At 71.5% G+C, this 56,497-nt stretch carries 55 protein-coding genes, 2 tRNA genes and 1 pseudogene (2 of these 58 only partly in view); 35 read left to right on the plus strand and 23 right to left on the minus strand.

The window, feature by feature from the left end; genetic code table 11:
• From ABZ809_RS10425 to ABZ809_RS10435, 3 genes are all read left to right on the plus strand, one after another.
• Positions 1–890 carry the 3' portion of an AAA family ATPase gene (locus tag ABZ809_RS10425; protein ID WP_357562184.1) on the plus strand. Its footprint begins 2,056 nt before the window's first position, so only the last 890 of its 2,946 coding nucleotides appear in the window; its start codon lies beyond the left edge, outside the window; its stop codon occupies positions 888–890.
• Between the two features lie 196 nt (positions 891–1,086).
• The gene (locus tag ABZ809_RS10430) at positions 1,087–2,586 is read left to right on the plus strand and encodes a ricin-type beta-trefoil lectin domain protein (RefSeq protein ID WP_357562361.1); all 1,500 of its coding nucleotides are present in this window, start codon (positions 1,087–1,089) and stop codon (positions 2,584–2,586) included.
• Positions 2,587–2,672: 86 nt separating this feature from the next.
• Entirely contained in the window at positions 2,673–3,935 is a 1,263-nt protein-coding gene (locus ABZ809_RS10435) for a family 16 glycosylhydrolase (protein ID WP_357562185.1), read from the plus strand.
• 110 nt (positions 3,936–4,045) lie between these two features.
• Here ABZ809_RS10435 and ABZ809_RS10440 read toward each other — a convergent pair whose 3' ends face one another.
• Positions 4,046–4,909, minus strand: coding sequence for an aldo/keto reductase (locus tag ABZ809_RS10440; protein WP_357562186.1), 864 nt, complete (start codon positions 4,907–4,909; stop codon positions 4,046–4,048).
• A 56-nt stretch (positions 4,910–4,965) separates the two neighbouring features.
• Positions 4,966–5,985, minus strand: coding sequence for a hypothetical protein (locus ABZ809_RS10445; protein WP_357562187.1), 1,020 nt, complete (start codon positions 5,983–5,985; stop codon positions 4,966–4,968).
• 124 nt (positions 5,986–6,109) lie between these two features.
• Here ABZ809_RS10445 and ABZ809_RS10450 point away from each other — a divergent pair, with 124 nt between their 5' ends.
• Positions 6,110–6,736 (plus strand): TetR/AcrR family transcriptional regulator, encoded by a 627-nt coding sequence (locus ABZ809_RS10450; RefSeq protein WP_357562188.1) that lies wholly within the window; start codon positions 6,110–6,112, stop codon positions 6,734–6,736.
• Positions 6,737–6,865: 129 nt separating this feature from the next.
• Here the strand turns inward: ABZ809_RS10450 and ABZ809_RS10455 are convergent, their stop codons facing one another.
• Positions 6,866–7,807, minus strand: coding sequence for a phosphotransferase (locus ABZ809_RS10455; RefSeq protein ID WP_357562189.1), 942 nt, complete (start codon positions 7,805–7,807; stop codon positions 6,866–6,868).
• A gap of 172 nt (positions 7,808–7,979) precedes the next feature.
• On the opposite strand from ABZ809_RS10455, the gene ABZ809_RS10460 reads away from it, so the two are divergent.
• From ABZ809_RS10460 to ABZ809_RS10475, 4 genes are all read left to right on the plus strand, one after another.
• Positions 7,980–8,516: a hypothetical protein gene (locus ABZ809_RS10460; protein WP_357562190.1), complete on the plus strand. Its 537-nt coding sequence runs from the start codon at positions 7,980–7,982 to the stop codon at positions 8,514–8,516.
• 214 nt (positions 8,517–8,730) lie between these two features.
• Positions 8,731–9,630 (plus strand): bile acid:sodium symporter family protein, encoded by a 900-nt coding sequence (locus ABZ809_RS10465; RefSeq protein WP_357562191.1) that lies wholly within the window; start codon positions 8,731–8,733, stop codon positions 9,628–9,630.
• 82 nt (positions 9,631–9,712) lie between these two features.
• Positions 9,713–10,195, plus strand: a complete 483-nt coding sequence (locus ABZ809_RS10470; protein ID WP_357562192.1) for an NUDIX hydrolase — start codon at positions 9,713–9,715, stop codon at positions 10,193–10,195.
• Between the two features lie 241 nt (positions 10,196–10,436).
• Positions 10,437–12,329, plus strand: a complete 1,893-nt coding sequence (locus ABZ809_RS10475) for an ATP-binding cassette domain-containing protein (RefSeq protein WP_357562362.1) — start codon at positions 10,437–10,439, stop codon at positions 12,327–12,329.
• Here the strand turns inward: ABZ809_RS10475 and ABZ809_RS10480 are convergent.
• A complete protein-coding gene (locus ABZ809_RS10480) occupies positions 12,284–12,886 on the minus strand; it encodes a GNAT family protein (RefSeq protein ID WP_357562193.1) in 603 nt (200 codons plus the stop codon). The genes ABZ809_RS10475 and ABZ809_RS10480 overlap by 46 nt on opposite strands.
• A gap of 145 nt (positions 12,887–13,031) precedes the next feature.
• Between ABZ809_RS10480 and ABZ809_RS10485 the strand changes: the two genes are divergently transcribed.
• Positions 13,032–13,655 (plus strand): LysE family translocator, encoded by a 624-nt coding sequence (locus ABZ809_RS10485; RefSeq protein WP_357562194.1) that lies wholly within the window; start codon positions 13,032–13,034, stop codon positions 13,653–13,655.
• A gap of 104 nt (positions 13,656–13,759) precedes the next feature.
• Here the strand turns inward: ABZ809_RS10485 and ABZ809_RS10490 are convergent, their stop codons facing one another.
• From ABZ809_RS10490 to ABZ809_RS10500, 3 genes are all read right to left on the minus strand, one after another.
• Positions 13,760–15,343 (minus strand): DHA2 family efflux MFS transporter permease subunit, encoded by a 1,584-nt coding sequence (locus ABZ809_RS10490; protein ID WP_357562195.1) that lies wholly within the window; start codon positions 15,341–15,343, stop codon positions 13,760–13,762.
• Positions 15,344–15,547: 204 nt separating this feature from the next.
• Positions 15,548–18,382: a BTAD domain-containing putative transcriptional regulator gene (locus ABZ809_RS10495; RefSeq protein ID WP_357562197.1), complete on the minus strand. Its 2,835-nt coding sequence runs from the start codon at positions 18,380–18,382 to the stop codon at positions 15,548–15,550.
• Positions 18,383–18,644: 262 nt separating this feature from the next.
• Entirely contained in the window at positions 18,645–21,656 is a 3,012-nt protein-coding gene (locus ABZ809_RS10500) for a glycosyl hydrolase family 28-related protein (RefSeq protein ID WP_357562198.1), read from the minus strand.
• A 267-nt stretch (positions 21,657–21,923) separates the two neighbouring features.
• On the opposite strand from ABZ809_RS10500, the gene ABZ809_RS10505 reads away from it, so the two are divergent.
• Positions 21,924–22,994, plus strand: a complete 1,071-nt coding sequence (locus tag ABZ809_RS10505) for a LacI family DNA-binding transcriptional regulator (protein ID WP_357562199.1) — start codon at positions 21,924–21,926, stop codon at positions 22,992–22,994.
• 72 nt (positions 22,995–23,066) lie between these two features.
• Positions 23,067–25,388 carry a helix-turn-helix domain-containing protein gene (locus ABZ809_RS10510; RefSeq protein ID WP_357562200.1) on the plus strand — a complete coding sequence of 774 codons (2,322 nt, stop codon included), beginning with the start codon at positions 23,067–23,069 and terminating at the stop codon, positions 25,386–25,388.
• A 112-nt stretch (positions 25,389–25,500) separates the two neighbouring features.
• Here the strand turns inward: ABZ809_RS10510 and ABZ809_RS10515 are convergent, their stop codons facing one another.
• From ABZ809_RS10515 to ABZ809_RS10525, 3 genes are all read right to left on the minus strand, one after another.
• Complete coding sequence (locus tag ABZ809_RS10515) at positions 25,501–28,746, minus strand: S8 family serine peptidase (RefSeq protein ID WP_357562201.1); 3,246 nt, start codon at positions 28,744–28,746, stop codon at positions 25,501–25,503.
• Between the two features lie 379 nt (positions 28,747–29,125).
• Positions 29,126–30,493 (minus strand): FAD-dependent oxidoreductase, encoded by a 1,368-nt coding sequence (locus ABZ809_RS10520; protein ID WP_357562202.1) that lies wholly within the window; start codon positions 30,491–30,493, stop codon positions 29,126–29,128.
• 88 nt (positions 30,494–30,581) lie between these two features.
• The gene (locus ABZ809_RS10525; protein WP_357562203.1) at positions 30,582–30,728 is read right to left on the minus strand and encodes a hypothetical protein; all 147 of its coding nucleotides are present in this window, start codon (positions 30,726–30,728) and stop codon (positions 30,582–30,584) included.
• A gap of 98 nt (positions 30,729–30,826) precedes the next feature.
• Between ABZ809_RS10525 and aroA the strand changes: the two genes are divergently transcribed.
• Positions 30,827–32,122, plus strand: coding sequence for a 3-phosphoshikimate 1-carboxyvinyltransferase (gene aroA, locus ABZ809_RS10530; RefSeq protein WP_357562204.1), 1,296 nt, complete (start codon positions 30,827–30,829; stop codon positions 32,120–32,122).
• A 4-nt stretch (positions 32,123–32,126) separates the two neighbouring features.
• Here aroA and ABZ809_RS10535 read toward each other — a convergent pair whose 3' ends face one another.
• Positions 32,127–33,533 carry a PLP-dependent aminotransferase family protein gene (locus ABZ809_RS10535; protein WP_357562205.1) on the minus strand — a complete coding sequence of 469 codons (1,407 nt, stop codon included), beginning with the start codon at positions 33,531–33,533 and terminating at the stop codon, positions 32,127–32,129.
• Here ABZ809_RS10535 and ABZ809_RS10540 point away from each other — a divergent pair.
• The 7 genes from ABZ809_RS10540 (at position 33,532) to ABZ809_RS10570 (ending at position 39,402) form a co-directional block, all read left to right on the plus strand.
• On the plus strand, positions 33,532–34,503 hold the full coding sequence (locus tag ABZ809_RS10540) for a DMT family transporter (protein ID WP_357562206.1): 972 nt from the start codon (positions 33,532–33,534) through the stop codon (positions 34,501–34,503). The two genes, ABZ809_RS10535 and ABZ809_RS10540, sit on opposite strands and share 2 nt — an antisense overlap.
• A gap of 37 nt (positions 34,504–34,540) precedes the next feature.
• Complete coding sequence (locus tag ABZ809_RS10545; RefSeq protein ID WP_357562208.1) at positions 34,541–35,071, plus strand: SRPBCC family protein; 531 nt, start codon at positions 34,541–34,543, stop codon at positions 35,069–35,071.
• Between the two features lie 328 nt (positions 35,072–35,399).
• Complete coding sequence (locus ABZ809_RS10550; protein ID WP_357562363.1) at positions 35,400–37,481, plus strand: cellulase family glycosylhydrolase; 2,082 nt, start codon at positions 35,400–35,402, stop codon at positions 37,479–37,481.
• A 300-nt stretch (positions 37,482–37,781) separates the two neighbouring features.
• Complete coding sequence (locus ABZ809_RS10555; RefSeq protein WP_357562210.1) at positions 37,782–38,240, plus strand: DUF2975 domain-containing protein; 459 nt, start codon at positions 37,782–37,784, stop codon at positions 38,238–38,240.
• Positions 38,240–38,446 carry a helix-turn-helix transcriptional regulator gene (locus ABZ809_RS10560; RefSeq protein WP_026874506.1) on the plus strand — a complete coding sequence of 69 codons (207 nt, stop codon included), beginning with the start codon at positions 38,240–38,242 and terminating at the stop codon, positions 38,444–38,446. The genes ABZ809_RS10555 and ABZ809_RS10560 overlap by 1 nt, the downstream gene beginning before the upstream one ends.
• Positions 38,447–38,496: 50 nt before the next feature.
• Positions 38,497–38,652, plus strand: coding sequence for a hypothetical protein (locus ABZ809_RS10565; protein WP_357562211.1), 156 nt, complete (start codon positions 38,497–38,499; stop codon positions 38,650–38,652).
• 54 nt (positions 38,653–38,706) lie between these two features.
• A complete protein-coding gene (locus ABZ809_RS10570) occupies positions 38,707–39,402 on the plus strand; it encodes an ElyC/SanA/YdcF family protein (protein WP_357562212.1) in 696 nt (231 codons plus the stop codon).
• 5 nt (positions 39,403–39,407) lie between these two features.
• Here the strand turns inward: ABZ809_RS10570 and ABZ809_RS10575 are convergent, their stop codons facing one another.
• Positions 39,408–40,142, minus strand: coding sequence for a carbon-nitrogen hydrolase family protein (locus tag ABZ809_RS10575; RefSeq protein WP_357562213.1), 735 nt, complete (start codon positions 40,140–40,142; stop codon positions 39,408–39,410).
• A gap of 112 nt (positions 40,143–40,254) precedes the next feature.
• Positions 40,255–40,776: a hypothetical protein gene (locus ABZ809_RS10580; RefSeq protein WP_357562214.1), complete on the minus strand. Its 522-nt coding sequence runs from the start codon at positions 40,774–40,776 to the stop codon at positions 40,255–40,257.
• Positions 40,777–40,936: 160 nt separating this feature from the next.
• Here ABZ809_RS10580 and ABZ809_RS10585 point away from each other — a divergent pair, with 160 nt between their 5' ends.
• Positions 40,937–41,323, plus strand: a complete 387-nt coding sequence (locus tag ABZ809_RS10585) for a hypothetical protein (RefSeq protein WP_357562215.1) — start codon at positions 40,937–40,939, stop codon at positions 41,321–41,323.
• 30 nt (positions 41,324–41,353) lie between these two features.
• On the opposite strand, the gene ABZ809_RS10590 is transcribed toward ABZ809_RS10585, so the two are convergent.
• Complete coding sequence (locus ABZ809_RS10590; protein ID WP_357562216.1) at positions 41,354–42,142, minus strand: NAD-dependent deacylase; 789 nt, start codon at positions 42,140–42,142, stop codon at positions 41,354–41,356.
• Positions 42,143–42,303: 161 nt separating this feature from the next.
• Complete coding sequence (locus ABZ809_RS10595; protein WP_357562217.1) at positions 42,304–42,816, minus strand: hypothetical protein; 513 nt, start codon at positions 42,814–42,816, stop codon at positions 42,304–42,306.
• 224 nt (positions 42,817–43,040) lie between these two features.
• Here ABZ809_RS10595 and ABZ809_RS10600 point away from each other — a divergent pair, with 224 nt between their 5' ends.
• The 9 genes from ABZ809_RS10600 (at position 43,041) to ABZ809_RS10640 (ending at position 47,897) form a co-directional block, all read left to right on the plus strand.
• On the plus strand, positions 43,041–43,379 hold the full coding sequence (locus tag ABZ809_RS10600) for a hypothetical protein (RefSeq protein ID WP_357562218.1): 339 nt from the start codon (positions 43,041–43,043) through the stop codon (positions 43,377–43,379).
• Positions 43,380–43,512: 133 nt separating this feature from the next.
• On the plus strand, positions 43,513–43,878 hold the full coding sequence (locus ABZ809_RS10605) for a hypothetical protein (RefSeq protein ID WP_357562219.1): 366 nt from the start codon (positions 43,513–43,515) through the stop codon (positions 43,876–43,878).
• Complete coding sequence (locus tag ABZ809_RS10610) at positions 43,875–44,237, plus strand: hypothetical protein (protein ID WP_357562220.1); 363 nt, start codon at positions 43,875–43,877, stop codon at positions 44,235–44,237. The genes ABZ809_RS10605 and ABZ809_RS10610 overlap by 4 nt, the downstream gene beginning before the upstream one ends.
• Entirely contained in the window at positions 44,234–44,956 is a 723-nt protein-coding gene (locus tag ABZ809_RS10615) for a hypothetical protein (RefSeq protein WP_357562221.1), read from the plus strand. Before ABZ809_RS10610 ends, ABZ809_RS10615 begins: the two co-directional genes overlap by 4 nt.
• Positions 44,953–45,273, plus strand: a complete 321-nt coding sequence (locus ABZ809_RS10620) for a hypothetical protein (protein ID WP_357562222.1) — start codon at positions 44,953–44,955, stop codon at positions 45,271–45,273. The genes ABZ809_RS10615 and ABZ809_RS10620 overlap by 4 nt, the downstream gene beginning before the upstream one ends.
• A gap of 32 nt (positions 45,274–45,305) precedes the next feature.
• Positions 45,306–45,497: a hypothetical protein gene (locus ABZ809_RS10625; protein ID WP_357562223.1), complete on the plus strand. Its 192-nt coding sequence runs from the start codon at positions 45,306–45,308 to the stop codon at positions 45,495–45,497.
• A gap of 258 nt (positions 45,498–45,755) precedes the next feature.
• Positions 45,756–46,064: an NIPSNAP family protein gene (locus ABZ809_RS10630; protein ID WP_357562224.1), complete on the plus strand. Its 309-nt coding sequence runs from the start codon at positions 45,756–45,758 to the stop codon at positions 46,062–46,064.
• Between the two features lie 469 nt (positions 46,065–46,533).
• Positions 46,534–47,121 (plus strand): PadR family transcriptional regulator, encoded by a 588-nt coding sequence (locus tag ABZ809_RS10635; protein WP_357562225.1) that lies wholly within the window; start codon positions 46,534–46,536, stop codon positions 47,119–47,121.
• A gap of 47 nt (positions 47,122–47,168) precedes the next feature.
• Positions 47,169–47,897 (plus strand): VOC family protein, encoded by a 729-nt coding sequence (locus ABZ809_RS10640; RefSeq protein ID WP_357562226.1) that lies wholly within the window; start codon positions 47,169–47,171, stop codon positions 47,895–47,897.
• Positions 47,898–47,972: 75 nt separating this feature from the next.
• On the opposite strand, the gene ABZ809_RS10645 is transcribed toward ABZ809_RS10640, so the two are convergent.
• Complete coding sequence (locus tag ABZ809_RS10645) at positions 47,973–48,611, minus strand: hypothetical protein (RefSeq protein ID WP_357562227.1); 639 nt, start codon at positions 48,609–48,611, stop codon at positions 47,973–47,975.
• Positions 48,612–48,881: 270 nt separating this feature from the next.
• On the opposite strand from ABZ809_RS10645, the gene ABZ809_RS10650 reads away from it, so the two are divergent.
• From ABZ809_RS10650 to ABZ809_RS10665, 4 genes and pseudogenes are all read left to right on the plus strand, one after another.
• Positions 48,882–49,115: a hypothetical protein gene (locus ABZ809_RS10650; protein ID WP_357562228.1), complete on the plus strand. Its 234-nt coding sequence runs from the start codon at positions 48,882–48,884 to the stop codon at positions 49,113–49,115.
• A gap of 159 nt (positions 49,116–49,274) precedes the next feature.
• Positions 49,275–49,462: pseudogene (locus ABZ809_RS10655) on the plus strand (transcriptional regulator); the annotation flags it as partial.
• 237 nt (positions 49,463–49,699) lie between these two features.
• Entirely contained in the window at positions 49,700–50,434 is a 735-nt protein-coding gene (locus ABZ809_RS10660) for an alpha/beta fold hydrolase (protein WP_357562229.1), read from the plus strand.
• A 5-nt stretch (positions 50,435–50,439) separates the two neighbouring features.
• Positions 50,440–51,213: a MerR family transcriptional regulator gene (locus ABZ809_RS10665; protein ID WP_357562230.1), complete on the plus strand. Its 774-nt coding sequence runs from the start codon at positions 50,440–50,442 to the stop codon at positions 51,211–51,213.
• Between the two features lie 328 nt (positions 51,214–51,541).
• Here ABZ809_RS10665 and ABZ809_RS10670 read toward each other — a convergent pair whose 3' ends face one another.
• From ABZ809_RS10670 to ABZ809_RS10685, 4 genes are all read right to left on the minus strand, one after another.
• Positions 51,542–52,006 carry an SMI1/KNR4 family protein gene (locus tag ABZ809_RS10670; RefSeq protein ID WP_357562231.1) on the minus strand — a complete coding sequence of 155 codons (465 nt, stop codon included), beginning with the start codon at positions 52,004–52,006 and terminating at the stop codon, positions 51,542–51,544.
• Positions 51,996–52,445: a hypothetical protein gene (locus tag ABZ809_RS10675; protein WP_357562232.1), complete on the minus strand. Its 450-nt coding sequence runs from the start codon at positions 52,443–52,445 to the stop codon at positions 51,996–51,998. The genes ABZ809_RS10670 and ABZ809_RS10675 overlap by 11 nt, the downstream gene beginning before the upstream one ends.
• A 194-nt stretch (positions 52,446–52,639) precedes the next feature.
• Positions 52,640–52,813, minus strand: a complete 174-nt coding sequence (locus ABZ809_RS10680; RefSeq protein WP_357562233.1) for a hypothetical protein — start codon at positions 52,811–52,813, stop codon at positions 52,640–52,642.
• Positions 52,810–53,028 carry a flavin reductase gene (locus ABZ809_RS10685; protein WP_357562234.1) on the minus strand — a complete coding sequence of 73 codons (219 nt, stop codon included), beginning with the start codon at positions 53,026–53,028 and terminating at the stop codon, positions 52,810–52,812. The genes ABZ809_RS10680 and ABZ809_RS10685 overlap by 4 nt, the downstream gene beginning before the upstream one ends.
• Positions 53,029–53,446: 418 nt before the next feature.
• Here ABZ809_RS10685 and ABZ809_RS10690 point away from each other — a divergent pair, with 418 nt between their 5' ends.
• Entirely contained in the window at positions 53,447–53,686 is a 240-nt protein-coding gene (locus ABZ809_RS10690; protein WP_067313483.1) for a GntR family transcriptional regulator, read from the plus strand.
• 182 nt (positions 53,687–53,868) lie between these two features.
• Here the strand turns inward: ABZ809_RS10690 and ABZ809_RS10695 are convergent, their stop codons facing one another.
• The gene (locus ABZ809_RS10695) at positions 53,869–54,093 is read right to left on the minus strand and encodes a hypothetical protein (RefSeq protein ID WP_357562235.1); all 225 of its coding nucleotides are present in this window, start codon (positions 54,091–54,093) and stop codon (positions 53,869–53,871) included.
• Between the two features lie 120 nt (positions 54,094–54,213).
• On the opposite strand from ABZ809_RS10695, the gene ABZ809_RS10700 reads away from it, so the two are divergent.
• Positions 54,214–54,762 carry a hypothetical protein gene (locus ABZ809_RS10700; protein ID WP_357562236.1) on the plus strand — a complete coding sequence of 183 codons (549 nt, stop codon included), beginning with the start codon at positions 54,214–54,216 and terminating at the stop codon, positions 54,760–54,762.
• 542 nt (positions 54,763–55,304) lie between these two features.
• Here ABZ809_RS10700 and ABZ809_RS10705 read toward each other — a convergent pair.
• Both ABZ809_RS10705 and ABZ809_RS10710 read right to left on the minus strand, forming a co-directional pair.
• A tRNA-OTHER gene (locus tag ABZ809_RS10705) sits at positions 55,305–55,432 on the minus strand.
• Positions 55,433–56,430: 998 nt separating this feature from the next.
• Positions 56,431–56,497 (minus strand) — tRNA-Val (locus tag ABZ809_RS10710); it runs 5 nt beyond the window's last position.

The following is a 56,497-nucleotide window of genomic DNA, read 5'->3' on the forward strand; positions in this document are numbered from 1 at the left end:
AACTGCTGCGGGGCACGGTGCTCGCGGCCACGGGTCCCGCCAGGGAGGCCACGGCGAGCCTGGAGGACGTGATCGCGCTCGCCGGGCGGGCCGGCGCCGTGTGGCCGCTCATCTCCGCCCGGGCGACGCTGTCCCGGCTGTTGCTGACGTCGGGCGACGCCGGGGGCGCGGCCTCGACCGCCACCGCCGCGCTCGTCGACGTACGGGCCAAGGGCAACTGGGTGTGGGGTGCCGAGTCGGTGCTGTGCCTGGTGGACGCCCTCGACGCCACCGGACGGGCCGACGAGGCCAGTTCGCTCGTGGACGAGCTGGCCGGGCGGTTGGCCGACGCCGACGCGCCGATCGCCCGGGCCGCCCTGCTCAGCGCCCGGGCCGTCCTGCTGCGCGCCCAGGGTAGCCAGCGGCAGGCCGAGCGGGTGTTGGAGGCGGCGCGTGACCGGCTGGCCGAGGCCGGGCTGCGCTACCAGGAGGCCACGGTCGTCGAGCGCCTGGGGCGTTGGCGGTGCGAGCGGGGAGCCGCCGACGGCGGGCGCATGCTCCAGGACGCGCTGCGCGCGTACGGGGGATTCGGCGCCGACCACGATGTCGCGAGGATCTGCCGGGTCATGCGGAACAACGGGGTGCCCATCCCGTATCCGTGGCGCGGTGGACGCCCGTCGCACGGCCAGGTGCTGTCGTCGCGGGAGCACGAGGTGGCGCTGCTGGCGGCGGACGGGAGAACGAACCAGGAGATCGCCGGGGATCTGTTCCTCTCCCGGCGTACGGTCGAGAGCCACGTCGCCAGCGTGCTGCGCAAGCTCGGCTGTCGATCGCGCAAGGAACTCCAGGCGATGATGCGCCGGCTGCCCGCTGACCTCGGTCAGGACGTCGTGCGGCTGGGGCGGGGCTAGCCGGCGGCGGCTTCGGAGAGTCGCCTCCAGTTCACTGGAAACCTTCTTGACAAATGAGTCAGAATATCGACAGACTTCGTCGTGAGAGCGCTCTCCCACCCCCGCGTCACCCACCACCGCCGTACTGGAAAGGACGCCTGTGTCCCCAAGACTGCGCGTGCTCGGCCCCGTCGCCGCCGCCCTCCTCCTCGTCGGACTGTCGCCGACGGCCGGCCACGCGGGCGAGGCCCGCCCCGCCGCCGCACCGGCCCACGACACGGCCGTCGCGGCCGACCCCACCCCCGCCATGGTGGAGGCGATGCGCCGCGACCTCGGGCTCACCGCCGCGCAGGTCGGCGAGCGCCTGCGTACCGAAGCGGCGGCGCCGGTCGTCGAGCGGCGCCTGCGCGCGACGCTCGGCGCCGCGTTCGCCGGCGCGTGGATCCCGCCCGGCGGGCACCGGCTCACCGTCGCCGTCACGGACCGCGCGCTCGCCCCGGCCGTCCGCGCCGAGGGCGCCGACGTCGCGGTGGTCGCCCGCGACGAGCGCACCCTCGACTCGGTCAAGCGGGCCCTCGACCGGCGCGCCGCCGACGCCGACCCCCGCGACGTCCACGGCTGGCGCGTCGACGTCGCCCGCAACAGCGTGGTCGTCACGGCCCGCCCGGGCGCCACCGCCAAGGCGATCGCGTACGCGCGGGCCGCCGGCGTGCCCACGGGCGCGATCCAGGTGGTCACCTCCGCCGACGCGCCCCGCCCGCTCTACGACATCCGGGGCGGCGACCAGTACGTCATCAACGGCAACACCCTCTGCTCGGTCGGCTTCGCGGTCGTCGGCGGCTTCGTGACCGCGGGCCACTGCGGCGGCGTCGGCAGCCCCACCCTCGGCTACAACAACGTCTCCCAGGGCACGTTCGCGGGATCGTCGTTTCCCGGCAACGACTACGGGTGGGTGCGCACCAACGGCTCCTGGACCCCGCAGCCCTGGGTGAACAACTACTCGGGCGGCAACGTGACGGTGGCCGGCTCGCAGGACGCGGCGATCGGCAGCTCGGTCTGCCGCTCCGGGCGGACCACCGGCTGGCGCTGCGGAACCATCCTGGGCCGCAACGAGACGGTCAACTACCCGCAGGGCGCGGTGTCGGGCCTCACCCGCAGCAACGCCTGCGCCGAGGGCGGCGACTCCGGCGGGGCCTGGGTCTCCGGCAACCAGGCCCAGGGCGTCACCTCCGGCGGCTCCGGCAACTGCTCCACCGGCGGCACGACGTTCTTCCAGCCGGTCAACGAGATCCTCGGCGTCTACGGCCTGACCCTGGTGACCACCGGCGGCGGTGGCGGGAGCCGGCTGATCAGCAACTGGAACAACCGGTGCATCGACGTGCCGAACTCGAACTTCTCCGACGGCGTGCCGTTGCAGACCTGGACCTGCAACGGCACCGGCGCGCAGTCGTGGACCTTCACCGGCGGCACCCTGCGTACGCAGAACAACAAGTGCATGGACGTCGCGTGGGGGTCCACCGCCAACGGCGCGGTCATCCAGATCGCCAACTGCAGCGGCAACCCGGCCCAGCAGTTCGTCCTCTCGGCGGCCGGCGACCTGGTCAACCCGCAGGCGAACAAGTGCGTCGACATCAAGGAGTGGAACAACTCCGACGGCGCCCGCCTGCACCTGTGGGACTGCAACGGCGGCGCCAACCAGAAGTGGCGGCGCGGCTGAGCGGCACCCGTCCGCCAGCACGCCCGCACCGACCGGCCGATCGTCCGCGCGAGACATCGCGCCGGCATCGTCGAAGGAGGTCCTACATGTTCGGAGTCCGTACCCGTCGACGGCCGTGGGCGCTCGCCCTCGCCGCGACCGCGATCATCGGTGCCACGGCGGCTCTCGCCGTGCCGGTCCATCCCGAGCCGGCGCAGGCCGCCATCGGGGGAATCACCTGGCAGGACGAGTTCAACGCGGCGGCCGGCACGCCCGTCAACCAGAGCAAGTGGCGCTTCGACATCGGTGGCGGCGGCTGGGGCAACAACGAGCGGCAGTACTACACCAACAGCACGAGCAACGCCGTGCACGACGGCCAGGGCAACCTGGTCATCACCGCCCGCCGGGAGAACCCGGCCAACTACCAGTGCCACTACGGCCGGTGCGAGTACACCTCGGCCCGGCTGCTCACGGCGGCGACGTTCACCCAGGCGTACGGCCGCTTCGAGGCCCGCATCAAGATCCCGCGCGGGCAGGGCATCTGGCCGGCGTTCTGGATGCTCGGCAACGACATGGGCAGCGTGGGCTGGCCGAACGCGGGCGAGATCGACATCATGGAGAACATCGGCCGGGAGCCGAACACCGTCTACGGCACGATCCACGGCCCGGGCTACTCGGGCGGCGGCGGCATCACCGGCAGCCGCACCATCGGCCAGCCGCTCGCCGACGCCTTCCACACCTACCGGGTGGACTGGGAGCCGAACTCCATCATCTGGTACCTCGACGGTGTCGAGTTCCACCGGGTCGACCCGGGTCGGCTCGGCGGCAACCGCTGGGTGTTCGACCACCCCTTCTTCATGATCCTCAACGTGGCCGTGGGCGGTAACTGGCCGGGCTACCCCGACGCCTCCACGCAGTTCCCGCAGCAGATGCTCGTGGACTACGTCCGCGTCTCGGGCTACACCTCGGGCGGCAACCCGCCGACGGGCACGAACGCGATCCGGGGCGCGCTCAGCGGACGCTGCATCGACATCCCGAGCGCCAACCCGGTCGACGGGGCCAAGCTCCAGATCTGGGACTGCAACGGCACCGCCGCGCAGGCCTGGACGTTCGCGTCCGACGGCACGATCCGGGCGATGGGCAAGTGCATGGACCCGGCCTGGGCCGGCACGGCGAACGGCACCGAGGTCAACCTCGTCACCTGCAACGGCAACCCGGCACAACGGTTCACCCTCAACGCCGCCGGTGACCTGGTCAACCTCAGCGCCAACCGGTGCGTCGACGTGCGGGACCGCAACCCCAACAACGGGGGCAAGCTCCAGTTGTGGGACTGCACGGGCGACGCCAACCAGAAGTGGTCCCGCGTCTGACCCCTCGGGCAGCACGCGGGCGCCGGCAGGGTCGGCCGAGGGCAACACAGCCTCGACCGGCCCTGCCGGCTCGCGCCGACACTTCCGGTGCCACCGGAAGCGTCCCCCCGTCAGGCCAGCTCGGCCAGGTCCTCGGCGGTGAGGCGGAGGCCGGCCGCCGCGACGTTCTCGGCCAGGTGGTCGGGTGAGCTGGTGCCGGGGATCGCGACGGTGACCGGCGACACGGCGAGCAGCCAGGCCAGGGCGACCTGGGCGGTGGTGGCCCCGTGGCGGGCGCCGACGTTCGCGAGGGGAGCCTGGTCGAGCGGGTCCCTGCCACCACCGAGCGGGAAGAACGGCACGTACGCGATGCCGTCCCGCTCGCACCGCGCGAGCACCTCGGCGTCGCCCCGGTGGTGCACGTGGAAGTGGTTCTGCACCGCGGCGACCGGGGCGATGGACCGCGCCTCGGCGAGCTGGGCCGCGTCGACGTGGCTGACGCCGAGATGCCGGATCAGCCCCTCGTCACGCAGCTGGGCGAGGGCGGCGAACCGGTCGCCGATCGACTCGCCGCCCGGCTGGCCCATGCCACCCACCCGCAGGTAGACCAGGTCGAGGCGGTCCCGGCCGAGGCGGCGCAGGTCCTCCTCGACGAGGCCGCGCAACTGCGCGGCGGTGGCCTGCCCGGTGGGCACGACGCCGCCCTCCAGCAGCGGGCCGACCTTGGTGGCGATCACCAGGTCAGCGGGGTACGGGGCCAGCGCCTGCCGGATCATCTCGTGCGCCTGGAGGTCGCCGAACCCGTAGAAGCCGGCGGTGTCGAGGTGGTTCACCCCGAGGTCCACGGCGCGGCGCAGCAGGGCGACACCCTCCTCGGGCTGCCGGATCCGGCCGCCGAGGGCCAGCCGCATCGCGCCGAAACCGAGCCGGTCGACCGGCAGGTCGCCACCCAGCTGGAAATCGGGGGCCACGGTCGGATTCTCGTTGATCGTCACTACGACACGTCCTTCTCGGGGAACGCACGGCCACGTCGTGGCGTGCGGGTGGGATTTCAGCGGCGGTAGCAGTCGGCGAGCGCGGCGAAGGCGGCCTTGGGCTCCCACCGCAGGCCGGGATACGTCTCGCCCGTACGGTCCTCGAAGACCTTGACCACGCCGTAGCTGGCCATGTCGAAGTCGCTCCGGGGATCGTCGTGGTGCGGCAGGTCGTAGCGCGCGAAGGTGTTCGCGAACGCGCTGTCCACGCCCTCGGTGGTGAAGACGTCCAGCAGTTCACGCAGGTAGGTGGCCTGTTCCTGTTCGTCGCGGGTGTGCTCGCCGACGAGCCGGAGCGCCCTGCCGTCCGCCCGCCACTCGACGATCGCGTCGCCACGGCCGCCCTTGGCCGCGGCGCCGCGGTGGGTGGTGCAGCCGAACTCGGTGATCGCGAGCGGCTTGCCCTGCCCGACCGCCGCCCGGATGCTCTCGCGGAACCCGGCGGCGATCTCCGCGTTCCGGTAGCCGGCGTCGGAGGAGACGATGTCGAAGGGTGCCCAGTCGACGCCGTCGAGCGGCAGGGACGCGTAGCTGACCCGGCCGCCGAACCGGCCCCGGACCACCTCGACGGCCCTGCCGAGGAAGTCGTTGACCCGCGCGGGCACCTCGGCCAGCACCTCGCGGAGGCGGTGCGGCTCGGCCAGCAGCGCGAGCCGCTCGTCGAACACGTCGCCGGGCAGGAACCCGACGGTGAACAGGCTCAGCTCGGAACCGGTGAGGAGGACGACCTCGGCACCGTCGCGGCGCAGCCGCTCGGCACGATCCGCGCTGTCGGCGAGGAAGTCGAGCAGCTCGCCGGTGGTCAGGTCGCAGGTGAACGGCGAGTACCAGATCTCCAGCCCGGCCTCGGCGGCATCCCGGGCGGCGATCTCCAGCCGGTCCTGGCAGCCACCGGTGACCCGTACCGCGGTGCAGTGCAGGTCGGTGCGGATGACCTGCATCTCGCGCCGGACGACGTCGAGGTCGAACGACCTGCGGGTGCTGTGGCCCGGCCGGGCGACGAAACCGGTGTCGTAGGTGATCCCTCTGCCGCGCATCATTCCCCTTCCACCGGGCCGCGCCCGACCGCTCACGAGTACGGTACGTACCGTACCCTAAGACGCGTCAGTTTCCCATCCCCACACCCGCCGTCAGGTACGCTCCGTACCCGAAAGGAACGGGATGGCCGACCAAGCGACACCCGGCTCGACACCACAGCCGCAGCGGGCGCCGGGCAGACGGCGCGGGGCCGCGCTGGAGCAGGCGATCCTGCGCGCGGCCATGGAGGAACTCACCGAGAGCGGCTACGCCGGAATGACCATGGAACGGGTCGCCCACCGCGCCGGCACCAACAAGAACGCCATCTACCGCCGCTGGCCCACCCGGGCCGCGCTGGGCATCGCCGCCTACCGGCAGTTCGTCGTCACCAACACGCAGATCCCGGACACCGGCAGCCTGCGCGGCGACGCGCTGGACCTGCTGCGTCGGGCCAACAGCACCTTCTCGTCGCGCATCGGCGGCATCCTGCGCGCCCTGCTGGCCGGCGCCCGCGACGACCCGCAACTGCTGGCGCAGCTCCAGGAACGCACGGCCGACGCGGGAAGCGCCGTCTGGCTGACCGTCCTGGCCCGTGCCGTGTCGCGCGGCGAGGTACGACCCGAGGTCCTCAATCCACGCGTCGCCACCGTCGCCGTCGTGCTGCTGCGCGACGAGTTCATCACCCGCGGGCACCCCGCCGTGCCCGACAACGTCCTCACCGAGATCATCGACGAGGTCTACCTGCCGCTGCTCCGCGGCGTGGGTGCGTGACCTCCCGCGAATCCGGGTCGGTCGGCGGTCGGGCAGCCCCTCAGCGGCCGTACCGCGCCGCTGCCCCCGTTCGACCGTCTGGTGTACGACCAGGCCCGGCTCGCGGACCTGGTCGACTTCGACTACCTGTCACACCCTGTCCGGCACGCCACCCCCAACCCAACGCCGGACCTGCTCGGCCGCCTGGTCGGCAACGGCATGCCCCACGGGTCGGGTCACGAGGTCACTCAACGCGAACATGTCCAGGACCCGCCCCACATAAGCCCAGTTCTCGACCAGGGCCAGGTCCGCAGGCTGCTGCTCAGCGAAGCCCGCGCGGAAGCCGTCCAGGAATCCGGCGGGATAGTCGGCTCCGAACCGGGCCATGTTCGCGACGTCGCCATACGGACAACCGGAATAGCTGAACTCCCAGTCGAGCAGCGCATCCACCCGCCAGCCGCCGCCCGCGCGAGAGACCAGGATGTTCTTCGGGTTGATGTCGGCATGCACCAGCCGGGTGTGACCGTCGACGCCTTCCAGCGCCGACGAGTGAGCCGCGCACAACTCCACCCAGGCGCGACGCGTCTCGCCGTCGAGCCGGCCCTCGGGAACCGCGGCCATACAAGCCTCGGCGACCTCAACCAGTTGCTGCGACCACGGGTTCTCCTCCTTGACAGTGAGGTCCCCGTCAACAAAGAAGCCTCGTCGGTCGAACGCCACCACAGCGACCCGCGCGACGACCCGTCCGACCTCAGCCCCCAGCTCACCCGCTTCCACCTGACCAAGATCGCCCTTGGCGAGCACTCCGCTCAGAGCATCGCCGTCCACATACTCGATGACCATCGCCGGCCGCACGCTCTCGTCTTCACCGGGCATGACCAACAGGACGTCCGGAACTGGCACCTGCCGACGGGCGGCGGCCATGACCCCGGCCTCAATCGCCGGGTCCGTTCCTCCGAACCGGGCAACGACCTGGCCGTCAGCAAGCGTGAGCAGGCACGTCTCGTGGGAGAAGCCGCCCGCCAACACGGATGTCGTCACCACCTTGCTACCCAGTGCCGCCGCGATGCCCTCGAGTTCTTCGATCCGCATCCGCCCAGCCAATCAGGACGGTAAGACATCCAACCGACCGAAGTTACGTGCCGACGTACCCAGCGACCGCTGCTCCGCGGCGTGGCGGCACCCGCGCCGCCCGCAGGATGGGCCCCGCCCGGTCGCGGCCTTGCACTGTTTGTCACCCCGTCGGGTTGGGCAAGGGACCACCGTGACCCGCCCCGATGAACCCCGCACCGTCGAGTTCAGACGGTCGGCCCGCCGGCTGGTCCTGCGGATGACCCTGGGGCTGCTCGCCGCCGCAACGATCGGGATCGTCGTCAGCCTGGCGCGGGGCCGGCCGTGGTGGGACTTGCTGTGGGCGCTGCTGCCGTACCTCGCGGTCTTCCACATCTCGCCGCTACCGACCCCGCCGGGAGGCAGCCAGCGGACACGGCTGCCGGTGCGGCTCGACGACCAGCGGCTGGAGGTGTCGGGCCCCGACGACACGACCCTGGCGATCGACTGGTCGAACGTCGAGCGCGCCGAGATCCGCGGGCGGCTGACGCCGTCGCTGCACGTCGAGCCGGTCGACCCGGAGCTGACCCGACCACCGATGAGGCGATGGCAGTGGGCCGGGTACGGGCAGAGCCACCCGTACGAGATCGTGGTGCCGCTCACCGACGTGACGCCAGGCCCGGGTGTGCTACGCCGCGAGTTGGCCCGGCGACTGCCGGGGGCCACCCCGGAGGACGCGGTGGGGGCGTGACAGACCCTCGCTCGCGATGATTCCGTTCGTCCAGCTCAGGCTGCGGCCAGTGGCCCTTCTGACAGGCGTCGCGGCTTCCGCCCCACCGTCCGGGCCGACCGCCTCGGCACGGGCCCATTGACGACGATCTGCGCACGATGCAAGATGCGGGCACACCGTCGTGGTGTGAGGATCCGGTGATCCCTGGCGTACCGCCATCAGGAGGCCCAGCACCGTGAACACTGGTCTTTCGCTCGTGCTCTTCCCCATCGCGCTGGGCATCGTCATGCTCGGGCTCGGCCTCACCCTGACCATTGCCGACTTCCGTCGCGTCGTAGCCTATCCCCGCGCCGTGATCATCTCCCTGGTCTGCCAGATGGTGGTCCTGCCGGCCGTCTGTCTGGGCCTGGTGCTCGCCGCCGACCTGCGCCCGGAACTGGCCGTCGGAATGATGTTGCTCGCCGCCTCCCCCGGCGGCAGCACCGCCAGCCTCTTCAGCCACCTGTTCCAGGGCAACGTCGCGCTCAACGTCACCCTGACCGCCATCAACTCGGTGCTCGCCCTGTTCACGCTGCCGGTGATCGTCAACCTCTCCGTCGCCGCGTTCATGGGCTCGGACAGCTCGCTCGGCCTCCAGTTCGACAAGGTGCTCCAGGTGTTCGCCCTGGTGCTCATCCCGATCGTGATCGGCATGGTCATCCGGCAGCGGCGTCCCGCCTTCGCCGCGCGCATGCAACGACCGGTGAAGATCCTCTCCATCGTGGTCCTCGTCGTCGTGATCATCGGCGCGGTGCTCGGCGTCAAGGACGAACTCGCCGCCACCATCGGCGCGGTCGGCCTCATCGCCCTGCTGTTCAACCTGCTCAGCCTGGCCATCGGGTACGCGGCGCCGCGCCTGCTGCGGGTCGGGCACCGGGATTCCGTCGCGTCGTCGTTCGAGATCGGCGTCCACAACGCCACCCTGGCCATCACGATCGCGCTCAGCCCGGCCCTGTTGAACAACACCGACATCGGTATGCCGCCGGCGATCTACGGCATCCTGATGTTCTTCACCGCCACCGCCTTCGGCCTGGTCGCCGCCCGCCGCTCCCGGGCCGCGGACGATCCGACCCCCCAGCCCGCCCCGGCGGCGTGAGCGAGCACTGAGACACACCGTGCGAGCGGCGGCGTCGCACCGCCGCTCGCGCGGGTCACCGGGTTTCCCCTAGTGTCCGGTCATGACGCCTGAAGGCCCCGACTTCACGGCCGGACTGCCCCGCAAACGGATGGGCGCCGGCCTGCTCGTGACCGACTCCGCCGGCCGGGTCCTCCTCGTCGAGCCGGCCTACAAGACGACGTGGGAGATTCCCGGCGGGTGCGTCGAGGCGGACGAGTCTCCACACCGGACGGCGGCCCGCGAGTGCCGCGAGGAACTCGGGCTCACCATCGAGCCTGGGCGGCTGCTCGTCGTGGACTGGGTCTCCCCGCAGCACGGCCGGACCGAGGGCGTCATGTTCGTCTACGACGGGGGCCGGCTGACCCCGTCGCAGACCGACGGGATCGTGTTGCCGCCCGCGGAACTGCGGAGTTGGTCGTGGTGCGACCGGCGGGAGGCCGACGGGCGCCTGGTTCCGGTGCTGGCCCGGCGGGTCGCGGAGGCTCTCGCCGCGCGCGACGAGAGCGGCACCCGCTACCTGGAGGACGGCTTCCGGGTGAGCTGACCCGTCCGGGATCCGCCTCTCTTCCCTGCCACGAGGGCTGGACCAGCGCGTCGTCGACAGTGACCATTGGTAGCTGTTCGAATACCTTGGGTTGGATGCTCCACTCCCCACCGCCGCCCGACCCGCTACCGCCGCTCACGTCACCCCGCAGCGAGGAGGCACACCCGTGACCGGAACCGCCACCCGGACCGAACGGCAGAGCACGTCGGAGCAGCCAGACCCGGCACGGGCGGAATCGGTCCTGCCGGAGCTGCGGACGATGTGGTGGGAGACCGGCCTGCGGGCGCGGGCGGAGGCGGGCCTGTTCGCCGTGGTCGCCGAGCTGCCCCGGCTGGTCTGGGCGGCGCTGCGGATCAGTTGGCGGGCCGACCGGATCCGCACGTCGGTCGTGGCCGCGACCACGCTCGGAGCCGGGGTGATGGTCGCCTTCGGGCTGCTCGCGACCCAACGGGTGCTGGTGGAGCTGTTCGCCGGCGGCCCGACCGCCGGCAAGGTGGTCGCCGCGCTGCCCGCGCTCGCCGTGCTGGCGGGGGCGACCGCGCTGCGCGCCGGCATGGCCACCGCCATGGGGTACGCGCAGAACGGCCTGACCCCGAAGGTCGACCAGGAGGTGGAGCGGGGCCTGTTCGAGGTGACCACCGCGGTGCGGCTGGAGGCGTTCGACGCCGACGCGTTCGCCGACGACATGGAACGGGCCTCCCGGGGCGCGGATTCCACGACCGGGCTGGTGCAGGCGTCGATGAACCTGATGGCCGGCCTGGCCGGGGTCCTGGCGGTGGCGGTCGCCGTCGTGGTGATCCACCCGTTGCTGCTGCTGGCGTTGCTGGTCGCGACGGTGCCCAACGCGTGGGCGTCGCTGCGGGCCGGGCACCTGCGGTACCGGACATACATCGCCGGCTCGGTGCGCCGACGGCGGCTCTGGCTGCTGCACCAGCTGATGGCCGAGCGGGACTCCGCGCCGGAGCTGCGCTCGTACACGCTGCGCCGGTTCCTGCTCGACCAGTACGACCGGGTGATGGGGGTGGAGACCGCCATCCAGCTCACCCTCGCCCGCCGGGTCACCACGACCACCACCGTCGGGGCGATGATCGGCGGGCTTGCCACCGGCGTGGTCTACGTCCTGCTCGGGCTGCTGCTCGTCGACGGCCAGATCCCGCTCGCGGCGGCGGCCACCTGCGTGATCGCGGTGCAGTCGGCGCAGCGCTCGCTGTCGGTCGTCACGTTCCAGATCGACCGCGTCTACACCGAGGGTCAGCACTTCGGCGACTACACCGGGTTCATGAGCCGCGCCACCGCCTACCTGCCCGATCCGGCCACGGCCGGCACGGGCGTCGCACCCGACCCGTTGCGCGAGCTGGCCGTGCGCGACGTCAGCCTGCGTTACCCCGACCGGGACAATCCCGCCGTCGACGGGGTCACGCTGACCATCACGGCGGGGCAGACGGTGGCCTTCGTCGGCGAGAACGGCTCGGGCAAGACCACCCTCGCCGCGATGATCGCCACCCTGCGCGCCCCCGGCGAGGGGGTCATCTGCTGGAACGGGCGGCCCCTGGCCGAATTGGACCCCGACGGGCTGCGGGCCCGCATCGCCGTGGTCACGCAGGAGTACCACAAGTGGCCGTTCACCGCCGCGACGAACATCGCCATCGGCGACATCGACGGCGAGGCCCGGCAGGACCGGATCGAGGCCGCCGCCGCCCGCGCCGTCGCGCACGACATGATCCGGGAGCTGCCCCACGGGTACGAGACGCTGCTCGACCGGACCTTCGCCAACGGCCAGGACCTCTCCGGCGGCCAGTGGCAGCGCATCACGGCGGCCCGGGGCTTCCTCCGGGACGCCGAGCTGCTGATCATGGACGAGCCGTCCTCCGCGCTCGACCCGCGCGCCGAGGACGCCCTGTTCCAGGCCATCCGCGACCGGCAAAGCCGGGCCACCACCATCCTCATCACGCACCGGCTGGCCAACGTCCGGCACGCCGACCGGATCTTCGTGCTGCACCACGGCGCACTGGTCGAGGCCGGCAGCCACGACGAACTCGTCGCCGCCGGCGGCCGGTACGCCGAACTGTTCGCCCTCCAGGCCGCCGGCTACGACGCCCGGCCGACCGCCCCGGAGGCTTCCCCCGCCGCCTGATCGACGACCGCCCGGCACCTCGGGTCGATCTCTTCCGGCAGCAGCGAGCCGACCCAGGCGTCGACCCACGTCCCACGGTGCCGCAACCGTTGCCGCAACGTCGCCTCCACGACGAACCCGGCCCGCTCCGCCACCCCGCGCGACGCCACGTTTCCCACCTCGGCCCGCCACTCGATGAGCCGCAGGCCGAGCCGGTCGAATCCCCACCGGCACACCGCACGCACCGCCTGCGTGGCCACGCCGCGCCCGCGAGCCCTGGGGTCCACCCAGTAGCCCACCTCGGCGAGACCGGCCCCCGGCAGCCCCAGGCCGACCCGGCCCAGCCGGGCACCGGTCGCCGCCTCCTCGGCGAGGAACTCCGCCCGCCGCCCGGCCCGCCAGCCGGCGACGGCCACCTCGCGGACGAAGAACTCGGCGTCCTCGAAGCGGTACGGCGAAGGAAGCTCCACGAACTGCCTCATCGCCGGATCCAGCGACACCTCGTGGACCCACGGGGCGTCGGTCAGCGCGAACGGTCGCAGGACCAACCATCCGGCGGAGATCGTCGGCGGTTCCATCCGGACAGTCTGGACCATCACCGCCGCCAGGAGGGCGCGAGCCGTGCCGCCGCGGTGGGCGACGAACCGCTACTTCTCTTCGACCGGGCCACGCGGGAGGGTATTGCTGTCACCACTTCCTGCCGCCGGTGCGAGGAACGTCGCCATGCCCACCCGCCTGCCCGTGTTCATCGCCACCACCTGGCTGCTGGCCATGCTGCCCGGCGCCGGGCAGGCGCTCGTGCTGCGGCAGATCCTCGACGGCGGCCGGCACCGGGCCTGGGCCAGCATCGCCGGCACCTGCACGGGCCTGTTGATCTGGACCACGGCCGCCGCGGCCGGGCTCTCCGCGATCCTGCTCGCCAATCCGCACGCCTACGCCACCGTCCGCGTCGTCGGCGGCGTCCTGTTGGCCGCACTCGGGGTGGGCACGCTACTGGCCCTGCGCCGGCAGGACACGGCGACAGCCCACGTGGAGAACGCCACCCGGAGGGGGTACCGGCGGGCGTTTCTCGCGGGCCTGGCGACCAACCTCGGCAACCCCAAGGCGGGGGTCTTCGCCATCTCCCTGCTGCCGCAGTTTCTCACCGCCGACGGCCCGGTGTTCGCCTCCAGCATCGCCCTCGGCGGCCTCTGGGCCCTCGTCACCGGATGCTGGTACCTGCTGTTCACCTGGGCTGTCGACCATGGCCGCGCCCTGGTGACCCGGCCCGCGGTTCTCCGGCGCCTCCAGGTGCTGACCGGATGCACGCTCGTCTGCCTCGGGGCGGCGGTGGCCGTCGGCGCGTGACCCGTGGGGTGGCCACCGGGAGGGACCGTACCCGCAGGCACCGCCCGCCCCGGACGCTCGACGGCCGGGCCGCCGGAAGTGCTCCGGCGGCCCGACCCCGGGCGTCAGTGGATGACGACGGGAACCTTCGGCTCGCCACCCTGCTGGTCGTCGAGCAGGTGCGACGGCTCGCGCCGACGGGGCAGGAACGCGACCGGAATGAACGTGCACAGCACCAGCACGAAACCCACCCAGAACGTGGTGGCGAACGAGCTGGCGGCGAAGTCGAGGCCGCGCTGGAGCAGCGACGGGTCGACCGGGAACTGCTGGGCCAGCTCCGGCTGCTGCTGGACGGCGATGGCGAGGCCGGCCTCGGTCACCGGCTCGCCGTTCGGGTCGGTGACCCCGGGGATCTGGCGGGAGCCGTTCAGCTCGTTGGTGAGGATCACCGACATCAGGGCGGCGCCGACGGAACCGCCGATCTGTTGCAGGATGTTGACCAGGGTGGAGCCGCGGGCCACCTCGTGGGCGGTCAGGGTCTTCAGCGCCGAGGTCATGATCGGCATCATGGTGCCGCCCATGCCCAGGCCCATGACGAACAGCGAGCCGCAGAGCAGCAGGTAGGACGTCTCCGGGTCGATCTGGGTGAAGGTGAAGAACCCGAGGGCGATGAGCGCCAACGCGAAGGGCACGGTGCGCCCGACGGGCATCCGGTCGGCCAGCATCCCGGCCACCGGCATGGTCACCATCGCGCCGATGCCCTGCGGCGCCATCAGCAGGCCGGCGGTCAGCGTCGACTCCCCACGGATCTGCAGGAAGTAGCTCGGGAAGAGCAGGCCGGCGCCCATGAACGCGATGATGAACACGAACAGGCTCACGGACGCGATGGTCAGGTTGCGATTGGCGAACAGCCGCAGGTCGAGCAGCGGGTGCCGGGGCCGGAAGGAGTAGATGACGAAGGCGACGAGGAGCACGCCGCCGACCAGCATGGGCGCCCACACCCTGGTGTCGGCGAACGTGCCGGTCTCGGGCAGCGAGGAGACGCCGTAGAGGAAGAGGGCGAGCCCCGGCGAGAGCATCAGCATGCCGAGGAAGTCGAACGACTCGGACGGCTCGGGGCTGTCCTTCGGCAGGGCCAGGGCGGCGTAGCCGAGCGCTGCGACGCCGATCGGCAGGTTGATCAGGAAGATCCAGTGCCAGCTCGCGATGTCGATCAACCAGCCGCCGAGGATCGGGCCTCCGATGGGCCCGAGCAGCATCGGGATGCCGAGGACGGCCATCAGCCGGCCGATCCGGTGCGGGCCGGCCGCCCGGGTCATGATCGTCATGCCCAGCGGCATGAGCATGCCGCCGCCAAGGCCCTGGAGCACGCGGTAGCCGATCAACTGGTTGAGCGTGTCGGCGGTGGCACACAGCCCCGACCCGATCGTGAAGAGGGCCAACGCGATCATGTAGAGGCGCTTGGTGCCGAACCGGTCGGCGGCCCAGCCGCTGAGCGGGATCACCGTGGCCAGCGCCAGCGTGTAGGCGGTCATCGTCCAGGCGACCTCGGCGTAGGTCGCGTCGAACTCGCGCTGGAAGGTCGGCAGGGCGACGCCGACGACCGTCACGTCGAGGATCGACATGATCGCGCCGATGACGACGACCCCGGCCACCTTGAGCACCGAGGCGTCGAGCTTGTCCGAGGTCGCGATGGATTGCTGTGTCACGAAGTCTCCTGAAATCCCCGTTGTGGCCGGCGCCCGGACGGGCTGGCGGCCGGGTGAGCCGGTGACCGGTGGGGCCGGTGACCGCGCATCGACCTGTCAGGTACGAGCTGTGTCCGCAGGCAGATTAACGACCGACACCGACGATCGGCGTCCACATTTACGACCGGCGGAATGTGGGGACCACCACTTTCGTGGCCCCGCAGCTCAACCTGCAGTGGAATGCCCGGATTTCCCCAGCAGCACGCGGATCTCGTCGGCCTCGGGGTCGCCGAGGTCGTCGAAGACCGTCAGCGCCTCCCGCCAGCAGGACCGGGCGCCGTCGGTGTCGCCCCGCTCGCCCAGCGACCGCCCCAACGCCAGCAGGGTCCTCGCCCTGCCGTGCTCGTTGCCGGTGGACAGGTGCAGCCGCACCGCCTCCCGGAAGCGCCGGATCGCCCGGTCGTGATCGCCCAACTCGGCGTGGGCCTCGCCGAGGTTGGCGATGCAGATGGCCTCGGCGTACCGGTCGCCCGCGTCGCGCATCGCGGTCAGGGCCTCCTCGTGGCGGGCGACCGCCTCGGCCGGCTGGCCCAGCAGGACGTGGCACTGCGCCATGTTCTGCAGGGCCACGCCCTCACCCCGCAGGTTGCCCCGTAGCCGGTGTTCCCGCCGGGCCAGGGCGAACGTCGCCAGCGCCTCGTCGGGGCGGCCCGCCTCGGCGTGGGCGACGGCCAGGCTGTTCAGGGTGGTGGGCCGCCAGTCACCGGCGCCGCTGGCCTCGTGCAGCCGCAACGACTCCTGGTAGAGCTCGATCGCCTCGGGATAGCGCCGGCTCTCGCACAGCGCGGTCGCCAGGCTGGCCAGCAGCGCCCCCTCGGCCCGCCGGTCGGCCAGGGCGCGGGTGGCGGCCACCCCGACGTCGGTCGCCGCCCGCCAGTCCTCGCGGCGCTTGGCGATGTACCAGTACGCGGACGCGGCCAGCGCGATCTGCCACGCGTGCCCGGGCGCCCCGCCCGCCGCCGCGGCGCCGACCACCGGGACCAGGTTCGTCCGCTCGTCCTCGCACCAGCTCAGCGCGGCCTGGTAGTCGTCGAGGCGGATCGGCTCGACCGGGGCGGGCGGGTCGGGCTCGAAGTGGGGCCGGTGCGGCTGGAGCACCCGGGCCGCGGCGCCGGTCGTGTGCAGGTACCAGTCGAGGAGCCGGCCCCACGCGAGCCGCCGTTCGGCCGCGTGCTCCGGTGCCTCGGCCAACTCCCTGGCGTACGCCCCGACCAGGTCGTGGAACCGGTAGCGGTCCGGCGCCGGCCGGAGCAGGAGGCTGGCCCGGTGCAGCTCGGCGGCCAGTTCCCTGGCCCGCGGCACGTCGACGCCCGCGAGCGCCGCCGCCGCGTGGACGCCGATGCTCTCCCCCGGGTGCAGCGCCAACCGCCAGAACAGCCCGGCGGCCGGTGGCGACAGCCTCCGGTGGGACCAGGAGAAGACGGTACGGAGATCGACGTCGGGGCCGTCGGGCCCCTCGAAGGCGTCCAGCCGGCGCCCCTGACGCAGCTCGTCGAGCAGCTCGCCGAGGGGCCGGTCCGGCAGGTCCATGGCGCGGGCGACGACGATGCGGATCGCCAACGGCACGTGGCCGCAGTATTCCGCGAGCGCCTCCCGCTCGTCGGGTCGGGACCCGCGCAGGCAGCCGGCTACCAGGGCCGTCGACTCGGCCGGGCGCAGCGGCGCGAGCCGCAGCGGGACCGCCTGTTCCCGGACGAGCAGCCCGGCGAGCCGACGACGGCTCGTCACCACGACCAGGCCGGCCACGTTCCCCGGCAGCAGGGGCCGTACCTGCGCGGCGTCGTGGGCATTGTCCAGCACGACCAGCAGCCGGCGGCCGTCGGTCAGGCTGCGCATCCGCCCGCACTGGGAGTCGAGCGTGGGTGGCACGTCCGACGGCGGTACGCCCAGCGACAGCAGTAACCGGGGCAGCGCCTCCGCCGGGGTCATCGGGGTGTCGCCGGGGCTGAACCCCCGCAGGTCGAGGTAGACCTGGCCGTCCGGAAAGGCGTCCCGCCGCAGATGGCCCCAGTGCAGGGCGAGGGCGGTCTTGCCGATCCCACCCATTCCGTCGATCGCGACGATGCCGGGGCGCCCGGCCCGGCGGGCGGCGTCGAGCTGGGCGTCGAGCACGGCCAGCTCGGCCTGCCGGCCGACGAATCCGCCGGGTGCGTGGGGCAGTTCCGCGGGGCGGACGACCGGGTTGCCGCGGGCGCGTGCCGGGGACGTCACCTGGCGCGGGGTTCCGACGCGCGGGGCGTCCAACGTGGGCTCGCCACGCAGGATGGCGGCCTCCAGCCGCCGCAGTTCCGGGGTGGGGTCGAGGCCGAACTCGGTGACCAGCCGGTCCCGCAGGTCGCGATAGGCGCTCAGGGCCTCGTCGGTGCGACCCTCGCGGTGCAGCGCCAGCATGAGCTGGCCGACCAGCCGTTGCCGGACAGGATGTTCGGCCACCAGCCTGGTCAGCTCGTCCAGCGCCGCGCGGGAGCGGCCCAGCCGGACCAGTGTCTCCAGGCGGTCCTCGACGGCCGTCCACCTGAGCTCCCGCAGGCCGGCGCCCAGCCGGTCGCGCACACCGGCCGGGGCGACGTCGGCCAGCGGGTCGCCGCGCCACAACGCGAGCGCCCGGTCGAACAGCTCGACGCGGCGTTCGTCGTCGGCCTTGCGCGCCTGGTCGACCAGGTCGGTGAAGCGGTGCACGTCGACCGAGCGCGGATCCACCCGCAGCAGGTAGCCCGCTCCCGTGTGCAGGATCTCGGGGCCGTCGGGGCCCGGCGGTGCGGGGTCGTCGGGGTGGCGCAGGCAGGCCCGCAGTCGGGAGACGAGCGCCTGGAGGGTGCCCCGGGCGGAGGCCGGCGGGGCGTGCTCCCAGACGAGTTCGGTGAGCCGGTCCACCGGCACCGTGCGGCCGGCCTCCAGCAGGAGCAGCCCGAGCAGGAGGCGCTGTTGCCGGCGGAACCCGAGGTCGACCGGCGTGCCGGCCGAGGTTGCCTCGACCGAGCCGAGGACCCGGAACTCCACGTGCCCACCTCCCCCGGCCAACCATTATGGCCCCGGCAAGCGGCCCGCAGGCGTCCTGCAAGCGGTGACGGTGATCATTTGGCGGGCACGACGTGTCGGCGCGTGGGGTCTTCCGGCGCCGGCACGCATCCGCGCCGGACGCAGAGGGAATGGGGGGCTGACGTCCGGACGGGTCGGCGGCCACCGCGTGGTCGGCCCGACCGCCGCACGGCGGTCGGTGGATCACGCGGTGGCCGCCGGCGTACCCGGCGCCGCCCGGCCGTCAGCCCTGACGGATGCCGTGGATCTCCACCTCGAAGACCCGGGCCGTCGCGTCGGTCGGGCTGGGCTCGGTGAACACGAGGCGGACCTGCCGGATCCCGGCCGGCGCTCCCGCGAGGTCGACCCCGACCGGGCTGGCGGTGTTCGCCGCGACCGATCCGATCGACGTCCACGCCCCGTCGACCAGTGCCTCCACCCGGAACGCCCGCACCCGCAGGGCCGTCGAGCCGGCGACGCCGCTGTAGAGGTCGAGTCGCGCGAGTTGCGCCGGCTGGCCGAGGTCCACGGTGAGCGTGGGTGCCGGGTCGCCGGCCCCGGAGATCCAGCGGGTGCCCGTCCGGTCACCGTCCACCGCGTTGCTGGCGACGTTTGTGGACAGCACCGAGGTGGCCTGCACGGCGGCGCCCCGGGCGAGGTTCTCGCCGGCCACCCGGATCCGGAGGGTCTGCGGGATCTCCTGCCGCCGGCCCGCGCGGGTGTACGCCACAGCCAGCCCGACCGTGCCGTCGGCCACCGTGTCGGCGGGAACCTGCACGTCGACCGCGATCGAGGCGGTGCCACCCGCCCGCAGCGTCCCGGCGTCCGGCCGCGCCCGCACCTGCCAGCCGTCCGGCGCCCGGACGTCGAGCGCCAGGCCGGTCAGGGTGCCGGGGCCGTCGTTGCGTACCCGCAGCACCGTGCTGCCGGCGCGACCGGGCAGGACCTGGATCTCCGGGGCGTCCAGTGCGACGTGGACGCCGGCCGGGGTGGGTGCCGGGCCGGGCACGCCGACCCCCAGGTACGCCACCTCGATCTCGGGTACGGTCCGGCCGGTCGACACGTCGGCGATGGTGGCGCCCCACCGGGTGTTCGCCACGTTGTCGGGGCGGTAGCCCCGGGTGCCCCGGATCACGATTCCGCTGCTGTCGCGCAGCCCCACCGCGTACGGGTAGGGGCCCTGCACCGTGGCCACCCGGAAGAAGACCGTGTTGCCGAACAGGACGTCGTGCACGTCGTCGAGTTCGACGGCCTGCGAGCGCCAGCCGTAGATGTGGTCCTCGGTCTGCAGGGCGTGCAGTTCCCAGTTGCGGACCCGCCGCAGCACGACCTCGCGGTGCTCGTGGTGCTCGACGGAGACCTCGTACATCCGGCCGCGCACCGAGGTGTCCTCGATCAGGAAACCGTTGTCGGCCCAGCCGGCGACGCTCCAGATGTTGGCGAACGTGCCGCCGCCGCCCTGCACCCAGAAGCTGTACTTGTGCCGGCCCCGGTACTGGTACCCGGGGTCGCCCGCGCCGGGGTCGCCGGGCGTGGTCTGCTCCGGATGCCACTTCACGAACTGGGTGGCGATGTCGGCGAGGTAGCTCCGCTCGCCGGAGCGCCAGTGCACCTGCACCGATCCCGCCGTCTGCTGCGCGGAGTCCAGGCCGAGGCCGGTCACCTGGTTCCGCCCGCCGAGCGGGGTCTGCACCATCGCCTTCGGTTGCTCCGGGTCGGTGAATCCGGGTGCCCGGTCCGGCAGCTTCAGCCAGGTCTGCCGGGGGTGCAGGCCGATCAGGTTGCTCTGCGGCCGCAGCCGCAGGGTGTCCCCGATGAGGTACCGGCCCATCGGGACGTAGACGGTGTCGTGTTCGTCGATGGCCCGCTGGAAGATGGCGTGGTCGTCGCTGGTGCCGGTGCCGACCGTGACGCCCCTGGCGGCGGCGTACTCGACCACGTTGACCCAGTCGCCGGTGTCGGGCGGGAGGGGGGCGTCGGGGGTCAGCAGCCGGGTGAAGCTCGCCGGCGCGGCGGGCGTCGCGGCGACCAGGACGCCGTCGGCGCGGCGCTCGTCGGCGCCGAGCGCGTCGTGCACGCGGAGCCCGAGCGTGGCGTCGCGCACGAGGTACGACGGGCCGGGGCCGGCCCAGGTGTGCCCGCTGGGCACGGTGGTCAGCAGCGCGCCGGTCCCGCTGACCCCGGTGTCGACCACGTTGAGCTGGTTCTGGGCCCGGATGAGTTCCGGCTCGCTGCCGCCCGCGACGGACGCGCTGTCGTTGAGCGTGATCGCCGATCCACTGATGTTCTCGAAGACCGAGTCCTGCACGTAGAGGCGCTGGGTCTGGCCGGGGGTGGCCACGATGCCGGCGGGCGAGTCGAGGAAGCGGTTGCGGATCAGGCTCAGCTTGCTGTCCGTGTGCAGTTTGACGGCCGCCTCCCGCTGGCCGCTGAAGGTGGTGTCGAGCAGGGTGGTCTGCCAGCCGGGCGAGGCGGCGAAGGCCAGCATGCCGACCGTGCCGCCGTACACGTTGACCCGCTGGATCAGGTTGGCGTTGTGGTCGATCCCCGCGTATCCGTCGCCGACGTGGATGTCGAGATCCTGGAGGACGAACATCTGCGCGCCGCTGAACCGTACGGCCACGGCCGCCGGGTTGCCGGAGCCGATCCGGATGTCCAGGTTGACCAGACCCGTACCGAAGGTGTCGTTGTTGCCGAAGCTGCGGGCGGCGCCCGGTTCGTGGGGCCGGCGCAGCGCGGCGAACAGGAAGGACTGGTTGCCCTGCTGGAAGCCGGGCGTGGCGTCGCCGAGGACGAACTCGGGCCGGGTGGCGCCGAAGCCGATGAGGCGCACCGAGGCGTGCAGGTCCACCTGCCGGGAGAGGCGGTAACGCCCCTGCGGCACGAAGACCACCCCGCCGCCGTCGCCGACGGTGACGTTGCGCGCCCCGCCGACGATGTTGCCCAGCCAGTTCTCACCGCCCCGGCGGGAGGCCTCGTCGATGGCGGCCTGCACGGAGGCCGTGTCGTCGCCGACGCCGTCGCCGTGCACCGGGAACCGCTCGCTGCCGAGGACGACCGCGGTCGGGTCGGTCGGCATGTTCCGGTAGACCGAGGCCGAGGGGGTGGGCCCGGCAACGGCCGCCGCCGGGTCGGGGTTGACCGCCGGCACCACCGCCGCGCCGGCCAGGAGAAGGACACCGACGAGCAGGCCGACCCGTGCCCGACCCGGCGCGGGTCGGCGGCCGGCTGCCCGCCGGAATGGAAGGTGGATCATCGGTACGCCTTTCCTGCCCCTGCCGGGACCGGGTCGGCGACCATGTGGTCATGCGCATAACCAGAATGTTGTCGCAGGCCCGGGGTGTCAAGAGGCCGGCCAGACAGAACCCGAAACCGCCCCGCAACATTGACATGCTGCGCTCATCGGCTGATCATGTGCGGCGACCCGCTCCCGCGACGTCGCCGTGTGCGATCGTGTGGTCATGCGCATGACCAGCCGGGGCGACGGACGGGAGCGGGTCGCCGGCCACGGAGGGGATCAGCGATGCCAGGCGTCAACGGACGTGCCACCCAGGCCGATGTCGCCCGGCTCGCCGGGGTCAGCCAGGCGACCGTCTCACTGATTCTCAACGGCGGCGACACGGGCCGGCGACGGGTCGGCGAGCAGACCCGCCAGCGCGTGCTCGACGCCATGCGGATGACCGGGTACGTCGCGAACCCGGCCGCCCAGCGACTGGCCGGTGGGCGGACCCGGATCATCGGGGTGTTCACCTACGAGCCCGTCTTCCCGCGCGACAGCCGGGACTTCTACCACCCGTTCCTCATCGGAGTCGAAGCTCAGGCCGAGGAGCTGGGCTGCGACCTGCTCTTCTTCACCAGCACCCCGTCCTCGTCGGGGCGGCGGCTGCTGGTCGACGGCTCCCGCCGGCTCGGCGTCGCCGACGGCTGTGTCCTGCTCGGCCGGCACGACGACAAACGCGACCTGGCCGACCTGCTCGGCCGCGACTATCCCTTCGCCTTCATCGGTCGCCGGGAGTCCGACGCCGGCACCGTGCCGTACGTCGCGGCCGACTACGCCACCGCCACCCGGGAGGTGGTCGAGCGGCTGTTCGCCCTCGGTCACGAACGGGTCGGCTTCCTCGGCGACCTCCGTCAGGACGAGCCGTCGGCCGACCGCGCGTCGGGCTACCACCAGGCGGTACGCGCCGCCCGGCGGCGCCCGGTCGTGCTGGACGGGACCGGGCTCTCCGGCGGCGAGGCGCTCGACCTGCTCGGCGACAACGGGCTCACCGCGGCGGTGGTCTGGCCGTCCGGGCTCGCCCCGGAGATCCGGTCGGCGGCGCTGGCCCGGGGAATGTCCGTCCCCGGCGACCTGTCGTTGGCCCAACTCGGCGACGCCGAGGACGGCCTCCCCGACGCCGTCGACTGGACCGGTTTCCGGATCCCCCGGGAGCGGATGGGCGCCGGTGCGGTGCAACTCCTCGTCGCGCAACTGGACAGCCCCACCGCACTGGGCGCCGACGCGCTCCGGCGCAGCCTGCCCTGCACGGTCGTGCCCGGGCGCACGGCCGGCGCACCGGAGCACGGCCGGGCCGGCGCCGCCCGCCCCGGCTGAGGCCACCATGCCGGTAAGTGCCTGCTCATCGGGGGTGCCGACCGGCGCGGGCGGCATGGCATGATCGGGCGCATGCCGCAGGTGACCGACTCGGCCCCGGCGGACCGACCCGACCCCGCGACCACCGAGCCGAACCGTTTCGGTCTGCTGCTGCGCCGGCATCGCGGCGACGCCGGCCTGACGATCGAAGAACTGGCCGCGGCGTCGCGGGTCAGCGTCCGGGCGATCAGTGACATGGAACGTGGGCGGAGCCGGGTGCCGCAGCGGCGTACCGTCGAGGCGCTCGTCCGGGCGCTGGGCCTGCCGGCCAGCGCCGCCACCGCGCTTCGGGAGAGCGCCCGCGAGGGCCGCCGCGTCGCGCGGTCCACGCCGGCGCTGGCGCCGCCGCGGACCGTCGCCGACTTCACCGGCCGGCACGGCGAACTGAGCTGGTTGGGTGACCTCGTCGCGCGCAGCGCCGAGCCACCCGATTGGCAGGCCGCCCCCGTGGTCGCGGTCGTGTCCGGGCCTCCCGGCCTGGGCAAGACGGCGCTCATGTTGCAGGCCGCGGCCCGCTACGCCGAGTCGTTTCCGGACGGTGTGCTCTTCGTCGACCTGCGCGGCCTGGACGCCGATCCGCCCCGCCCGGAGGATCTGCTGCTCCGGCTGCTGACCGCGTTGGGTGTCGAGGAGTCCCGGGTGCCGGGCGACGAGCACGCCCGCAGCGCCCAGTACCGGGCCCTGCTGCGCGAGCGGCGCAGCCTGCTGCTGCTCGACAACGCCGTCGACGAGGCGCAGGTACGCCCGCTGCTGCCGGGTGCCGGGAGCACGATGACGGTCATCACCAGCAGGCGCGGGCTGGTCGGCCTGGAGGCCGTCGACCGGCTCACCCTGCCGGCGCTGGCCAGGGGCGAGGCGGTCGCGCTGCTGCAACAGATCATCGGGCCGGGACGCGCCGCCGCCGAGCCGGAAGCCATGCTGCTCGGCCTCGCGCAGGCGTGCGGCGACCTGCCGCTGGCGCTGCGGATCGCCGGCAACCGCCTGCTCAGCCGTCCGGACTGGAGCATCGAGTACCTGTTGCGCCGGTTGGCCGACCAGGACGACCGGCTCGACCTGCTGGTCGCCGGGGACCTCCAGATCGCCGCGCCGTTCATGCTCTCCTACCGGCAACTCTCCGCCGCCGCGGCCCGCACGTTCCGGCGGCTGGCCCTGATCCCCGGGCCGGACTTCGGCCTGGAGTTGGCCGCCCAGGCCGCCGGCCTGGGCGTCCGGGAGGCCGAGGCGGCCCTGGAGGAGTTGGCCGAGTTGGGGCTGCTCCAGCCGGCCAGCGACGGCCGCTACCGGTTCCACGACCTGATGCGGTTGTTCGCCCGGGCCCGGCTGGCCGCCGAGGAGACCACCGACGCGCGGCGGCACGCCGAGGCCCGGATGGTGACCTGGCTGCTCGACACCGCTGTCGCCGCCGGGCGCTGGTTCGAGCCGGAGTACGCGGGCGGGGGCGGCGGCGGACCGGCCTCGGCGGAAGAGGCCAGCCGCTGGATCGAGCGGGAGAGCCTCAACTGGTTCGGCGCGCTGCGGGCGGCCTCCGCCACGGGCCGGCACGCCGAGGTGACGGCCGTCGCCGACGCCATGCACTGGTTCTCCGACCGGTGGACGCACTGGGAGCACTGGCTGGAGGTGTACCGGCTGTCGGCGGCCTCCGCCAAGGCGCTCGGCGACCCGCGCGGCCAGGCCGTCCACCTGAACTACGTCTCGTGGGCGTACACGGCGTGTGCGATGCGGCCCGACCTGGCGGAGGTGCCGGCCCGGGAGGCGTTGCGGCTCGCCACCGCCGCCGGCGATCCCCGCCAGCAGGCGTGGGCGTGGACCTATCTCGGGTCCGCGGCGCGGCGTCGGGGCGAAGCCAGCCAGGCGCAGGCGGCGGCCGGCCGGGCGCTGCCGCTGTTCGAGGCCGCCGGAGACTGGGACGGGTACGCGCAGGGGCTGTCCCTGCTGGCCGGCAGCCTCGCCCAGGGCGGCCGGCACCGCGAGGCGATCGAGCAGTACCAGCGGCTGGAGACCCTGCTGGCCGATCCGGGGCGGGCACCGTCCCCGGTGGTCGGTGACCTGACCGCCGGTCACCTGCACCTGAACGTCGGCCTGAGCCTGCTGACGTTGCGCCGGTGGGCGGCCGCCGCGTCCAGCTTCCGGGTGGCGTTGCCCCCGCTGCAACGGTCCGGGGTACGGCAGAGCGAGGCACGCTGCCGGTACGGGCTGGGTAGCACGCTCGCCCGGCTGGGCCGGGTGGACGAGGCGCGCGCCGAGCTACGACGGGCGGTCCGCATCGCCCGGCAGGTCGGCCCGGCGGACCTGGTGGACCAGGCCCTCGGCCGGCTCGCCGAGCTCGGGCCGCCCGCCGGCCGCCGGGTCTCCTGAGCCGCCGGGTCACCTGAGGCGGCGAGGCCGGGCTTCCTGAGCCGGCGGGGCCGGGCTTCCTGAGGCGGCGGGGCCGGGCAGGTCGTGCCCGGCCCCGCGCGTCCCACACCGGCTACTTGACCTGGTAGGCCCGGTAGACGGTGGTGGTGACCGTGTTCCCGTCGCTGTCGGCGGCGGTGGCGCGCAGCGACACGAAGCCCGAGCTGTTCCTCGGGTGCGACACGGTGGCGGTGTACGCGCCGCGCTTCTCGGCCGTCCGCGCGTCCGTCCAGGTCCGGCCGTCGTCGAACGACACCGAGACCTTCGCCGACGTCACCCGGCCGGCGGTCGCCTGCTGGGCGAACGTCAGCGGGATGGCCAGCGTGCTGCCCGCCCGGACGCTGTTGTCCAGCGCCAGCGCGGGCTGGAACCCGATCGAGGTGAGCGGCAGTGCCCCGGCCTTGTCCGCGGAGGTGGTGAAGGTCCACTCCGTCTCCAGGCGCCGCGACAGCCGGTACGGCTCGGGCAGGTCGAACGCGTACCGCATCCGGTAGGTGGTCGGTTCGGCAGCCACCTCCCACGTGCCGTACAGGTAGTCGTACCCGCCGACCAGCGTGTCGCCCTGGTGCAGGGTGAACTCGTGGTTCGTCATCGAGTACGGCAGACCCACGTGGCCGGCGCCGTCGGTGTAGGTGGTGAGGGCGGCCCGCACCGTGTTGCCATCCCGCGTGACGGCCGGCATGTCGGGGTGCTGCGGGATCACTGTGGTGTTGAGCGCCGTGCCGTTCCAGCGTTCGACGTGCTGCCGGCCGGCCCGGTAGGTGACCGGCGCCAGCTGCGCCAGGTTGAGGATCAGCAGGTCGCCCTCGACGGTCCTCTCGTCGACGACGGCCTGCCACGGCAGGTTGCCGCTGTAGTACTCGGTGCGGCGTCCCGGCGTCGCCACCACCGGCAGCTGGCTGGTCAGCACGACCCCGCCGCCGTTGAGCTGCGGGTCGGGGCTGCCGTTGCTGCGGTGCGCCGCCACGCCGGCCGCGTTCTGCGCGTACTGGGCGTCGACGGTGGCCAGGTCACGCCGGGAGACGTGCTTGACCAGGCCGTTGATGAAGGAGCCCCGGACCCGCCAGCCGAGCTGGTAGACGTCCGGCGCCTGGTCCCGGCGGGCCGGCCCCTCGAAGACCGCGTGCACGTCGGTGGCCACGCCGGGCAGGCCGGTCGGGCCGACGTCGGCGGTACGGATCTTGTCCAGCTCACCGGTGACCCCGGCGTACGTCATGATCGGGTCGCCGCTGCGCAGCACCATGACCGAGCCGTGCTGCGCCTTCGCCCGGCGGTCCGGGACGGTGATGTCGAGCGGTCGGGCCTTGCGCGCGTCGAGCACCAGTTCCTGGTCGGTGTCGGCGACGACCCGGTTGTTGGTCAGCACGGAGACCGTGCCGTCGTCCTCCTCGATGTACGCGGACAGCCGCCAGGAGCTGTTCAGCGGCACCCGCAGCGACGCGCTCGACGCGTAGAACGTGTGGCTGGCGTAGTTCTGCGGGTCGGGGTTGACCAGCTCGACCAGCACCGTGTCGGCGGCGGCACCGTCCCGGCCGATGGCGTTGATCTTCAGGCCGGCCGCCGGCTCCTCGTGGTAGACGCTGAACGGCGTCTGGAGCTTGACGTCACCGGCGGTGGCCACCAGGCGCCCCTGGTACAGGCCGTACGAGGTGCTCGCCCGCTCGTCCACGGTGACCTGCACGGTCGCGGCACCGCCGGCCGGCACGGTCAGGGTGCTGGCGCTCAGGGCCAGCAGGCCCGCCGGAGCGTTGCCGTCCAGCGCCAGGTCGAGCGTCACCGGCTGCTCGCCACGGTTGTGGTAGGTCATGGTCCGCGCCGTGGGCGCCTCGGTGTGCGGCCATTCGAGGACGCCGAGGCTGAGCGACGGCGGGCTGACGGTGACCTGCTGGGTCAGCGCCTTGCCCACGTTGACGAGACCGGTGCCCTGGGCGAAGACGTCGTACGTCGGGTTCGGCACCGCCGAGGCCATCAGGGCCTCCTTGAGCTGCGTCGCCTTCCAGGCCGGGTTGGCCTGGGTCAGCAGCGCGGCGGCGCCGGCCACGTGCGGGGCGGCCATCGAGGTGCCGCTGGCGGCGAAGTACGAGCCGGCCGGCAGGTGGGCGAGCGCGCTCGGCGAGCGGGCGGCGACGATGTCGGTGCCGGGGCCGCCGATGTCCGGCTTGATGCCGTAGTCACCGATCCGGGGTCCACGCAGCGACGACCAGTTCAGCTCGCCGGCCCGGTCGACGTTCGCCACCGACAGCGCCGCGTCGGCGGTCGACGGCGAGCCGACCCGGAACTGCCAGCCGTTGTAGTTGCCGGCGGCGATGACGAAGAGGGTGCCGTGCTCGGCGCTCAGGTCGTTGACGGCCTGCTCCAGCGGGTCGACGCCGATGGCGTCCTGGCCGCCCAGGCTCATGTTGACGATTGTCGCGCCGGACTCGACGGCCCACTGCATGGCGGCGAGGATCGCCGAGTCGGAGCAGTTGCCCCGGCCCTGGTCGTTCCAGCACACCTTGCCGTCGAGCAGGGTGGCACCGGGAGCCACGCCCTTGTTCCTGCCGCCCGACGCGGCGCCGCTGCCCGCGATCGTCGAGGACACGTGGGTGCCGTGCCCGTTGAGGTCGACGCCGGTCTCCCGCTCGGGGACGAAGTTGCGCCGCGCCACCACCTTGCCGGCGAGGTCGGGGTGGCTGTCGTCGATGCCGCTGTCGAGCACCGCGACCTTCACGCCGGTGCCGTCGAATCCGGCCCCCCAGGCGGCCGGGGTGCCGATCATCGGCACGCTGGTCTCCAGCTTGGACTCCCGGACCCCGTCGGCCCAGATCTTGCCGCTGGTGAGCGACGTGCGGGTGGTCTGCCAGGTCTTCGCCAGGTCGGCGCGGGAGACCTTGGTGGCGAAGCCGTCGACCGCCTCCAGCTTCCGGCCCGCGGCCAGGCCCCTGACGGCGGTGGCGTCGGAGACCACCAACGGCAGGTACGACAGCTCGTCGAACCCGAACTCGAGCAGGGCGGTGACGTTGAACAGCCGCTCGTCCAGCCGGTCGTTGCGCAGCAGCGGGATGGCGTCGGACGGGATGACGAAGTCGGCCTTGTCGCGCTGGAGGCGCACGAAGTGGACGCCGTCGCGCGGCGCCACGGTCACCTGCTTGCCGTGCACGGTGACCTGGTCGCCGGTGATCAGGGTCAGGCTCCGCGCGGGCTCCGGGTCGCCCGCCGTGGGGGCCGCAGGAGCCGGTGGTGCCGCCACGGGTTGGGCGGTGGCGGGTGGGACTCCGACCAGCAGAGTCGCCAGCGTGGCGCCGAGCGCGCCGTACGCCAGAAGACGGCGTTGTCGCATGGGGGGTCGTCTCCACTTCGGGTGCGTCGATCGGCGCGTGCGTCCGATCGGGGTACTGGGGTACTCGGAATGAGGTCACCCGGACGTTTCGTAGCGACGGCGGAAGGGTGCCGCAATGGTTTCGCCAGCGGCGACGACAGTGAGGATCGATGGCGTTTACGCAGGTGAAGGCGCTGATGCCGGTGGCCGGCTGTGACATTGACCATGCCGGGGCGGCCGGCTTCCGCACGCGCTTCTGCCTGTCGTTCTGCCGGCACCGCGCAGCGGCCCGTCGCGACGGATCAGGGTTCGATCACCGCCGCGCGGATGTTCCCGCAGACGTCACCGGGCACGGCGGCCCGGTCCATGACGGGTTCACCGACGGGACGTCGGGACCGGGCTACCTCGCCGCGCGGCGGTTGGCGCGCAGGGCGCCGAGGATCACGCTGGGTGTGGCCAGCGCACTCGGGTGTTCGCGCATGGAGACGACCTCGTTGAACCGCCGGGCGGTCGCCACGTCCGTGACGGTCGCCGCGACGATCTGGCGGCTGACCCAACTGGAGAACCGGTAGCCGCGCGGGTATGGCCCGTCGACGTGCGGCAGCGCCAGGTCGGCGGAGGTCGACATCGACCAGGCGGCGTCGACCACGACCTTCTGGAGGGCGAAGAACCGGCGCGCGGGAACGTCCAGGTCCGGGCCCGACCGCAGGTACGTCGACAGGCAGGCCGCGTGCAGGGCCGCCGCCGTCATCCCCTGCCCGTACACGGGATTGAACGAGGCGACCGCGTCGCCGACGCTGACGAGCCGGGCCGGGAACCGCGCCAGGTCGTGGAAGTTCCGCCGTCGACTGTCGGCGTGGCGGTAGGTCTGGACGTCGCCGAGCAGGTCGTTCCCGGCGACCTCGCCGAACTCCGGCGGGAACTGCTCCCGCAGCCGGCGCACGAAGTCCTCCGCGGTGCGCCCCGGACGGTTGTCCCCGTAGCCGGCCATCATGGCCATCCACCGGTTGTCCTCGATGGCGAAGAACGCGGCACCGGCCACGTCCGACGACATCCTCGGCGTGTGCAGTGCCATGACGACCGTACGATCCGGGGCGGCCTCGGGGCGCCGGAACAGGGCCGTGGCGTAGTTCAGGTTGACCGTCATCCGTTGCGTGACGGGGCGGTCCCAGCCAGCCTGCTCCAGCCACTCGGACAGCCGGCTCGAACGCCCCATCGCGTCCACCACGAGATCACCCGACTCGACGCCGGCGTCGTAGCGGACCCCGGTGGTCACGGCACCGTCGATCACCAGACCCGTGGCACGCGCGGTGATCGTCTTGACGTTGGGCAGTCGCAACACCTGCTGCCGGATCAGCCCTTCCAGCAGCGGTCGGCTGCCCGCCAGGCTGTCGGCGTCGTCGGGCACGACGACCTTCGGGCGGTTGTCGAGGTAGTTCAGCCGGGCCGCGGGCGGAGCCTCGATCGCCCCCTGGGCCAGGGCCTGTTCGCGGAATCCCGGAAAGAGGTGTTCGAGCTGGAGGAAGCCGCCCGGCAGCAACGCGTGCAGTTGCGTCCCCTGTGGCACGCCCGGCCGGGCGCCGGTCGCCTGAAGATCGTCCCGGTCGACGATGACGACGCTCTCGGCGTAGTCGGACAGCACCCGGGCGGCCAGCAGCCCCGCCACGCTGCCGCCGACCACGACGGCCCTGCCCAGGACCGGGGATGCCTGGTCGGGTGGCCGCACCGCGTTCAGCGCGGCGAAGACCCGAGCCGGGGAAGAGGACATGATGCGCTCCAAGGAGGACAAGATGTGGGCGTCTCGGGACCGGCGCCGTTCGCCAGCGGACCCGGTTCGGCTGAAAGGCTGGTGCCGATCAGAGCGGACGGTGGTCCGCGGGTTCCCCCACCGCCCCCGTGTCGCTCGCGACAGGCCTCGGCCGGGAGCCGAGCAGCCGTTCGTGCCGGGCCAGCGCCGTCGGGTGGTCGGTGACGGCAACTCGCGCGTACAGGTCGACGGCCATGCCGCCATGTTAGTTGAACGGTGCGCACGGGGTTCAATACCCTTCGCGTTCGACGCGGTGCCGCCCGGTCGCCGGACGGCCCACGGCCTGGATCGGCCGTGGGGGAGACTGTCTCCGTGCCGTCACTCGCCGAAGACCTGCCCGACGTCCTTGCCGTGCCACCGGTTGCGGCCCCGCCCGACGCGACGATCCGGCCGCCCGGATCGAAGAGCATCACCAACCGGGCGCTGATCTGCGCCGCGCTCGCCGTCGGGCGCAGCACGCTGTCGGGGGCGCTGTTCGCCGACGACACCCACGCCATGATCGGCGCCGTGTCGAGACTCGGCGCGGTCGTGACGACCGACGAGCCGGCCGGTGTCGTGACGGTGACCGGCGTGGACCCACGGCAGCTCGCGGATCCGGCCCTCGTCGATGCCCGGCAGTCCGGCACGACGTCACGGTTCGTCCTGCCCGCGGCGGCGCTGCGGCCGGGCCGGACGGTCGTCGACGGCAGCCCGCAACTGCGGGCCCGCCCGTTCGGCCCGCTCGTCGACGCGCTGCGTCAGTTGGGCGCGCAGGTCGAGGACGGGCCGCAGCCGGGATTCCTGCCGGTCGCGGTGACCGGCCCCCTGCGCGGCGGGCCGGTGCGGCTGCCCGGGCACCTGTCGAGCCAGTTCCTGTCCGGAGCGCTCATGGCGGGGCCGCTGATGCGCGACGGCCTGGCGGTGGAGCTGACCTCACCGTTGGTGTCCGTGCCCTACGTGACGATGACGACGGCGGTGATGGCGGCCTTCGGCGTGACCGTCGACGGGCTCCGGGTCGCCCCTGGCCGCTACCAGCCGACCGACTACGTGATCGAGCCCGACGCCAGCGCCGCCTCCTACCTGCTCGCCGCCGCTGCCGTGACCGGCGGTCGGATCACCGTCGACGGGCTGGGCACCGGCAGCATCCAGGGCGATGTCGCGTTCGCCGGGCTGCTGGAACGCATGGGCGCGCGGGTGGAGAGCACCGGCGACCGGCTCACCGTCGTCGGCACCGGCACCCTGCGTGGCATCGACGTCGACATGGCCGACATCTCCGACACCGCGCAGACGCTGGCCGCGGTGGCCGTCTTCGCCGACTCCCCCACCCGGGTACGCGGCATCGGGTTCATCCGGGGCAAGGAGACCAACCGCGTCGCCGCGATCGTGACGGAGCTACGCCGGGCTGGCCTCGACGCCGTCGAGCACGACGACGGGTTCACCATCCACCCGGGCACCCCGGCGCCCACCAGGTTCGCCACCTACGACGACCACCGGATGGCCATGAGCCTGTCCCTGCTCGGCCTGCGTGCCCCCGGCATCGAAATCGCCAATCCGGGCTGTGTCGCCAAGACCTACCCCGGCTTCTTCACCGACCTCGCCCGCCTCCGCTGACCGTTCACGAGGCCGCCGGCTGGCTGTCGAGAGCACGGGCGAGCCGGCGGACGGCCTCGTCCATGAGGTCCGGTGGCGCCGCCGCGTAGGTGAGGCGCAGGTGCGGTGCCGGGGGTTCGGCGGCCCACCACGGCCGGCCGGGAAAGACCACGACGCCTTCGTTGGCCGCGGCGGCGGCCAGCGCGACGTCGTCGGTGCCGTCCGGCAGGCGGGCCCAGAGGTGCAGGCCGCCACGCGGGACGGCCTGCGGGACGAGCGTCGGCAGGTGCCGCCGCAGCGCGGCCAGCAGTGCCGCGCGCCGTGCCTGTAGCACGGCGCGCACGGCGCGGTGGTGACGCGCCCACGCCGGGGAGGTGACGAACTCGAGCGTGGCCTGCTGGAGGGGGCCGGCCACGAAGAAGTCGTCGAGCAGTCGGCCGGCCCGCAGCCGGGCTCCGGCCGGCCCGCGCGCGCCGAGCGCGGCGACGCGGAGTCCGGGCGCGGCGGACTTGGTCAGCGAGCGCAGGTAGACCACGTGCCCGTCGGGGTCGTCGGCGGCGAGCGGGGGCGGGGCCTCGCCGTCGATGGTGAGGTCCCGGGCGTAGTCGTCCTCGATCAGGAACGCCCCGGCGTCGCGTACGGCGGCGGCGACCTCGGCGCGGCGCCGGGCCGCCAGGGTCGCGCCGCTGGGGTTGGCGTACAGCGGCTGGCAGTAGAACACCCGCGCGCCGGTGCGGGCGAACGCGGCGGCCAGTTGGTCGGGGCGCACGCCGTCGGCGTCGGCGGGAACGGGTGCCACCCGCAGCCCGGCCGCGCGGGCGGCGGCCACCGCGCCCAGGTAGGTCGGTGACTCGACGAGCAGGGTGTCGCCGGGAACGGCGAGCGCGCGGAGCGCGGAGGAGAGCGCGGCCTGCCCGCCCGGGCAGATCACCACGTCACCGGCGCTCAGCCCGCTGCCCGCCTCGCGGGCGAACCAGGCGCGCAGGTCCTCGCGTCCCTCGGCCGGGCCACGCTGCCAGGACGCGGGCTGCCGGGCGGCCCGGGCGAGCGCGGCACCGAGCGCGGCGGCCGGTTGGAGCGCCGGGTCCAGGTAGCCGCCGGACAGCGGTATCGCGCCACCGGGAGGCAGCGCGAGTAACGCCTGCATGTCATCCTCGCCGGAGCGGCGGGGGCCGAGCGCCACGGTCTGCCACGACAGGTCCGACGCGTGCTGCCGCGCGGGCGCGGCGGCCACGAAGGTGCCCCTGCCTGACCGCGCCTCGACCAGCCCCTGCGCCACGAGCTGACGGATCGCCTCGGTGACCGTCACCGGAGAGGCCTGGTGCCGCGCGGTCAGCTCACGCACCGACGGCAGCCGGTCCCCCGGCGCCGCGCCGGCCACGATCCCACGCAGATCTTGGATAACACGATCGACCGCGTTACCGTTACCCATGACGGAGAAGAGTAGCGCTACCGCACGGGGCGCGGTAACAGGGGATCGCTCCGGCGGGCTCGCCCTCGGCGCGCTCGGCGTCCTGGCGTTCAGCATGTCGCTACCCATGACCCGCGTCGCCGTGCAGTCGCTCGACCCCTGGTTCGTCGCCTTCGGCCGGGCCGTCGGCGCGGCGCTGCTGGCCTGGGCGTACCTGAGGTTCACCGGCGCGCCGCGGCCCGACCGCCGGCAGTGGCGCCGGCTGTCGATCGTCGCCCTCGGCGTCGTCGTCGGCTTTCCGCTGTTCACCTCGCTGGCCCTGACGACGCAGACCTCCGCGCACGGCGCGGTCGTCATCGCCGTGCTGCCCGCCATGACCGCGGTGTTCGCGGTGCTGCGCGCGGGCGAGCGTCCGCCGCCGCCGTTCTGGGTCGCGAGCGTCGGCGGCATGCTGGCGGTGCTGGCCTTCCTGTCGCTCACCGACACGGTGGGCGGTGCCCTGTCCCTCGCCGATCTGTACCTGCTCGCGGCAGTCGTGCTGTGCGGCCTGGGATACGCCGAGGGCGGCGCCCTCGCCCGCGAGCTGGGTGGCGCCCGCACGATCTGTTGGGCGTTACTGCTCTCGCTGCCCGTCACCCTGCCCGTCACGGCCGTGGCCGCCGCCGCCCGTCCGCCGCACGCCGACGCCGACGCCTGGGCGTCGTTCGGTTACCTCACCGCGGTCTCCATGTTCCTGGGCTTCTTCGCCTGGTACGCGGGGCTCGCCCGCGGGGGCGTCGCGCGGGTCGGACAGATCCAGCTCACTCAGCCCGTCCTCACCCTGACCTGGTCGGCGGTGTTGATCGGCGAGGCTGTCACGCCGGCCTCGGTCGGCGCGGCGTTCGTCGTGCTCGGCTGCGTCGTGCTGACCCAGCGCTACCGCAGCGGCCCGCCGGCGGCCGCCGTGACGTCAAGTCGGCATCGCGTCACCCTACGACGACGGCAGCGATGAGAGGATCTGGGCATCCGAGTACACAAAGGAGGGTGCTGTGCGCTACGTCGACAGCCCGGCAGTCGAGTGCGACCTCCACCTGGCGGCCGATCCCGCCCGGGTGTGGGAGCTGGTCACGGACATCGAACTGCCTCCACGGTTCAGTCCGGAGTTGCGCCGGGTGCGCTGGTTGGACGACCACCGGAGGGCGGCGCTCGGCGCCCGGTTCGAGGGGCACAACCACCATCCCGCGCTGGGCGAGTGGCGGACCATCTCGCACATCGTGCGGTTCGACGAGCCGCGGGCCTTCGGCTGGGTGGTGCTCGACCCGGACGACCGCTTCGGCGGCGGCCCGCCCGACCTCGACAACCCGGGCGCCACCTGGCAGTTCCGGCTCGTCCCCGAGCAGGACGGCTGCCGGCTGTTCCTCTCCGCCCGGATCGGCCCCGGCCGCACCGGGCTGAGCCTGGTCATCGACCGGGCGCCGGAGAACGAGGAACAGATCATCGAACGCCGGCTGGCCGCGCTGCGCGACGGCATGACCGCCACGTTGCAGGGCATCCGGGACCTCGCCGAGCAGCGGCAGTAACCGGCGGCGCGGCGGCCGTCAGGTGCACCCACGACGCCTGACCGGCCGCGCGCCCGCGTCCACCAGGTGACCCTGGGTCGGAGGAAAATCAGGACCAACGCCCCGGATTTCGCCGTGCGCGTGCGCGCCCGCTTCGTGAGCCTCGGTTCCGCATAGAGGTACACCGATTGACAAAGTTTGGAAGCCAAACTTAATCTGCGGTTCACGATCGGGTGCTGGCCGCGTGCGCGGTGGCGCCTGCCGCATTCCCGTCCCAGCGGAACCCCAGGCGAGGAGCGTCATGGCCGGAGTACGAGACACGATCAGAAGAACCCGGTGGCGGCTGAGCATGGTCACCGGCGTCCTCACCGCGCTGCTGGTGAGTCTCGGCATGACGTTCGCGGTGAGCGCGCACGCGGCGGCTGGCTGCGGGGTGGCGTACTCGGCCAACCAGTGGCCCGGCGGCTTCACCGCGAACGTGGCCGTGACCAACCTCGGCGACCCGATCAACGGCTGGCGTCTGACCTGGACGTTCCCCGACGGGCAACAGGTGACCTCGGCGTGGAACGCCACCGTCACCGCCGCCGGCGCCAACGTCACCGCCACCAACGTCGGCTACAACGCCGCCATCGGCACCAACGGCACGGTCTCCTTCGGTTTCAACGGCTCGTGGTCGGGCGCCAACACCGCGCCCACGTCGTTCGCCCTGAACGGCGTCACCTGCACCGGCGGCGTCGGCCCCACCACTCCCCCGCCCACCACCACTCCGCCGACGACCCCGCCGCCCACCACCCCGCCGCCCACCACTCCCCCGCCGACCGGTGACCCGATGGCCTACGTGGCCGCGATGCAGCCCGGCTGGAACCTCGGCAACACCTTCGACGCGGTCGGCAGCGACGAGACGGCCTGGGGCAACCCCCGGGTCACCGAGGCGCAGCTGGACGCCATCCGGGCGCAAGGCTTCAACAGCATCCGGATCCCGGTCACCTGGAGCAACCACCACGGGGCCGCGCCGGCGTACACGATCGACCAGGCGTGGCTCAACCGGATCAAGGAGGTCGTCGGCTGGGCCCTCGCCGACGGCTTCTACGTGATGATCAACATCCACCACGACTCGTGGCAGTGGATCAACGCGATGCCGACCGACCGGACCACCGTCCTCAACCGCTACAACGCGCTGTGGACCCAGATCGCGGCCGCGTTCCGGGACGCCTCGCCGAAGCTGCACTTCGAGAGCGTCAACGAGCCGCAGTTCGCCAACAGCTCCGGGGACGCCCAGAACGCGCAGCTACTGCACGAGCTGAACACGTCCTTCCACCGGATCGTGCGTGCCTCCGGCGGCAACAACGCCACCCGGATGCTCGTCCTGCCGACCCTGCACACCTCGTCGGACCAGGCCCGCGTCGACGAGCTGACCAGCACCTTCACCCAGCTCAACGACCGCAACCTGATCGCCACCGTGCACTTCTACGGCTACTGGCCGTTCAGCGTGAACGTCGCCGGGGGCACCCGGTTCGACGCCACCACCCAGAAGGACCTGACCGACGCCTTCGACCGGGTGCACAACGCCTTCGTCGCCAAGGGCATCCCGGTGGTGATCGGCGAGTACGGCCTGCTCGGCTTCGACCGGCACACCGGCACCATCCAGCAGGGCGAGAAGCTGAAGTTCTTCGAGTTCCTCGGCTGGTACGCCAAGACCAGGAAGATCACCACCCAGCTCTGGGACAACGGGCAGCACTTCAACCGGCTGACCTTCCAGTGGAAGGACCCGGAGCTGTTCGCGCAGGTCAAGTCGAGCTGGACCAGCCGTTCCGGCACGGCCTACGCCGACCAGGTGTACGTGCCGCGTACCGGCTCGATCACCGCCAAGACGCTCGCCCTCAACCTGAACGGCACCACCTTCCAGGGGCTCTACCAGGGCGGCACCGCGCTGACGCAGGGCACCGACTACACCGTGTCGGGCAGCCAGCTCACGCTCACCGCGAGCGCGCTGACCCGGCTGGTCGGCAACCGGGCGTACGGCGTGAACGCCACCCTGCACGCGCGGTTCTCCGCCGGGGTGCCGTGGCGGATCGACGTGATCACGTACGACCCGCCGGTGCTGTCGAACGCGACCGGGAGCACCACCTCGTTCGCCGTCCCGACCCAGTTCCGCGGCGACCAGCTCGCCACCATGGAGGCGAAGTACGCCGACGGCAGCAACGCCGGCCCGCACAACTGGACGTCGTTCAAGGAGTTCGACGTCGCCTTCACCCCCGACTACACCGGCAACCGCATCACGTTGACCGAGGCCTTCTTCGCGGAGGTCAACGACGGCGCCCGGGTGACCCTCACCTTCCACTTCTGGAGCGGCGCGACTGCCACGTACCACGTCACCAAGTCGGGCAGCAGCGTAACCGGCGCCACCGTCAGCGCCGCCCGGGTGGGCTGACCCCGCACCGGCGACCCCACGGCCGGAGCGGGCCGTGACCGCCAGCCGGTCACGGCCCGCTCCCGGGACGCACGAGGGCCACCTTCCCGCGAACGGGGAGGTGGCCCTCGTCCGTGGCGTTGTCCGGCCGGTCGGCAGCCCTGCCGGCGGCTGTGGATCCAGTGCCGCCCGCCGGCCCGGCTCCGGCACCGCCGCCACCCCTGTCGCCGGACGGCAACCGAGTCGTTACCGACGGTCGAACCGATTGACATTCGATAGGTTACGAGTGATAGTCGATGCATGTTGAACGAGCATCGAGCGGTGGCCCCGCTCAGAGTCTTCCTCGTGGTGCTGTTCGGGATCCTGGTCATGTTCCAGACCTTCTCGCTGCCCGGGCAGTTCGCACACATGGCGAAGGAGTCCCCGGACCTCGCCTACCTGAGATGGCCGATGACCGCCGTCTCGGTGTTCTGGGTGCTCTGCGTCCAGGTGGTGATCGTGTCCACCTGGAAGCTGCTCACCCTGGTCAAGAAGGACCGCATCTTCAGTGAGGCCGCCATGTCGTGGGTAAACGCGATCGTCTGGGCGATCGTCGCGGCCTGGGTGGTGCTGCTGGGCGTGTTCCTCTACTTCGGGTTCAAGGCCTCGGACCCCGGGCTGCCGCTCCTGCTGTTCCTGATGCTGATCGGCGTCGCCGTCCTGGGGCTCCTGATGGTGGTGATGCGCGCGCTGCTGCGGCAGGCCACCACGCTGCGCACCGACATGGAGGCGGTGATCTGATGCCCATCGTCGTCCGCATCGACGTCGAGTTGGCGAAGCGCAAGATGAGCGTCGGCGAGTTCGCCGAGCGGGTCGGGCTCACGCCGGCGAACGTGGCCGTGCTGAAGAACGGTCGCGCCAAGGCCGTGCGTTTCAGCACCCTGGAGGCCATGTGCCGGGTGCTCGACTGCCAACCGGGCGACCTGCTCGAGTGGGTCGACGAATGAACCGCCGTCACGACCGACCGGCGGAGCCGGCCGCACCAGGAGGGCTCCTGATGACATACCTCTTCGCCGTCCTCGCCGCAGCGCTCGGCGTCGCCGCCGTCGTGCACGGCGGAGCCGACGACTCGCCGGGCCTCCAGCTCATCGGCGTCGTTCTCGTCGTCGGCGCGATCGCGTTCGTCGTACGGGCGGCCCGCCGCCGCTCGTAACGGCAGGACGCCCTGGGGGTCAACGGCTCACGGGTGCAGCACTAGGCTGGACCGGTGCGCCCCCACCACCCGACCCCCAGGGTCGTGCGGGAAGCGGATCTCGCCGGCGTCAGCACCGGGCAACTCCTGGACGTGCTGAAGGCCCTCACGGTGATCCTGACCCTGCCCCGGTCGGCCACCGCCCACGTCGACACGCTCGTGGTGCTCACCGGCCAGGGCGAACAGTGGCGTCTCACCCACGCGATCCGTGACTGGGAGGCGGATCCGGGCCTCCGCCACCTGCTGGTGGCCAACGGCAACCCGGCCGAGGCGACCTACGTCGAGATCACGCTCGACCACCTGCGCGGCCTCGGTCTCCGCCGGGTCGACGGCGTCCAGATCCAGGCCGAGCCGGCCCCCAACACGGGCCTGCAGGCCGCGTGGATCGCCGACCAGGCCCGGGAGCGCACCAGTACGGGGCTCGCTCTCGCCGCTTCCCCCTACCACCTGCCCCGCGCCTACCTCACGGTCCTCAAGGCGCTCAGCACGAGCGGGATCCGCCTCCCCCTCGTCCCGGTGCCCGTGGCCGTTCCCCCGGACACACCGGTCCCGGAAACCGGAGCCACCGCCTACGACCTGGTGCCGGGAGAGGTGAGCCGCATCCTCACCTACATGGACAGGGGCTGGGTCGCCACCCTCGAGGAACTACGGCAGTACCTGCGGTGGCTCTGGAGTGAGCACCCGCCCTCCAGCGGGTTTCCGCAGCCGTAGCCGGGTCACGACGGCCCGTCCCGCAGCATGGCCGACGCGATCTCTCCCGCGGCCGGTCCCGCCTGCGCGAGCGTCCCGCCGCCGGGGCCCCAGATCGCCGAGCCACCCGCCGCCTCGTCGAAGCCCCCGCCGGTGGACCCGGCGAAGCTCGCCGTGGCCACCCACACCCCGCGGTCGGCGATGACGCGCCGGGCCCGCTCGGCCGGCACGTGGGCGTCGCGGGTGTGGTCGAGGACAGCGGCGACGTAGACGTCCATGCCCAGCGCCGCGGTGGCCGCGTCGTGCGCGGCGAACCGGGTGTCGCGGCAGATCGCCAGGCCCAACCGCCACCCGTCCACGTCGAGCACCGCAGGCCCGTCGCCGGGGCTGAACCGCTCCTCGGAGCGGTGCACGTGCACCTTCCGGTATGCCACCCGCGCGCCGACCCCGTCGACGGCCAGCATCGCGATGTGCTCGCGGCCCGCCGTGCCCCGGACCGGGGCGCCCACCAGCGCCGTCGCCCCCGTCTCGGCACACGCGGCGACGAGCGGCGCCAGCCTCGGGTCGTCGGCGGGGATCGGGGGCGCGTCCAGCTCGTACCCGGTCAGCGAGAGCTCGGGGAAGACCACCACCCGCGCGTGCGCGGCCCGGACCGCGTCGGCGTGCGCGGCCACGTTCGTGACGACGTCGTACGCCACGATCCGTGGTTGGGCGACGGCGACGACGAGCGGCTGACGCGGCACGGGCACTCCTGTGACCATGGGAAACCTGTCGAGCGGGTACGCGGCGGCCACCCCGCCTGGCGGCCACGACCCGGCGCGGCCCGGCCCGACCGGGGCACGCCACACGCCGTGCCCCGGTCGTTCGAAGCCCTCAGAAGATAATGCTGACTCCGGCCTTCTTACAGGCGGCGGTGATGTCCGCGCCGGCCTTCTCGAAGGCCGGGTTGTCGGCGGCCTGCGCCGGGTCCGCGGCCGCGGCCGCCTTGGTGGCCTCCGCCCCGAACTTCGTCAGCGCGGCGGCCACCTTGCTGTCGCCCCCGGCGGCGGCCAGCGTGGTGACCTTCTGCTCCAGCCCGGTCAGGATCTTCTTGAAGTCGGCCGACGACGGTTCCTTGCCGGACCCGACGATGGCGACGAGTTCCGCCTTCATCTCGTCGCTGGCCTTCTTCGCGGACTCGCAGAGCTTCTTGTCGCTCATCGTGGCCACGGCGGCGGACGGGGACGGCGCCGAGGAGGCGGAGGCCGATGGGGACGCAACCGTGGTGGTGGACGGGGTGACGGCAGGGGACGGGGAAGCGGCCGTGGTGGTCGCGGCGTCCTCCCCACCGCAGGCGGCAAGAGTCAGCAGGGCGGCGCACGCCAGCCCCGCGAAGGTGGCACGAGAGAGATTCACGGGCGCGCACGTTAGCCGATACGCGAGTTCTGATCAATTCCACGAGGGCCGCCCGGCGGAGGCGACATCCGGCCCGGCTACCTGCGGCCCGGCGGCGAGCGCGTCCGGCGCGCCGGATAGTCTGCGCGAGTGCGGGGGACGATGGCCCGGGGCAACCTCGATGGCTGACGCCGACGACGTCCGTCGGCTGGCGCTGGCGCTGCCCCACGTGATCGAGATGGACAGCGACGGCTTCGACTTCCGGGTCGCCGACAAGGGGTTCGTCTGGTCCTATCCCGAGCGCAGACCCGGTGCGCCCCGGATCATCCGGACCGACGTCGCGGTGCTGTACGTCGGTGACGAGGCGGAGAAGCAGGCGTTGCTCCTCGGCGAACCCGAGGTCTTCTTCACCACGCCCGCGTACGACGGGCTTCCCCTGGTCATGCTGCGGCTGGCGCAGGTGGACGTCGATCGCCTGGCGGAGCTCGTCACCGACGCGTGGCGCATGCGTGTCCCGGCGTCGCTCGTCGGCGACCTCGGTGACGGCACCGGGGCGGCAGCCCGCTGACGGGGTCGTCGCCCCGACGGGGCGGCAGCGTCACCCGTCGGTCTCCTCCCACGCGGCCGCGACCAACGCCGGGAGGATCTCCGCCGCGGGGCCGCGCAGGTTGATGGCGGCAACGGTGTCGAGCGGGGTGGGCTGCGGATTGACCTGGATCACGGTCGCGCCCGAGCGGGCCGCGATCCGGGGGATCTCGGCGGCCGGATACACGACGCCGGAGGTGCCCACCGCCAGCAGCACGTCGCAGGCGGTGGCGGCCTCGACGGCCCCGGTCAACGCCGTCTCGGGCAGCGCCTCACCGAACCACACCACTCCCGGGCGGACGAGCGCCGCGCACGACGCGCACCGGGGTGGCGGGATCCGGCGGCCCTCGTCCGGCTGCGCGGCCGGGCCGTCCGACGGGTCCTCGAAGGTCGCCGGGTGGCCCGCCGCCGCGACGCAGCGGGGCGTGAACAGGCTGCCGTGCAGGTGGATCGCGCCGCGCGTGCCGGCCCTCTCGTGCAGGTCGTCGACGTTCTGGGTGATGACGGTGCTGTCGACGGCCCGGCTCCCGATGGCGGCGATCGCCAGGTGCCCGGGGTTGGGCTGGGCGCGGGACACCCGCGCCCGCCGCCACTCGTACCAGCCCCAGACCAGGTCGGGATCGGCGTGGAACGCCTCCGCGGTGGCGAGCCGCGCGGCGTCGAAGCGCGCCCACAGGCCGGTGAGATCGTCACGGAAGGTGGGCACGCCGCTCTCGGCGGAGATCCCGGCGCCGGTGAAGACGACGACACGGCGGGCGCTGCCGAGAAGTTGTGCGGCTCGGCGGACCAGAACATCCTCCATAGGCGGAGATCCTGCCAGCACGCCACAACGGCCGGCGCGGCCCGGCTACGGGAGAAAGCCCGCTTCCCGGCTCCGCAGGTCACTTCCCCGGGATCCGGCAGGTCCTTCTGGTCCGTGCCATCGGCGCAGTGTAGGTAGGCACGCGGCCCCGACGGAACGGGTCAGCCCGCGCGACGCGAGCCGTAGCCGACGATGATGTCGCGCATCGACCCCATTCCGTACCGGTCCGTGTCGCTGGACATCGCGGCCACCTCGTCCAGAATGGGCTCGACGTCGATGCCGAGCCGCCTGGCCCGGGTGCACAGGTCCTGCAACGCCAGGATCTCGTCGCGGGTGTCCGCACCCTGGTCGCAGGCGGAGAGGTGGACGAGTCGGGCGCGGAACTCCGCTGCCGTGGCCCATTCTCGCGGCAGGTGGGCCGCCCACCGGAACGACGAGTGCCGGTCGAACAGGCGGCGGATCGCGGCGCGGGCACTCTCGTCGCCGGTGGCGTACGCCTCGACGACGGCGCGGAGAACAGTCTCCGCCCGATCGCCCACGGCGAGTCGTGCCAGTTTCGCCTGGACGGCGGCGCCGATGTCGTCGAGTTCCGCGATGTCGACCGGCTCCTTGGCGACGCTCCGGTAGAGGGCGTCCAGCTGCGCCATCTCACGTTCGATATCGACGGGATCCATGCGCCCCCTTGTAACACGGCAGCGCCAGGCCGCGCCGCCCGCCGAGGTGCGGCGGATGAGGGCGGCACGCCACAGCGGGCCCGTCCGCTCGTCGCCGCCTCACTGGTCCCATCCGCTCCGATGTCGTCGGGCGTCGCCACGCGGGCCCGGCGAGAACCCTACGATGAGACGACGACCAACCGCTTGACCTGCGCCGACAGCACTCACTTCGAGGATGGGTGGTCATGGACTCGGACTCCGACGAGGTAGCTCTCACGCCCGAGGAGCAGCAGGCACAGACCAGGCTGCTGCACGCTCTCGAGAAGGTGCAGACGATCTCGATGGCGCTCAGCCACGTCGAGCATCTCCTCAACCCCGACAACCCGCACACCCCGGCCCTGAACACGCCACCCGTGAAGGCCCTGCTCCGCGAGGTGAGACCCGGAGAGACCGCCGAGCAGCAACGGGACGCCATGCTCACGCTCCAGGAGAAGCTGACCGTGGCCACCCGGGAGTACGAGCGGGCGACGGAAGAGGCGAAGCAGCTCTCGCTACGGATGGCGCCGAATCTCGCGGACCAGTAGGCGATCAGCAGGGCCGGACACGTCCGTCCACTTCCCGGCCGGCCGGGCCGCCCGCCGAGCGACGCCGGCGGCCTCCGCCGTCTGCGTAGGCGCGGGGTCGCGGTACGTGGTGGCGCTGTGGCATGGTGCAGCCGTGGGTGAGACCGGGCAGACCGATCCGGCGACTGCGTCACCGGGCAGGCCAGACCAGTGGCATGACTTCCGCCGTGGCATCGCGCTGCTGTCGATGGTGCTGTTCTTCTTCTGCGTCGTGGGCCTCGGGTTCCTCGTCCACCGGCTGGCCACCTCCGGCGGTGACGGGGTCTTCGACGGGTGGTCGTTCTTCCGTTTCCTGTCGGTGGCGGTTCCACTCGGCGTCGCTGCGGCGATGGGTCTCGGCGTCTACCGGGCGCCCGGCGGCACCGAGGCCAGGCGGCGCGGCAGGGTCATGGGTCTCGCGCTGCTCGTCGCCGTCGTCCTGCTCGTCGTGACGGGTGTGGTCGGGGACCGGTTGTCGTGAGCTTCTCCGTCGAGCCCGGTGCGCTGGACCGGGCCGCCAGCCGGATGACCGAGGCCGGCGCCGACGCCCAGGCCGCGAAGGCCTACCTCACCAGGCACACCGACATGCCCTGGCACGGGCAGGGTCTGCTCAACGAGGCGTGGCCGGCGCATCAGAAACTCGTCGACGAGATGGCCGAGCGGCTGACCCACCTGGCGCAACTGCTGGACAGGTCACGTGAGGCCCTGCAACACACCGCGGACTACTACCGGCAGACCGACGCGCGCAGCGCCGGCCGCCTGGACGCCACCTACCCCGCCGTCGACCGCGGCGAGGACGCGATGTCCGGCGAACGCCCCAGAACGAGGACCTACCGGTGATCGAACCGACGGACTTCCTCCGGGAACCCGGTGAGCCGGACGCCGCGTTGTCCAAGGGGTTCGCCAACCCCATCGGCATCCTCGACTCGATCTCCATCTCCCACTGGGTCAACCAGGTCATCAAGGACGTGGCCGGCTACGACGTCATCGGCACCATCACCGCCGCGTTCGTCGGAGACTGGGAGAGCTTCTACAAGGCCGGCGACGCGTACGGCAACCTCGGGCAGAGCCTGCAGGCCCTCGGCGGCAACCTGATCGAGGTGACGACGCAGGTCGACAAGCAGTGGGACGGCCGAGCCGCCGACGCCGCCTTCGTCTACTTCCGCGAGCTGGCCGCCGCCACCGCCCAACAGAACGTCATCCTCGCCCAGGTCGAGCACAAGTACCACGAAGCCGCCCGCGCGATCTGGCTCCTGGCCGACATGATCGGCGGCCTCATCAAGATGATGATCGACAAAGCCATCATCATCGGCGTCAGCGCCGCAGCCGGCACCGCCCTCATCGAAACCGGCGCCGGCGCGGTGGTCGGCTACGGCGTCGCCACCTGGCAGGCCATGGAGCTGGTCAAGAAGGTCAACGACGCCGCCACGAAGATCCAAGCCGGCGGCACCCTCATCCTCGGCTTCTTCAGCTTCCTCAAAACCCTCGCCGACCAGGGCGGCGACCTGTCCAGGATCCCGCTACCCGACCAGCCCTACACCAGCCCGGTACCCGCATGACCAGCCACGGATCCGAGCCGGAGCAGCAGTTCCTCGACATCACCGAAGGCAGCCGCGGCCTCGCCAAACTGCTGCACGCCAGCCTCAGCCGCCTCCGCGACGGCGTCGCGGGCGACGACCTCCAGGAGATGGCACGCGACGTCCTCGCCGGCCGCACCGACCTACGCGAGATCGCCGCCTCCGACGCCTACGGCACAACGCTCCTCGACCGCTACCGCCGCTTCACCGAGTGGGAATCGGGCCTCGACCCAGAAGAGCGGCAGCGCCTGGCCGGCAAGGCGATCGACACGGCGGACGACCTGGAGGCGTACGGCTAGCAGCCGCTCCCGCCCACGCTCAAGGGCAGTACATGGGGTTGTTCGGGTTCGGGGCCGGCCTGGCGAACGTGGTCGCTCCCAGCGTGCTGGCACTCTTCTGCATCGCCTGGGGAGTTCCTGGCTGGCTCCTGCTCGGCGGCGTTTTCGTCCTGGCGGGTCTGGCGACGCCGCACTTCGTGCGGTGGGCGGAACGGACGCGCCCGTACGCGAAGCAGCACGCGTAGCTGGCTGGCCACGTCAGCACCTTCGTCTCCTCCGGCTCGGGCACCGTCAAGTCGCTGGTGACCAACGGCGCGGGCGCCGGCTACATCACCCCTTGACCCACCCCAGCGCGGCTGGTCAGGCGCAGGGCTTCGAGCCCGCCTGGTGCCAGCCGGGCGGCCCGGAAAGCCGAGAATCGTAACTACCCGTCTGACCCGCCCCGAGCATCATCTGCACACCCATGCTGCAAACCTGAGCGGCCTTATCAGGAAGATGGTTTCATGATCACCTGCGTGGTGCACTACACCATCGATCCGACCAAGCTGGAGGCGTTCGAACGCTTCGCGCGAGAGTGGATGCGATTGGTGGCACGGCACGGCGGCGTACACCACGGCTACTTCCTGCCGGCCGAGGGTGCCAGCGACCGGGCGGAGGCGCTGTTCAGTTTCGAAAGCCTGGCCGCCTACGAGCGCTACCGCTCACGGTTCGGCGAGGATCCGGAGTTCGTCGCCGCGGACCGGATCCGCGACGAGTCAGGGTGCGTCCTGCGCTACGAAAGGACGTTCATGCGCCCACTTCTGCCGGACTGAACGCCCGCATCCATCGCCGTCCGGCAGCACGGAACCGCCCGAAGAACGCTCCGGCATTCGACCGACGGTCACGGATCGTCGACCGGTACGGTCAGGCCATCGACGGCCCGTCTCGGCGTGTCGGAACGCCGCTGTGGCCCGGCGGTTCTTCCGCCGGGCCATGCCCACGTCGCAGGTCACGCCGGTCGAGGTAGTCACCGACGCCGGCCGGTCCACCGACGCCCTCGACGATCTGGTCCCGTCGGCCTGACACCCGACTTCATCGAACTCGTGCAAGCGATCTGACCGCAGTTCCCCGAGGAGCCCAGACGGTCGCCGAGCGAACAACAACCGCACCATCATCGATGCTCATCGTCCGCAAGCACAGGGTGAAGGGCGCTAGCCAAGTTTGGCTACCGACCAAGCTCGGCGGTAGCCTGGCGTCGGCGGCTAGCCAAACTTGGCTAGCCGGGAAGCGGGGTGAACTTCCTTGAAGTCGGTACGACTGCTGGTCCTGGGAGCGCTGCGCAGGCGCGGACGCGCACACGGCTATCAGATTCGCGCGGACCTGGAGGCCTGGGGCGCGCACGAGTGGTCCACCGCCACCTCCGGCTCGGTGTATCACGCGCTCAAGAGCATGGCGGGCCAGGGACTGCTGGTGACCCATGAGCGGGCCCCCTCAATCGCCAGCGGCCCGCCACGGATCGAGTACGAGTTGACCGACAAGGGGGAACGAGAGTACTTCGCTCTGCTGCGTCGGGCCCTCACGGACCGCGAGCCGAGCCTGGACGTGCTGGGCGCCGCTGTCGGCCTGATCGAGGACCTGCCCCGGGACGAGGCGGTACGGATGCTGCGCGAGCGCGCCCGCGCGATGCAGGAATGGCGCACCAGCATCATGTCGCATCTGCCCTCGGACGCCGACCTGGACACCTGGGGGCCGGTCGGCGAGGTCCTGCGGCTGTGGCTGACCACCGCCGACACCGGCGCCCGATGGACTCACCGACTGATCCACCGCTTGGAAGAGGGAGCGTTCGTGATGTCCGGTGAGGACCCTGCGCTCACACCACCGACCGACTAGCGACCCCCGCGTCCCAGGACCTCTCATCCGATCGGAGCTGAGAATCCATGGCAAACGAGATCACCGTGCCGCTGCTTCCCTGCCGGTCCATCGACGAGATCGTCGAGTTCTACACCATGCTGGGCTTCACCCGCACCTACTACCAGGTCCGCCCGAACCCGTACGTGTCCCTCAAGCGCGAAGACCTCCAACTGGACTTCTTCGGCATGCCCGAGGAGTTCAGGCCCGAGGACTCCTACGGGACCTGCCTGGTCATCGTGCCCGACACCGGGGCGCTGTTCGAAGCGTTCGCCGCGGGCATGCGCAAAGCCCACGGCAAGCTTCTGGTCTCCGGGATCCCCCGGATGACCCGGCCGCGCAAACGCAAGAACGCCGACAACCTCTCCGGCTTCACGGTTGTCGACCCTGGCGGAAACTGGATCAGGATCGTGGCCGCCACACCCGCACCCGAGGAGCAGGCGAGCGCCGCCGGCAAGCTCACCACGACGCTGCACAGAGCGGTCGTGATGGGCGACTCCCACGGCAAGCACGTACGGGCAGCCCAGATCCTCATTTCGGCCCTCGATCGGGACAAGGACACCGCGACCCCAGCGGAGCTGGTCGAGGCGCTGGCATACCGCGCCGAACTCGCACTCCGCGCCGAGGATCCCGCCGCCGCCCGCAGGGCTCTCACCCAGGCACGCGCGCTCCGCCTCTCCCAAACCGAGCGTGACCGACTCACCGAGACCCTGACCAGCCTCGAAGACCTGGAGGCCGTCCTCCGCGCGGCACCGTGACTTCTGGCACGACAATGGCCCCGGCGCTGAACGCCGGGGCCATGAGCCCATCTCATCGCGATGGGGTGCTGGTCATCAGCTCGCAGGATCCGGGAACAGGTACAGCTCGAACCACAGTCCCTGACCGTCGATCTCCATCTCATGGCTGCTGCCCGAGAGGCTGGGCGGGCCGGCGTAGGTGCCGGTGAGCGTGTAGAGGCCCGGGTCGACGTCGAACTGGAAGTAGCCGTCGGGGCCGGTGACCACCTCGACCCCGGCCGGCTCCAGCCGGATCGTCGCCCCCGCCACCGGCAGCCACGTGGTCATGTCGAGCGCTTGGCCCCTGAGGTCCCAGATGACCGACACCGTGAAGGTCGCCTGCGTCATGGGGCTGCGCTGGCCGTGGCGGTCGATCGCCACCGCGTACACCGGACGCTGACCGCCCCCACTGCCGACGTCGATCGTCACAGTGGCCGTGCCATCGGGCCCCGCCAGGACCTCGCTGCCCAGGCTGGTGTTGTAGAAGCTGTACCGGAAGCTGGTCACCTTGGGGTCACCGTTCGCGTCGAACCTGACGGCAAGCTGACCGCCCTCCAGCGCGCTGTTCCCGTTCGGAAAGCTGATCGTCGGCTGGAGGGGCACCTTCGTCGTAACCGACGCCGCGGCCGCCGACGCGGGCGGCGCCAGCACCGTCGAACTGGCGGCCAACAGCACCAGCGACGCGGCGATCGCCACGAGCCCACGCCGAGTAGAACGGGTACGCGTACCCGAGATTGGTCCGATAGACATCCAAAGCCCCCGAATCATCAGAACGTCATGGCATGGTCAAGCTAGCCAACGTAATGATCTTCGTCAACATCTCTTCAGCCGGAATCGGCCTACCGCGGGTAGTTGATACACGTCTATTTCTCTGGCAGGCTCGGCATTCGGATCGAACAGAGTGGAGCCCACATGCCTGCACTTCGTCGGATCGTCGCAGCCACAGCGTTGGTCGGGGCGGTGTCCGTGTCCGTCCTGCTCTCCGGGCCTGCGGTCGCCGCCGAAACCAAGACCTTTTACGGCAGAGGGATGAATAACAACTACTTCACGGCGCTGTCCTACGCCACCGACAACGCGCGTTCCCTTGCCAGCGCGGACGGCTTCGATCCCGACACGCAGTGCAGCCACGGCGGAAGCTTCACCACGCAGCCGTGGCCGGGCCTCTACTCGGTGCTGGTGCAGATCAACTGCACCCGCTGAGTGTCCAACACAGGGCGCCCCCGTCACCTCACGGCGGCGGGGGCTTCGCTGTGTCTACGCCGCGGCAGCTCGCCCGGCCTTCCACCGGCTCGCTGTCGCCCGGCTCAGCCCCGACTCATGGGCCAGCTCGGTGCCGCTCGGCGCGGTGCAGGCGACGGCATGTGGGCTCTGCTGACCGCACGACGCGGTCTTGCCGTCGACAACCCCGCCGCGGCTCGGGCACTCCTCGAGCGCAGTGTCCCGTTCCTGGACAGTGACCGAATCTCCGCTCAGTCCCGGCAGGAGCAACCTCTGTCGTCTACGGCCTGCGGGCGGACGGACTCACCGGCAGAGGGGCGGGCAGATGAGCGAGAACCATGACGCCGCGGCATAATCGACCAACACGGACAAGATGCCGCCTGAGCTGCCCGTTCACTGGTCATCGGCGGTCAACGTTCCTTGCCCTCGGGCGGCCCTGGTCACAGCCTGATCTCGGGGCTTGACCTTGACCTTGGGTCAGGGTCGACGCTGGCGGCATGACGAACTCAGACGCGACCAACTCGGCCTGGAGTGGCATGTTGCCGGTGGACGACACCGCTCTGTTCGTGACCGACACCGGCGGGACAGGTGCCCCTGTGGTCTACCTGAACGGTTCCTACGCCAGCCAGCGGCACTGGCGACCCGTCATCAAGGACCTGGGGCCGGGGTGGCGACACATCACGTACGACGAGCGGGCTCGCGGCAAGTCGAAGAAGTCGGCGGACTACTCCTTCGAGGCCGTCGTCCGGGATCTCGACGCCGTCCTGAAAGCCAGGGGGGTGGAGCGGCCGCTGTTGGTGGGCTGGTCCTACGGCGCGCTGCTCGGGGTGGTCTGGGCCGCTCGGAATCCGGACCGCGTCGCCGGTGTGGTCGGGGTCGACGGCCCTTATCCGTACGGCTGGACCGACGAGGCCAGGCACGAACACATCCGGCGGCTGTTCCACAAGCTCCGATGGGCGATGCCGATGGCACGCCTCGTCGGCAACGCCGCGCGGATGAGTGCCGAACAGCATGCCGAAATCAACATCGAGTCCCACAAGATCCACGCCGCCCTCGAACCGGTCCTCGACAGCCTGACCGTCCCGGTCCGGTACGTGGTCGCCTCCGGGGAGGGGCTGGGAAGCAAGGATGATTGGCAGGAACAGATGCGCGCTACCCTCGACCCGGTGCTCGCCCGCAACCCGAACCTCGGGATAAGCGCGAAGGTCGCCAGCAACCACGGCACGATCGTGCGCAAGGATTTCCGCGCCATCGCCGAGGCCACACGCGAGGTCGCCATCCTCACCGGTGAGGGTCGCTGACGACCATGGCCAGTGGCATCACGATCGGCCAGGCGGCGGCGTTCGTCGGCGTCACGGTCAAGACCATCCGCCACTACCACCGGCTTGGACTGGTCGACGAACCGCCCCGTGACGGTTCTGACTATCGCCGCTACGGGTCGTCCGACCTGCTGCGGCTGGTCCAGGTCCGGACGCTGGCCGAGTCCGGGGTACCGCTGTCCGAGATCGGCGCCCTGCTCGGTGCGGATCCGCAGCGGTTCGCCGCCGACCTGGCCGAGGTCAAGCGGCGGCTGACCGAGCGGATCGAGGAGCTGACCGCGCGCCGCGACTCGCTGGACCGGCTGGTCAACGGCGACCGGGCCCTGTTACCCGACCGCGCCTGCGCGCTGTTGGACCGGGCCGCCGACCTGGGTTTCGCCCCGGACGCGGTGGCGGCCTACCGCGAGGGCATGCTGCTGGCCAAGGCCCTGGTCCCCGAAGGCTTCGACGACTATCTCACCGAGGCCGAGCACGCCCTCGACGACACCCGGTTCGTCGCGTTGAACAAGCAGTGCTGGGCCGCCAAGGACTGGCAACCCGACGACCCCCGCATCGAGGAACTCGCGACCGCCGTGGCCGACCGTTTCCTCGCCAACCCCGCGTTGCTCGCGATCCCGAACAGCCTCCAGGCCAGCACTGACGCCACCCGATACGGGCTGCTCAACCACCACGGCGAAGAACAGGCACCGGCCGTGGCCCGGCTGACCACACTGGTCGAGGCGAAACTGCGCTCCGCCGGCGTGGATATCCCACACCAATAATCGCAGCCCCACAGGCGGCAGGTGTGAGGCGAGCGACCTCGCCGCCGCCTCGAAGATCCTGGCTGCAGTTGCCATCCCGTCTGCCGCCGACCCACGCACCGTGGAGTGGGCCAGGGCCAGGGTGACAAGGTGGAGCGCCCTACTGGACGAGTCTCGATGGTTGTTGTCAAGCGGGTTGTGCGGTGGGCAGGGTCTCCTCGGGCGGGCAGGCATGTTCCTGCCCGGGGTTCTCGGGCAGCCCTCTGAGGTGCCTGAGCGAGGAGACCCGTTGCGGTCTCTGAGGGAGGGTCGGGCTGCGGGGCAGCGCCTCGCAGCCCGAGAGGCAGGGTCAGGGCTGGGTACCGCGCCGTGCTACGAAATCCAGAAAATCTGGCGCCTCCAGCGTCGGGTCGTCGGCGTCGTGGTAGTGGAACCACACCTCGTCGCTGCACCGGCCGTCGAGGACGGGAAAGCACCAGTAGTCGCCTGTGCCGACGGGTGCCACCGCGACGAACGACCCATCCGGGAACTCGGCCTGACTGACGTAGACGACGTCGTCAACGTGGTGCGCGGACGATGCTGTGGGCATGGGCAGCAGGTCGAGGAATCCGAACTGCCCGCCACCGTAGCGCAGCATGAATGCCTTGTACGGCTCGGGCAGGGTCGCGCCCAGCGCTCGCTCCGCCTCGGTGATGTCCTCCGCCGACACGGTCAGCCCTTCGATCACCTTGAAGTCTTCGATTTCCTCGAAGCCAGACCTGGCCGCCCGGGTGCGGAGTGACTGAACGTGCTGGTCGAACTCCTCAAGGTCCACGCCGTCGATTATCTCCGATTCCTAGCCGGGTGTTGGAGGGGTTGGTGGTTGGAAGTTGGAAGCAGCGGTTGTCGCGGAGCAGTGCCCAGTCCTGTCCCGGCAAGGTGAGATCCTGCTCAGCCGCGCCGGCCAACGCCTGGTCGGCGACCTGGACGGCGTTCACTGCCCGGTGCCGGCGCAGATGCGCCACGAGCTGCTCGCGACCGGCGGCGCGGATCTGCTCGGGCGTCTGATAACCGCTGATCAGAATCAACATCGCGACGTTGGCGAAGGTCAACGCCCGTTCCAACGCAAGGGAGATTCCGAGCATCAGCCGGCGCAGACCACGCTGGCTCTCTACACCCACCACTCCGACGGCGGGATCAATGCATCCGCGACGCGTTCGCTGACGATCCGCTGACACCCAACGACGGCTGACGAAGTAACGCAGAAGAGCCACCCTCATCCGAGGGTGGCTCTTCTGCGTTACTTCGATGGTGGGCGATACTGGGATCGGACCAGTGACCCCTTCGGTGTGAACTCTCGGCGAGCCGGTCGGAGCGGGCTGGATGCGAGGTCAAACGGCCTGCTGAGGCTCGTCTCGGATCCGTTCGGCTGGCACCGCTGCTGTACTTCGCTGCTGTACTACCGGCATCAGACGAGGCGCTGGATGCGGACCTTGGGTTGCTCGTTCCTGAGGTGGCCCTGCTTGTGCTGGCGGACCTGCTCGTTCCAGACCTCCTGGTCATAGTCCGGGTCCGGCGGGATCCACTTGTGCGAACCGTCGCTGTAGTGGAACTTCTCGTCTCCGGACCGCAGGATACTCATCGGGTCCAGCCGAGGAACCGGTAGTGCAGGTGACCGGCGGGAACGTGGGCCAGGTCCTGGGTGGCGTCGACGAGCTGGGACGCCAGATAGAGGGCCAGCGACACCAGCGCGCGGTCGTATTCGGCTCGCAGCTCCCGCCGCCGGGTCGAGCAGGGCCACTCCCCCGCACAGCCGCCACAGGACCAAGCCGGCTTGATCGGATGGTGAGTAGTCATCGCGGCCCGTCCTGGCTGGGCCAGTGGCCGCGGTTGATAGGGATGCGGTGGCGGCTTCGGCACGGCAGGGTCGCGCCGCAGCGGCAGATGTGTCGCCACTGCCGCCACGACCAGACGGGTCGGTGCCGACGGGCGAGGGTGAGCGCCGCCGCCATGACGTACTCGTCGTACGAGACCCGCTTCATCGGCTCGCCACAACGACTGGGGCCGGGAGCCGTCGAGTTGGGCAGATGGAAGGGAGCACTGCCGCCTCCTTGTGCCGCAGGTGTCCGGGGGCGTGGATGCCCGATCGCGGGGGATGCGCCGGACATCCACGCCAGCGAGGACGACCCACAGCGCCAACCGGGGGAATCGACCTCCTCGGCAACCTCCCATAGGTACCGTTGGGTAGTCAAGGGCTGACGTAGGTGGTCTACTCGTGTTGCCAACCGAGGGGAACACCGTGCCACCGCGTTACCGCTATGAGCAGATCGCCGACGACCTCGCCGAACGCATCGCGACTGGCGAGTTTCCGCCGGGCTCCAAGCTGCCCAGTCGCCGCGAGTTGATCGAGCACTACGGCGTTACAGAGCCCGTGATCGACCGAGCGATGCAGGTGCTACGGATCAAGGGAATGACCGAAACCCTGCCAGGCGTGGGCGTCTTCGTCGCCGAGTAGGCCACATCCCCAGTCCGTCGCACGGCCTGGATCCCTCGCTTGTAAGTTCTGGGCGCTCCGTCCGGCGGAGTCCGTCCGCGTCCGCGACCTCGGACGGCTGTCTGCGTCCGGCCGGCGGCGGCTGCCCTCCTCTCGGCACGTTGCTGTCACTGCTGCTGTCAGCGACCTCCGCGCGAGAGCGATCAAATCCGGCGTCGAGGTTCCTTCCCGGGAGCGTCGCCGTACGGGAGCGAGACGCCCAAGGCTCGCCAGAGGTCGTAGAGCACCCGCCCGAGCCTTTCGCTGTCGTCACTCGACAACTGAGCGATGGGCATGCCGGCGGCCTGGTGCTCGCCGATGTTGTAGATCAGGTCCGCGAGCGACGTGGCTGTCGGTCGGTCAAGGCGAAGAACAACTTCCTCAGGCATGTCCCGCACCCTACGGCTGTCTGACAGCCCAGCCACGGTCCCGACGGCCCGTCCACGGCCCGAAGTCGGTGAGTTGAAGCGGAACCAGTCGCGCGGCGGGAAGGGCCTAGAGTAGCCGACGTGCGGATCAAAGCCGTTGCTGTGATGGCCATGCTGACGTTCCTCCTGACTCACGGGGTCGGCTGTGCGTCCTCGGCCCCACCACCGCTCCCCACGAACGCTGACTTGACGGGAACCTGGTGCGGAACCTCCGGCGACCGGATCGACCTTCGCCAGGACGGGTCGTCACGGCTGGACTCGATCTCGGACGTCTACCTTTCGCACCTCCTGCAGGACCTACGGGACACATGGAGCGACCAGTACATCTGGCGCACCTACTTCGACAGCCGCCGGCCCGATTCCGCGCAGGGCACGTGGCTGCTCAGTGAATACGAAGACGACGACGACCATGACGACGACGAACGGTGGGTGCGACTCGACTTCGGGGAACGCAAGGCCGCAGCTACTCGTGATCATGAGTCCCCACAGCGCTACAGATTCAGTGACGCGCTGCTCGTCAGCCACGACGGCAGCGGGTTCGAGCTGTTGGCCTTCGATGGCATGCCCGACGAGGAATGGTCGAGCCGATTCACCCCCTGCTCTGATCGAGCTGCGGGAACCGGACGTTGAAGCGGAACCTAGACCGGGCCTCCCGTGACCTGCGCTGACCTGACCGGCGCACTGGTCACGCCCCATCTTGGGCTCACGTCATTGGTCGCTGGTTGCCGACGTTTCACGCCGTCTTGTGCCCCGTGTGTGCCCCAGAACCTGGCAGTTGTTTCTCGGGGCGCTGGTGCTTCCTGGCACCCCGGATGCCAACTCCCGTCAACGCACCACCGACCGCGCACAAGGTTGTAGCAGACAAGGGCCAACCTCCTTCGGGCACATACGCCAAGGTCATGGCGAGTGCAGTGGCGGCCATCAGTGCACCGACTACCGCCAAGAGCAGGTACAAACGGCGTCGCCTACGCATGGGACCAGTAGAGCATGGGCGGGCGGCCCCAGGGCGTGCGGCTGACTCCTTGACCCCCCGGCAACCAACACGGGACGCTGACCTGCGGTTCCGGAGGCGCTGAGCTGCCAGGACGGTCCCTAAACGTCCACGACAGTCCGCCGGCGTCCGTCCCGATCGTCACCCAGATAGTCACCCAACTACGCCGGGAGACTACGAGCGGACCGGAGGGGATTCGAACCCCCGGTGGGGCATGGCACGCCAGCGGCCCCACGCGCCTTCGAGCCGCCGCGCGTGCACGGCATCCAGCATCTCAGCGCTGCAATGACCCGGCTCTGCCACCGGTCCACCGACAGTCTGCCCGAACACTGTCAGCTTGGGAATCGCGTTGATCCACACGCCGAGTAGCTTCACTACCTCGTCCGCAGACACAGATCGCTACCTGGCCGCAGTTTGGCGCGCTGGTACACGCCGATGCTGCCCCCTACAACGGGCACGTATCGGGCACATTTGCGCGCTGCCACTAGGGTTACCCAGTGCTGTTGACTAGCTTGCCGCTTGCGACCGACTGGCAGGAGTTTTCCGATCAAGCCACTGTGGTCGGCGTCTGCGTCGCCCTACTTGTCGGGATTGCGACCACTGTCGTCATGATCCGCCAAGAGAAGGTGACCAGGGACGGACAGAGGCTTCAGCGAGAGCAGGCCGAGGCAACGGCAGCGCGATCCGAGGCGGCAGCGGCGCTGACCGAGGAGTACACGCGCCGGGTAGTTGAGGCCCTTGAAACGATGGCCTCTCATAGCGGCAGGGAATCCTCGGCATCGCCGAGCGTTCCTCGGGTTGAGTGGTCCTTGGTACACCACCAGAACGACGCTTACCGGCTGACGAACGTTGGAAGCGCGACGGCAGAGAACGTGCGCGTAAGCGCCCACCAAAGCATGATCCTGCGTCCCCCTGCGCCACAGCCTCTCAGTCCAGCCGAAGCACTGACATTCATCGCTGCGAGGAGCATGGCGACCTCCGATAGCACGATTACCGTGCAGTGGACTGATGCCGGTGGGGACGAAGAACAGTCGTGGCGTTACCCACTTCCGCCACGCCCACCTCGGAGATGACCCTGTCCATCGCCGTCTGCCGTCGAGCCGCACTCCCCGGGGAGCGGGCCGCCGCCCGGTCCGCCACGTCAAGCGGACCTTGACGCATGTACGGACGCTGCCGGAACAGACTGAGTCGGCTCTCGTGTCACGGACCGTGCCCCCGGCGGACATCGACGGAAACTGCTGTACTTCGCGGCTGCACGACAGCAGAAAGGCCACCTCCCAGGACTGGGAAGTGGCCTTTGAGCTGCGTGGGCGATACTGGGATCGAACCAGTGACCCCTTCGGTGTGAACGAAGTGCTCTCCCGCTGAGCTAAT

Origin of the sequence: Micromonospora sp. NPDC047074 (assembly GCF_040643815.1) — a bacterium.
In the GTDB taxonomy this organism is placed as follows: domain Bacteria; phylum Actinomycetota; class Actinomycetes; order Mycobacteriales; family Micromonosporaceae; genus Micromonospora.

Coding starts and splice junctions, on each gene's coding strand:
- ABZ809_RS10435 (WP_357562185.1), top strand. CDS start 2,673: ATGTTCGGAGTCCGTACCCGTCGACGGCCGTGGGCGCTCGCCCTCGCC.
- ABZ809_RS10445 (WP_357562187.1), bottom strand. CDS start 5,985: ATGCGCGGCAGAGGGATCACCTACGACACCGGTTTCGTCGCCCGGCCG.
- ABZ809_RS10450 (WP_357562188.1), top strand. CDS start 6,110: ATGGCCGACCAAGCGACACCCGGCTCGACACCACAGCCGCAGCGGGCG.
- ABZ809_RS10455 (WP_357562189.1), bottom strand. CDS start 7,807: ATGCGGATCGAAGAACTCGAGGGCATCGCGGCGGCACTGGGTAGCAAG.
- ABZ809_RS10470 (WP_357562192.1), top strand. CDS start 9,713: ATGACGCCTGAAGGCCCCGACTTCACGGCCGGACTGCCCCGCAAACGG.
- ABZ809_RS10480 (WP_357562193.1), bottom strand. CDS start 12,886: ATGGAACCGCCGACGATCTCCGCCGGATGGTTGGTCCTGCGACCGTTC.
- ABZ809_RS10485 (WP_357562194.1), top strand. CDS start 13,032: ATGCCCACCCGCCTGCCCGTGTTCATCGCCACCACCTGGCTGCTGGCC.
- ABZ809_RS10500 (WP_357562198.1), bottom strand. CDS start 21,656: ATGATCCACCTTCCATTCCGGCGGGCAGCCGGCCGCCGACCCGCGCCG.
- ABZ809_RS10505 (WP_357562199.1), top strand. CDS start 21,924: ATGCCAGGCGTCAACGGACGTGCCACCCAGGCCGATGTCGCCCGGCTC.
- ABZ809_RS10510 (WP_357562200.1), top strand. CDS start 23,067: ATGCCGCAGGTGACCGACTCGGCCCCGGCGGACCGACCCGACCCCGCG.
- ABZ809_RS10515 (WP_357562201.1), bottom strand. CDS start 28,746: ATGCGACAACGCCGTCTTCTGGCGTACGGCGCGCTCGGCGCCACGCTG.
- ABZ809_RS10520 (WP_357562202.1), bottom strand. CDS start 30,493: ATGTCCTCTTCCCCGGCTCGGGTCTTCGCCGCGCTGAACGCGGTGCGG.
- ABZ809_RS10525 (WP_357562203.1), bottom strand. CDS start 30,728: ATGGCCGTCGACCTGTACGCGCGAGTTGCCGTCACCGACCACCCGACG.
- ABZ809_RS10540 (WP_357562206.1), top strand. CDS start 33,532: ATGACGGAGAAGAGTAGCGCTACCGCACGGGGCGCGGTAACAGGGGAT.
- ABZ809_RS10535 (WP_357562205.1), bottom strand. CDS start 33,533: ATGGGTAACGGTAACGCGGTCGATCGTGTTATCCAAGATCTGCGTGGG.
- ABZ809_RS10550 (WP_357562363.1), top strand. CDS start 35,400: ATGGTCACCGGCGTCCTCACCGCGCTGCTGGTGAGTCTCGGCATGACG.
- ABZ809_RS10560 (WP_026874506.1), top strand. CDS start 38,240: ATGCCCATCGTCGTCCGCATCGACGTCGAGTTGGCGAAGCGCAAGATG.
- ABZ809_RS10565 (WP_357562211.1), top strand. CDS start 38,497: ATGACATACCTCTTCGCCGTCCTCGCCGCAGCGCTCGGCGTCGCCGCC.
- ABZ809_RS10575 (WP_357562213.1), bottom strand. CDS start 40,142: ATGGTCACAGGAGTGCCCGTGCCGCGTCAGCCGCTCGTCGTCGCCGTC.
- ABZ809_RS10585 (WP_357562215.1), top strand. CDS start 40,937: ATGGCTGACGCCGACGACGTCCGTCGGCTGGCGCTGGCGCTGCCCCAC.
- ABZ809_RS10590 (WP_357562216.1), bottom strand. CDS start 42,142: ATGGAGGATGTTCTGGTCCGCCGAGCCGCACAACTTCTCGGCAGCGCC.
- ABZ809_RS10595 (WP_357562217.1), bottom strand. CDS start 42,816: ATGGATCCCGTCGATATCGAACGTGAGATGGCGCAGCTGGACGCCCTC.
- ABZ809_RS10600 (WP_357562218.1), top strand. CDS start 43,041: ATGGACTCGGACTCCGACGAGGTAGCTCTCACGCCCGAGGAGCAGCAG.
- ABZ809_RS10620 (WP_357562222.1), top strand. CDS start 44,953: ATGACCAGCCACGGATCCGAGCCGGAGCAGCAGTTCCTCGACATCACC.
- ABZ809_RS10625 (WP_357562223.1), top strand. CDS start 45,306: ATGGGGTTGTTCGGGTTCGGGGCCGGCCTGGCGAACGTGGTCGCTCCC.
- ABZ809_RS10630 (WP_357562224.1), top strand. CDS start 45,756: ATGATCACCTGCGTGGTGCACTACACCATCGATCCGACCAAGCTGGAG.
- ABZ809_RS10640 (WP_357562226.1), top strand. CDS start 47,169: ATGGCAAACGAGATCACCGTGCCGCTGCTTCCCTGCCGGTCCATCGAC.
- ABZ809_RS10665 (WP_357562230.1), top strand. CDS start 50,440: ATGGCCAGTGGCATCACGATCGGCCAGGCGGCGGCGTTCGTCGGCGTC.
- ABZ809_RS10680 (WP_357562233.1), bottom strand. CDS start 52,813: ATGAGTATCCTGCGGTCCGGAGACGAGAAGTTCCACTACAGCGACGGT.
- ABZ809_RS10685 (WP_357562234.1), bottom strand. CDS start 53,028: ATGACTACTCACCATCCGATCAAGCCGGCTTGGTCCTGTGGCGGCTGT.
- ABZ809_RS10695 (WP_357562235.1), bottom strand. CDS start 54,093: ATGCCTGAGGAAGTTGTTCTTCGCCTTGACCGACCGACAGCCACGTCG.